Annotated in this window: 48 protein-coding genes (1 of these 48 running past the window's edge); 27 read left to right on the forward strand and 21 right to left on the reverse strand. The window is 41.6% G+C overall.

Annotated features, from left to right (window positions below; all coding sequences use genetic code 11):
* Nucleotides 1-261: 261 nt before the first annotated feature.
* From VXQ11_RS00005 to VXQ11_RS00015, 3 genes are all read right to left on the reverse strand, one after another.
* On the reverse strand, nt 262-1,056 hold the full coding sequence (locus tag VXQ11_RS00005; protein WP_416705125.1) for a hypothetical protein: 795 nt from the start codon (nt 1,054-1,056) through the stop codon (nt 262-264).
* Between the two features lie 290 nt (nt 1,057-1,346).
* Nucleotides 1,347-2,339, reverse strand: a complete 993-nt coding sequence (locus VXQ11_RS00010; protein WP_416705126.1) for a TauD/TfdA family dioxygenase — start codon at nt 2,337-2,339, stop codon at nt 1,347-1,349.
* A 100-nt stretch (nt 2,340-2,439) separates the two neighbouring features.
* On the reverse strand, nt 2,440-3,714 hold the full coding sequence (locus VXQ11_RS00015; protein ID WP_416705127.1) for a flavin-containing monooxygenase: 1,275 nt from the start codon (nt 3,712-3,714) through the stop codon (nt 2,440-2,442).
* 292 nt (nt 3,715-4,006) lie between these two features.
* On the opposite strand from VXQ11_RS00015, the gene VXQ11_RS00020 reads away from it, so the two are divergent.
* A complete protein-coding gene (locus VXQ11_RS00020; RefSeq protein WP_416705128.1) occupies nt 4,007-5,122 on the forward strand; it encodes an S-(hydroxymethyl)glutathione dehydrogenase/class III alcohol dehydrogenase in 1,116 nt (371 codons plus the stop codon).
* Between the two features lie 134 nt (nt 5,123-5,256).
* On the opposite strand, the gene VXQ11_RS00025 is transcribed toward VXQ11_RS00020, so the two are convergent.
* The 3 genes from VXQ11_RS00025 to VXQ11_RS00035 form a co-directional block, all read right to left on the reverse strand.
* Entirely contained in the window at nt 5,257-6,048 is a 792-nt protein-coding gene (locus VXQ11_RS00025; RefSeq protein ID WP_416705129.1) for a phytanoyl-CoA dioxygenase family protein, read from the reverse strand.
* A gap of 241 nt (nt 6,049-6,289) precedes the next feature.
* A complete protein-coding gene (locus VXQ11_RS00030) occupies nt 6,290-6,763 on the reverse strand; it encodes an FUSC family protein (protein WP_416705130.1) in 474 nt (157 codons plus the stop codon).
* Nucleotides 6,760-7,281 carry a hypothetical protein gene (locus VXQ11_RS00035; RefSeq protein ID WP_416705131.1) on the reverse strand — a complete coding sequence of 174 codons (522 nt, stop codon included), beginning with the start codon at nt 7,279-7,281 and terminating at the stop codon, nt 6,760-6,762. Before VXQ11_RS00035 ends, VXQ11_RS00030 begins: the two co-directional genes overlap by 4 nt.
* A gap of 459 nt (nt 7,282-7,740) precedes the next feature.
* Here VXQ11_RS00035 and VXQ11_RS00040 point away from each other — a divergent pair, with 459 nt between their 5' ends.
* From VXQ11_RS00040 to VXQ11_RS00050, 3 genes are all read left to right on the forward strand, one after another.
* Nucleotides 7,741-8,739, forward strand: a complete 999-nt coding sequence (locus VXQ11_RS00040; protein WP_144724628.1) for a putative oxygenase MesX — start codon at nt 7,741-7,743, stop codon at nt 8,737-8,739.
* Nucleotides 8,740-8,797: 58 nt separating this feature from the next.
* Complete coding sequence (locus VXQ11_RS00045) at nt 8,798-9,841, forward strand: methionine synthase (protein WP_416705132.1); 1,044 nt, start codon at nt 8,798-8,800, stop codon at nt 9,839-9,841.
* 97 nt (nt 9,842-9,938) lie between these two features.
* On the forward strand, nt 9,939-10,433 hold the full coding sequence (locus VXQ11_RS00050) for a flavin reductase (RefSeq protein ID WP_064095816.1): 495 nt from the start codon (nt 9,939-9,941) through the stop codon (nt 10,431-10,433).
* A gap of 119 nt (nt 10,434-10,552) precedes the next feature.
* Here the strand turns inward: VXQ11_RS00050 and VXQ11_RS00055 are convergent, their stop codons facing one another.
* A complete protein-coding gene (locus VXQ11_RS00055) occupies nt 10,553-12,301 on the reverse strand; it encodes a tannase/feruloyl esterase family alpha/beta hydrolase (protein ID WP_064095737.1) in 1,749 nt (582 codons plus the stop codon).
* A 378-nt stretch (nt 12,302-12,679) separates the two neighbouring features.
* A complete protein-coding gene (locus tag VXQ11_RS00060) occupies nt 12,680-14,428 on the reverse strand; it encodes a tannase/feruloyl esterase family alpha/beta hydrolase (protein ID WP_416705133.1) in 1,749 nt (582 codons plus the stop codon).
* Between the two features lie 698 nt (nt 14,429-15,126).
* Between VXQ11_RS00060 and VXQ11_RS00065 the strand changes: the two genes are divergently transcribed.
* The 3 genes from VXQ11_RS00065 to VXQ11_RS00075 are packed head-to-tail and all read left to right on the forward strand — an operon-like array spanning nt 15,127 to nt 18,285.
* Entirely contained in the window at nt 15,127-16,356 is a 1,230-nt protein-coding gene (locus VXQ11_RS00065) for an efflux RND transporter periplasmic adaptor subunit (RefSeq protein ID WP_416705333.1), read from the forward strand.
* A complete protein-coding gene (locus VXQ11_RS00070; RefSeq protein ID WP_416705134.1) occupies nt 16,353-17,576 on the forward strand; it encodes an ABC transporter permease in 1,224 nt (407 codons plus the stop codon). Before VXQ11_RS00065 ends, VXQ11_RS00070 begins: the two co-directional genes overlap by 4 nt.
* Nucleotides 17,569-18,285, forward strand: a complete 717-nt coding sequence (locus VXQ11_RS00075) for an ABC transporter ATP-binding protein (RefSeq protein WP_144724633.1) — start codon at nt 17,569-17,571, stop codon at nt 18,283-18,285. Before VXQ11_RS00070 ends, VXQ11_RS00075 begins: the two co-directional genes overlap by 8 nt.
* 357 nt (nt 18,286-18,642) lie before the next feature.
* On the opposite strand, the gene VXQ11_RS00080 is transcribed toward VXQ11_RS00075, so the two are convergent.
* Entirely contained in the window at nt 18,643-19,143 is a 501-nt protein-coding gene (locus VXQ11_RS00080) for a Dps family protein (RefSeq protein ID WP_416705135.1), read from the reverse strand.
* Between the two features lie 756 nt (nt 19,144-19,899).
* Here VXQ11_RS00080 and katE point away from each other — a divergent pair.
* The 7 genes from katE to VXQ11_RS00115 all read left to right on the forward strand — a co-directional run bounded on the left by katE (nt 19,900) and on the right by VXQ11_RS00115 (nt 26,892).
* Nucleotides 19,900-22,023: a catalase HPII gene (gene katE / locus VXQ11_RS00085; RefSeq protein ID WP_416705136.1), complete on the forward strand. Its 2,124-nt coding sequence runs from the start codon at nt 19,900-19,902 to the stop codon at nt 22,021-22,023.
* 72 nt (nt 22,024-22,095) lie between these two features.
* On the forward strand, nt 22,096-22,305 hold the full coding sequence (locus VXQ11_RS00090; protein ID WP_278357435.1) for a hypothetical protein: 210 nt from the start codon (nt 22,096-22,098) through the stop codon (nt 22,303-22,305).
* Nucleotides 22,306-22,368: 63 nt separating this feature from the next.
* Nucleotides 22,369-23,352, forward strand: a complete 984-nt coding sequence (locus tag VXQ11_RS00095) for an acyl-CoA dehydrogenase (RefSeq protein WP_416705137.1) — start codon at nt 22,369-22,371, stop codon at nt 23,350-23,352.
* Nucleotides 23,340-24,125, forward strand: coding sequence for a PIG-L deacetylase family protein (locus tag VXQ11_RS00100; RefSeq protein WP_416705138.1), 786 nt, complete (start codon nt 23,340-23,342; stop codon nt 24,123-24,125). Before VXQ11_RS00095 ends, VXQ11_RS00100 begins: the two co-directional genes overlap by 13 nt.
* A complete protein-coding gene (locus VXQ11_RS00105; RefSeq protein WP_416705139.1) occupies nt 24,115-24,729 on the forward strand; it encodes a class I SAM-dependent DNA methyltransferase in 615 nt (204 codons plus the stop codon). The genes VXQ11_RS00100 and VXQ11_RS00105 overlap by 11 nt, the downstream gene beginning before the upstream one ends.
* The gene (locus VXQ11_RS00110) at nt 24,726-25,439 is read left to right on the forward strand and encodes a glycosyltransferase (protein ID WP_416705140.1); all 714 of its coding nucleotides are present in this window, start codon (nt 24,726-24,728) and stop codon (nt 25,437-25,439) included. Before VXQ11_RS00105 ends, VXQ11_RS00110 begins: the two co-directional genes overlap by 4 nt.
* A 205-nt stretch (nt 25,440-25,644) precedes the next feature.
* Nucleotides 25,645-26,892 carry an MFS transporter gene (locus VXQ11_RS00115; RefSeq protein ID WP_416705141.1) on the forward strand — a complete coding sequence of 416 codons (1,248 nt, stop codon included), beginning with the start codon at nt 25,645-25,647 and terminating at the stop codon, nt 26,890-26,892.
* Between the two features lie 27 nt (nt 26,893-26,919).
* On the opposite strand, the gene VXQ11_RS00120 is transcribed toward VXQ11_RS00115, so the two are convergent.
* The 3 genes from VXQ11_RS00120 to VXQ11_RS00130 form a co-directional block, all read right to left on the reverse strand.
* The gene (locus tag VXQ11_RS00120) at nt 26,920-28,353 is read right to left on the reverse strand and encodes an alpha,alpha-trehalose-phosphate synthase (UDP-forming) (RefSeq protein WP_416705142.1); all 1,434 of its coding nucleotides are present in this window, start codon (nt 28,351-28,353) and stop codon (nt 26,920-26,922) included.
* Entirely contained in the window at nt 28,328-29,191 is an 864-nt protein-coding gene (gene otsB / locus VXQ11_RS00125; RefSeq protein WP_416705143.1) for a trehalose-phosphatase, read from the reverse strand. The genes VXQ11_RS00120 and otsB overlap by 26 nt, the downstream gene beginning before the upstream one ends.
* 1,010 nt (nt 29,192-30,201) lie before the next feature.
* A complete protein-coding gene (locus VXQ11_RS00130; RefSeq protein ID WP_064095723.1) occupies nt 30,202-30,396 on the reverse strand; it encodes a hypothetical protein in 195 nt (64 codons plus the stop codon).
* Nucleotides 30,397-30,903: 507 nt separating this feature from the next.
* On the opposite strand from VXQ11_RS00130, the gene sbmA reads away from it, so the two are divergent.
* The 5 genes from sbmA to VXQ11_RS00155 all read left to right on the forward strand — a co-directional run bounded on the left by sbmA (nt 30,904) and on the right by VXQ11_RS00155 (nt 39,126).
* Nucleotides 30,904-32,097, forward strand: coding sequence for a peptide antibiotic transporter SbmA (sbmA, locus tag VXQ11_RS00135; protein WP_416705334.1), 1,194 nt, complete (start codon nt 30,904-30,906; stop codon nt 32,095-32,097).
* Nucleotides 32,098-32,786: 689 nt separating this feature from the next.
* Entirely contained in the window at nt 32,787-33,761 is a 975-nt protein-coding gene (locus tag VXQ11_RS00140; protein ID WP_416705144.1) for a hypothetical protein, read from the forward strand.
* Between the two features lie 463 nt (nt 33,762-34,224).
* Complete coding sequence (locus tag VXQ11_RS00145; RefSeq protein ID WP_416705145.1) at nt 34,225-36,231, forward strand: M13 family metallopeptidase; 2,007 nt, start codon at nt 34,225-34,227, stop codon at nt 36,229-36,231.
* Between the two features lie 190 nt (nt 36,232-36,421).
* On the forward strand, nt 36,422-38,473 hold the full coding sequence (locus VXQ11_RS00150) for a M13 family metallopeptidase (protein ID WP_064101597.1): 2,052 nt from the start codon (nt 36,422-36,424) through the stop codon (nt 38,471-38,473).
* Nucleotides 38,474-38,637: 164 nt separating this feature from the next.
* Nucleotides 38,638-39,126 carry a hypothetical protein gene (locus VXQ11_RS00155; protein ID WP_416705146.1) on the forward strand — a complete coding sequence of 163 codons (489 nt, stop codon included), beginning with the start codon at nt 38,638-38,640 and terminating at the stop codon, nt 39,124-39,126.
* 19 nt (nt 39,127-39,145) lie between these two features.
* Here the strand turns inward: VXQ11_RS00155 and VXQ11_RS00160 are convergent, their stop codons facing one another.
* From VXQ11_RS00160 to gatC, 5 genes are all read right to left on the reverse strand, one after another.
* Complete coding sequence (locus VXQ11_RS00160) at nt 39,146-39,367, reverse strand: hypothetical protein (protein WP_005107594.1); 222 nt, start codon at nt 39,365-39,367, stop codon at nt 39,146-39,148.
* Between the two features lie 246 nt (nt 39,368-39,613).
* Entirely contained in the window at nt 39,614-40,927 is a 1,314-nt protein-coding gene (locus VXQ11_RS00165; protein WP_312326121.1) for a HEPN domain-containing protein, read from the reverse strand.
* Between the two features lie 59 nt (nt 40,928-40,986).
* Nucleotides 40,987-42,468 carry an Asp-tRNA(Asn)/Glu-tRNA(Gln) amidotransferase subunit GatB gene (gene gatB, locus VXQ11_RS00170; RefSeq protein WP_416705147.1) on the reverse strand — a complete coding sequence of 494 codons (1,482 nt, stop codon included), beginning with the start codon at nt 42,466-42,468 and terminating at the stop codon, nt 40,987-40,989.
* A complete protein-coding gene (gene gatA, locus VXQ11_RS00175) occupies nt 42,468-43,946 on the reverse strand; it encodes an Asp-tRNA(Asn)/Glu-tRNA(Gln) amidotransferase subunit GatA (RefSeq protein WP_416681748.1) in 1,479 nt (492 codons plus the stop codon). The genes gatB and gatA overlap by 1 nt, the downstream gene beginning before the upstream one ends.
* 52 nt (nt 43,947-43,998) lie before the next feature.
* Nucleotides 43,999-44,313, reverse strand: coding sequence for an Asp-tRNA(Asn)/Glu-tRNA(Gln) amidotransferase subunit GatC (gene gatC / locus VXQ11_RS00180; protein ID WP_064095715.1), 315 nt, complete (start codon nt 44,311-44,313; stop codon nt 43,999-44,001).
* A gap of 132 nt (nt 44,314-44,445) precedes the next feature.
* Between gatC and VXQ11_RS00185 the strand changes: the two genes are divergently transcribed.
* The 6 genes from VXQ11_RS00185 (at nt 44,446) to VXQ11_RS00210 (ending at nt 49,198) form a co-directional block, all read left to right on the forward strand.
* The gene (locus VXQ11_RS00185) at nt 44,446-45,492 is read left to right on the forward strand and encodes a rod shape-determining protein (protein ID WP_064095714.1); all 1,047 of its coding nucleotides are present in this window, start codon (nt 44,446-44,448) and stop codon (nt 45,490-45,492) included.
* Nucleotides 45,493-45,508: 16 nt separating this feature from the next.
* Complete coding sequence (gene mreC, locus VXQ11_RS00190; RefSeq protein WP_064101592.1) at nt 45,509-46,366, forward strand: rod shape-determining protein MreC; 858 nt, start codon at nt 45,509-45,511, stop codon at nt 46,364-46,366.
* Nucleotides 46,353-46,844 (forward strand): rod shape-determining protein MreD, encoded by a 492-nt coding sequence (gene mreD / locus VXQ11_RS00195; protein ID WP_416705148.1) that lies wholly within the window; start codon nt 46,353-46,355, stop codon nt 46,842-46,844. Before mreC ends, mreD begins: the two co-directional genes overlap by 14 nt.
* Nucleotides 46,832-47,398 (forward strand): Maf-like protein, encoded by a 567-nt coding sequence (locus VXQ11_RS00200; RefSeq protein WP_144724652.1) that lies wholly within the window; start codon nt 46,832-46,834, stop codon nt 47,396-47,398. The genes mreD and VXQ11_RS00200 overlap by 13 nt, the downstream gene beginning before the upstream one ends.
* A 39-nt stretch (nt 47,399-47,437) precedes the next feature.
* Nucleotides 47,438-48,892 (forward strand): ribonuclease G, encoded by a 1,455-nt coding sequence (gene rng, locus VXQ11_RS00205; RefSeq protein ID WP_064095710.1) that lies wholly within the window; start codon nt 47,438-47,440, stop codon nt 48,890-48,892.
* A 132-nt stretch (nt 48,893-49,024) separates the two neighbouring features.
* A complete protein-coding gene (locus tag VXQ11_RS00210; protein ID WP_005096185.1) occupies nt 49,025-49,198 on the forward strand; it encodes a PA1571 family protein in 174 nt (57 codons plus the stop codon).
* Between the two features lie 208 nt (nt 49,199-49,406).
* Here VXQ11_RS00210 and VXQ11_RS00215 read toward each other — a convergent pair whose 3' ends face one another.
* A complete protein-coding gene (locus VXQ11_RS00215) occupies nt 49,407-50,789 on the reverse strand; it encodes a WS/DGAT/MGAT family O-acyltransferase (protein WP_416681745.1) in 1,383 nt (460 codons plus the stop codon).
* A 172-nt stretch (nt 50,790-50,961) separates the two neighbouring features.
* A complete protein-coding gene (locus VXQ11_RS00220; RefSeq protein WP_064101588.1) occupies nt 50,962-51,696 on the reverse strand; it encodes a phosphoadenylyl-sulfate reductase in 735 nt (244 codons plus the stop codon).
* Nucleotides 51,697-51,899: 203 nt separating this feature from the next.
* On the opposite strand from VXQ11_RS00220, the gene thrH reads away from it, so the two are divergent.
* Nucleotides 51,900-52,517, forward strand: coding sequence for a bifunctional phosphoserine phosphatase/homoserine phosphotransferase ThrH (gene thrH / locus VXQ11_RS00225; RefSeq protein ID WP_004646225.1), 618 nt, complete (start codon nt 51,900-51,902; stop codon nt 52,515-52,517).
* A gap of 72 nt (nt 52,518-52,589) precedes the next feature.
* Here the strand turns inward: thrH and VXQ11_RS00230 are convergent, their stop codons facing one another.
* Nucleotides 52,590-53,771 (reverse strand): OmpP1/FadL family transporter, encoded by a 1,182-nt coding sequence (locus tag VXQ11_RS00230; RefSeq protein ID WP_416681743.1) that lies wholly within the window; start codon nt 53,769-53,771, stop codon nt 52,590-52,592.
* Between the two features lie 314 nt (nt 53,772-54,085).
* On the reverse strand, nt 54,086-55,375 hold the full coding sequence (locus VXQ11_RS00235) for an OmpP1/FadL family transporter (RefSeq protein WP_416681741.1): 1,290 nt from the start codon (nt 55,373-55,375) through the stop codon (nt 54,086-54,088).
* 1,082 nt (nt 55,376-56,457) lie between these two features.
* Here VXQ11_RS00235 and VXQ11_RS00240 point away from each other — a divergent pair.
* Nucleotides 56,458-57,671 carry the 5' portion of an efflux transporter outer membrane subunit gene (locus tag VXQ11_RS00240; RefSeq protein ID WP_416705335.1) on the forward strand. 136 nt of this gene lie beyond the right edge of the window, so 1,214 of the gene's 1,350 nt are visible here — the first part of the coding sequence; the start codon lies at nt 56,458-56,460; its stop codon lies beyond the right edge, outside the window.

The raw sequence follows: 57,671 nt of genomic DNA on the forward strand, positions 1-57,671 counted from the left end.
GTCCATGGTGATAAAAATCATCATAAACCAGACATTTTTATTGGTGAGAATATAGACACTTTAAATGGGTTCTAACAGGTGTACTTCGTATAACCGCCATTATGTTAAATGGGCTCAAAATTAGGAGAAAATTAAAATTCTTATGAATAAGAGATTTTATCTTAAATAAAAGCTCAGAGTTATTTAAAAGAGGGTTCAGGGTTTGAAAGGAATTCTGAAAAAATTTATTTTTATATTCTCCTAAGAGAATAATAAATAAAACTATTTTTGATCTACTGGTGATATATTCCAAGCCTTCAGAATTCGCCATATATTTGCGTCAATCTCTTGAACTTTATCAAAATGCTTTTGATCTACAATCCAATTAACTTTTACTCCTCCAAGAATAAACTCTTCAGAGCTCATGAATAATTGAAAATTCTGGTCTGGTGAGACATAAAACTGAAACCCTGAACTCAAAGCATTCATTGAATGACCGAAACACATTTTTCCTTTTGAACCATTATTAAACTGATAACAATCCACACCATTTTGAGTTTGCGTGGAGTTAATATTTAAGTTTTTCATTATCTCTGAATCAAAAAATTGCTTTGTATTCCTTTGTGTAGAGCCTCCTAATGTACTTATAAATACTTTGACTTGATCATAATGATCTAAAGTATATTCCCCATGAATACTATCGTCCGTTGCCTGTACAGTTGAACCATTTAACATCAAATTAAATTCAAGACCTCCTCCCATATCTATCATTGTCCAAGGCATTTCTTTTGCTTCCGACTCACTCAAAGATGGATACTTTTTAGGTTGATAGTTAATAGGGAATTGACCAAGATAATGCTCAAGGTGCGGTCGATAAAACTCTCGCTCACACTTCGTACAATGTGTGTCAGGTATATGTTTTCGTCTTTGTCCAAGTTCAGCTTTGATGATGAGCTGATCTGTAAATTTCCATATCACAATTTCTCCTTCTCGTGGAATATGTACTTTTTCTTGAGGCTTACAGCCTCCCAGAACCATTAAACCCATAAAAAAGACTGCTATTTTGAAATTATTCATTTTAAATTTCTTTAATTTTTAAAATATTTAGTAAGTATTTCTAAAATTAACATAATACACGTTATACGAAATTATTTTTAATTACCTTTTTAAATCATAGGTTTATTTTATGTTAAAAACCCAGATATGCCGATCTGGCTTTTTTAATAATTTTTCATGTTTCACACCTAGTATTTGAATAATGTTCCACAGTATTTTTTAAAAATCTTAAACATCATTACAAATCTTTCCGTGAACTAATCTTTAAAAAAGAGGCTATTTCAGCCTCTTTTTTATTATTCTCCAGAACCTTAAGCAGCTTGTCCTAAATCTTTTGGAATTCCATTACGCCCGGGGAAGTCTTTGGCTAAGCGTCGCGCATTTGGCATCTTTAACCATAACCGTAATAACTTACGACGTTTTTTTAGGTCATCATCATCTTCAAAAGAAGAACGTGAATGCATCACACAATAGTTATTACAAAATTGAATATCGCCCGGTTCAAGCATCATATCCAAACGTAAGCTTGGGTCATGACTGATCTCATCAAAAATATTCAGGGCCTCAATTTGCACTTGAGATAAGGGCATACCACGACGCTCATGCCCAAGTTCAATATAATGACGCAAATATCGACATGCCAATTTACCTTCGAAGTAACTAAAAACTGGTGTTAAAGATGGCTCAACCTCACCCAAATGATCGTACCAAGCAGTATGGTAAAAATAGCCCAAATATTCAGGGAACTGTTCCAAAATTCGGTTATATACGGTTGAAGAACTGACAATACTGCTCAGTCCACCATGTTTGGCCTTACGTATGGATAGTAAACCTACTACATCGCTTAAGTCAGAATGGTAAGGCAAATAATTATTAGTTTCATACACCCGCGTCATTTTTTGAGTCTTGTCACCGATATTTTCCACATAACCAAGCAAATCACCGCGTGCATTTTGCGTCACGGCATCACCCATATGTAAGCCTAACAGATAATAGAGATTGGCCAATTCTGCTTCGCTATATTTATTGGCATCCAAACCACGAATCACGATAAAACCATAACCATTTTCAAGCTCATTCGAGATCTTCTCAACTTCAGCTAAAAACACAGGATCTTCAATATAAGCATCATATTTGTTAAATTCCGGTGCATTTAAGTTTTTGGCTTCAAGCACTTTAAGTGCTTGATCTAGCACAGCCAATATATGCGGTGAAAGCTGGTAGATCCAATCAGTCTGATCTGCAATTTCACTGCCGATCCATGCACATTTATCGGTAATTTTTGATTTTAAAATGCTGTTCATAGCACCCCCAAGACATAACTTTTAACTACGGTAGAGACCAACAAAAAAATGCACATATCAGCCGATCAAGCTCTATAGGTGCATTTCAGTCCATTAGTCCTTAAGCTGAGTGTTTCAATAAATTCTTATCGGTTTGATATTCCTTGTATTTACGCTGAATATCGATATGTTCAGCGATATGTTTGGCATCGTGCCATACCCCCCAAATAAAGCTCGAGCCACGACCCGTTAAATAAGGTAATCCCAGGAAATACACACCACGTTGTGGAGAAATTCCTTGTTTCTGAATGGGTTTATTGAACTCATCAAAGGCATCGACCTGTAACCAGCTAAAGTCATAGCCAAAGCCTGATGCCCAAATTACAGTGCTAATGTTGTTGGCTTGCATATCCAGCTCAAGGATTGGATTGGTCACGCATTCAGGATTTGGCAATAATGTGCGTGCTTGCGGTTCAGGTGGTAAATCCAAACCATTGTTGGCGATATAGGCATCTGCTTCATCATAGAAAGCCATTAATGCCGCATCACCCTCATCGAGATTCTGTTTCAGGTTGTTTTTAAATTTCACTGTGTGTTTATCAAAGGATTCGGTACTGCCGACCAAGGTGATGCCCTGTTTTGCCAAGACACGGAAATCGACATTAATCCCACCATGCGCACCACTCACGGCAAATCCTTTGAGTGGGCCTGTATCGGTACGCATAAAGTCCCAACCCCCCAGTACTCCTAACCACCATACATTGTCGCGATTACGATAAGTACGAGGTGGACGCTCATGACGACCCACAGACAGATAGACCTTTTTACCGGCACGATTCAGCTCATCGGCAATTTGCACACCTGAAGAACCTGCACCAATCACGAGAACTGCACCTTCAGGCAGTTGTTCAGGATTTTTATAATCGTCCGAGTGAATTTGATAAAAAGATGGATTTTGCAATGCCACGGGTGGAATCACGGCTTTTTGGAAGGCACCCGTTGCAGAGACGATATGTTCGGCGTAAATGGTGCCTTCTGATGTTTCTACGGTATAGCCCACACGACCCACAGATTTATGAACTTTATGAACGGTCACACCAGTATGAATCGGAAGATTGAATTTTTTAGCATAGTTTTCAAAGTATTCTGCGACTTGATCATGGTGTACAAATGCCTCAGGATCGGCATTAAATTCCATATTGGGGAAACGGTCATGCCAGCAAGGGCCATTGGCAACCAATGAGTCCCAACGACGGGTACGCCAAGCTTCTGCAATCCGATTTTTCTCTAACACCACATGTGAAATCCCTAACAGGGTCAAATGCTCACTCATTGCCACGCCAGCCTGACCTGCACCCACAACCACAGTATCTACCATAAAATGATCTAATTTCATTGTCTCTATCCTTTTCTTTATGCTCACTGTGACAGTGTGCTGATTATTTTTTTGTTTTTTGGAAGTCCGACACTTCACAAAAAATCAAATCTGTTTCGATGGATTCAATATAAGTAGGTCGGTTGAATAGCGAAAATCATATAAGCAGAACATATGAATCAAAAAAACCGAATTGCTTCAATCATCTGAACTTCATATAAAAGTGAAGAGAAATTTTTGAATAAAAATTTTATTGTTTGTTTAATTTTTTAAACCAGCGATACCATATATTGCAGGATCAGCAGGACCAAATATGAAATCACGTGCAGCAGTTGCTTTTGCTCCAGGACAGCCTTTACAGATTGTGGAACTGGATGTTGAACCGCCCAAGGCAGGAGAAGTCCTGGTCAAAATCACTCATACAGGGGTGTGTCATACCGATGCCTTCACTTTATCAGGTGCTGACCCTGAAGGTGTATTTCCTGCAGTACTTGGGCACGAAGGCGCAGGTATTGTGGTTCAGGTAGGAGAGGGAGTTACCAGTGTGCAAGCGGGTGACCATGTGATTCCACTCTATACCGCAGAATGTGGTGAATGCTTATTCTGTAAATCAGGTAAAACCAATCTATGTGTGGCCGTTCGTGCGACTCAAGGTAAAGGTGTAATGCCAGATGGCACCACCCGTTTTTCTTATCAGGGTCAACCGATTTTTCACTACATGGGCTGTTCAACCTTTTCAGAATATACCGTGGTGGCGGAAGTCTCGTTGGCAAAAGTGAACCCGGAAGCCAATCCTCAACATGTATGTTTGCTTGGCTGTGGCGTAACCACCGGGATTGGGGCAGTGCATAACACAGCCAAAGTCCAAGAAGGGGATTCAGTCGCCGTGTTTGGTCTGGGAGGCATTGGTCTGGCGGTGGTACAAGGTGCACGTCAGGCCAGAGCGGGCAAAATTATTGTGGTCGATACCAACCCAGATAAATTTAAACTGGCAGCAGAGTTTGGTGCGACTGACTTTATTAACCCGAAGGATTATGACAAGCCTGTCCAGGAAGTGATTGTAGAAATGACCGGTTGGGGCGTGGATCATTCCTTCGAATGTATTGGCAATGTCAATGTGATGCGTTCAGCACTTGAATGTGCACACCGTGGTTGGGGACAGTCAATTATTATCGGTGTTGCAGGGGCAGGTCAGGAAATTTCAACTCGTCCCTTTCAATTGGTGACTGGCCGCAAATGGATGGGCACTGCATTTGGTGGTGTGAAAGGGCGTAGCCAATTGCCAGGTATGGTCGAAGATGCCATGAAAGGCAAGATTCAGTTAGAGCCATTTGTGACCCATACCATGGGCTTGCAACAGATTAATGAGGCCTTTGATTTAATGCATGAAGGCAAATCGATTCGTACTGTTATTCACTTTTCTGAATAACATTCCTTAAGTTAAAAAGCTCCAGTCATTGGGGCTTTTTATCAAATTCAATGTTTCCTCATCCAAATAAAAAAACCAATGTTCAAACAGGCGAACATTGGTAACAGAGGAAATAACAGTTGTGGAGAGCTAAGTTAGGCTACGAACGGAAACTCATCTTCAGGTAATGCATCCCCCGTAGAGAGCTTGCCAATATATTGCGGGTACTGTGGAGAAGTTTTCCCGCCACGATTGACATAGACTGCATCATCCCCTAACCAGCGGAATGAGACTGCACGTCTTGCATGTTGAGTAGATGCATTGCCTGGCGCGCCATGAATGGTCAGATAATTAAATGCAATCGCATCACCCGGTTCCAGTGCCCAGCCGACAATATTGTAGTCTTCACGCTGGCTATCAATATCTGGAAGGATTTCTTCAGGCGTGTCGCCATGATCATAGTATTCTCCGTTAAAGCTTTGTGGCTTGAAATGTTTACCCCATTTGTGCGAGCCGGCAATAAACTCAATGGCAGATTCTCTCGCTACCGGATCCAGGGGAATCCATAGACTTAAGGTCTGTTTTGCATCTACAGGATAATAAGGTGCATCATGATGCCAAGGCGTAACCTTGGATGAACCTGCACCTTTAACCAGTACATGTTCATGAAACATGCGCACACTTTGAGACTGCATTAAGGCTTTGACTATCTTGGCTGCGGGGCTTTGTTGGACAAATTTATTGAATGCATCAATGCGTTGCCAGTTACAATAATCTGCCCAGAACTGGCCGCGGGTCTGTCCAGGAGTATAGTCACGAAACCATTGACCAGGATTTTGTTGATTGGCTTTTATGCCGGATTCTAGCAAACCTACCCAGTCTTTAAAAAAGCCCCGTAAAACCACCACGCCATCTCGTTCAAATATTTCTCTTTCATCTTCCAGCATGCATGCTACTCCTTCATCAGTAGGGAAGAATCTATTTTCATCAATGTTTTTTGATGTTGAAGAAAATATAAGCATCAAAGTAGAAGATAAGAAATAAGCAATTTAAGAAGTAATGATTCGTTTTTTTTAAATTAAACATAGGATTATTAAAAGGTAGAAGAAGTATTGCAACAGCTCTATATCTTGTTCAAGTTATGGTTAGTCTCTCTCTTTTGAATAGCTGAATAATGCTTCACTCAAATTATTGTCTCAATTTTTTCAGAATCAGACTCGCCATAATGGCAAAAAAACCACCCAGGAATGTTTCATAAACTCTGGAAATCGGCACAAAATAATTTGGATGATAGGTATAGAAAGTTCTTTCGATTAATAAAATAACAAAGAGAGTAGTAGCAAAACTTTTAATTGAATTTGACATTTTAAGTAAACTAGGCAACATAAAGACTAGAGTTAAAAATATAAATAAATAAAAGTATGTGTGACTGAAGCTGACTACTTTGAAAAGTAATATAATAAATATGACTGCTACCAAACAGCCAATAAATCTATCTATTGTTTTACTTAGAATATCAATTTCTTTAGGTCTTAACAAAATTATAAAAGTGAGAGCTGACCAGTAGGGTTTATATAGTGAAAAAAAATAGGGAACATAGAGACTTAAAAAAGCAAATAAACTATATATAATTGACCGTGTAAATATTCTCTCATTCGTCAAATATGTACTTTTTGAAAAAAACCATTTTTAAAAGAATCGTTTTCATATTTTTTATAGCGCAATAGACTGAGTAGCACTAAACTGATAGTAATCCCTGTTAAGTAAGCATATATCATTTTTATATTTGCATTTTGAAAAATGGTTCCTATACAGGAAAAAATAAGTACAAAAGGAAATGTTCTGTCTATCGTCGGGTCTTTCCCATACATGAGATAGTAGAAAAAAGCTAATATGAATATATACAGATAGAATTCAATGGATATTTTTAATAAAAATCCGATAAAACCGCCCATTATCGCTAAAGATAATAAGAACCATATATATATTATGTTAGCTTTATCTTCTTTTGCTTCATATACTAAGTTGCTAAAAAGAACGGTGGTAAAACCGAAAACTAAACCAATCACACCAAAAAAATAATAACATATTCCACTATTTATAATTGAAATTAAAAGAAAAACCCCGTTATCATGAAAACTTATCTTTAAAATTAAGTTTTTTTTATTAATTGTCGTCATAAAAATTCCATCTAAAGAATTTTATTAAGTATTTTATTCTACCTTAATCTTTTTCACTCCCTATTTGCTCATGTATAAAGAAGGTAACTGCTTGTACAGTGGGGCCAGTTAATTTTTGCTGGCCGTTAAAATTCTTCAGTGAATAAATCAAAATTTTATAATTATTTTTTAGCCTCTTTTCTAGGGCTTCTTATTAAATATTCAAGCGTTAATCCTTTTTTAATGCCCAAAAAATCTTCAGTCGGTCCATAAGAGGGTATTGCCTATTTCAGATTCGATCCATGCAGAGGGGTAGTTTAGTCATGAGCCAACCAGCAAGCTAAAAACTCGCTAGATGAATTTTACTCACCTTTAACTGAATTTATATCGTTTTACTCATCTTGGGATTCACGCTTAAATAAAGCCAGACAGAAATTTAGCTTTTTATATTTTTATAAAAATTTAGGGTGGCATATCTCCATGACTACAGCATTTCAATGTTCAATTAAACGTATTCGTTTTGATGAGAACTACAAACCAGCAAACAATACACGTCTAACCACCAATTTTGCCAATTTAGCGCGTGGTGAAAGCCGTCAGGAGAATCTTCGTCGTACACTTGCGATGATTAACAACCGCTTTAACAGCTTGGCGACTGCCGATAATCCTAGAGGTGATCGTTATTCACTGGAGATTGATATCATCTCTGCTGAAATTGATATTGAGGGCAATGGTCAAACCTTTCCCTTTATTGAAACCTTGAAAAGTACAATTATCGACCATCATACCAATGAACGCATTGAAGGCATGATCGGGAATAGCTTCTCATCTTATGTACGTGATTATGATTTCAGTGTGGTATTGCCATCACTCGGCTGTAAGGCCAATGAAAAACCTGAAGACTTTGGTGACCTGCACGGCAAGCTGTACCAGCATCTTGTGAATTCAGCAGTCTTTAAAGCTGAATTTAATAAACAGCCAGTGATTTGCCTGAGTGTTTCAACCACGAAAACCTACTACCGTAGTGCGAATGTTCACCCGATATTAGGTGTGGAATACACCAATGATGACTACTCACGTACCGATGAATATTTTAAAAAAATGGGCTTAAGTGTTCGCTACTTTAAACCTGAAAATGGCAATGCACCCTTGGCATTCTATTTTGCGGGCGACTTGCTGCACGATTACACCGATTTTGAACTGATCAGTGCGATCAGCACCATGGAAAGCTTCCAGAAAATCTATCGTCCTGAAATTTACAACACAAATTCATCTGCAGGTGTGGTGTATCAGCCTAGCTTGAGCTATGGCGACTATTCATTAACTCGCATTGTCTATGACCGTGTTGAACGTGGGGAGCTGGCGGTCAAACAAGGTAAATGGACAGAGGAAAACTTCATTAAGCCGTATAAAGACATTCTGGATGAATGGGCTGTCAATTTTAAAGTAGCAACGGCTCAGCAAGACAACGCTGCCTGATAGATCACATATATAAACGAATTTAGATATAAACGAATTTAGAGAAAGAAGATTAGACATGGCACTTTTACAAGCTAAAAAGTTACTCCCGACCTCTACAGCAGGCAGCTTGCCAAAACCGTCATGGCTGGCAGAACCTGAAAAGCTTTGGTCAGCTTGGAAACTCGAAGGTGCAGAATTACTAGAAGCAAAACGTGATGCGTTAAAGCTGTCTTTGCATGAACAAGTCCATGCTGGCATTGATATTGTCAGTGATGGTGAACAGACCCGTCAGCACTTTGTGACCACGTTTATCGAGCATCTTGAAGGGGTGGATTTTGAGAAACGTGAAACCATGCGTATCCGTAACCGTTATGATGCCAGCGTACCTTCAGTAGTCGGTGAAGTTTCCCGTAAAAAAGCAGTGTTTGTGGATGATGCGAAATTCCTACGTAGCCAAACCACGCAGCCAATTAAATGGGCATTGCCTGGTCCAATGACCATGATTGATACGCTGTACGATGGTCACTACAAGAGCCGTGAAAAACTGGCATGGGAATTTGCCAAAATTCTGAATCAGGAAGCACTTGAGTTAGAGGCAGCAGGGGTCGATATCATCCAGTTTGATGAGCCAGCATTCAATGTGTTTTTTGATGAAGTGAATGATTGGGGCGTCGCGACTTTAGAGCGCGCGCTTGAAGGTCTGAAATGTGAAACTGCGGTACACATTTGCTATGGTTATGGCATTAAAGCCAATACCGATTGGAAAAAGACCTTAGGCAATGAGTGGCGTCAGTACGAAGCAGCCTTCCCTAAACTGCAACAATCAAAAATTGATATTGTATCGCTTGAGTGTCAAAACTCACGTGTACCGATGGATCTGATTGAGCTGATTCGGGGTAAAAAAGTCATGGTCGGTGCGATTGATGTTGCAACCAATCAAATCGAAACGCCTGAAGAAGTTGCCAATACACTGCGTAAAGCATTGCAATTTGTGGATGCAGACAAACTGTATCCATCAACCAACTGTGGGATGACACCGTTGTCTCGTCAAGTGGCTCGGGGCAAACTCGCAGCACTTAGTGCAGGAGCTGCGATTGTTCGTCAGGAGCTGGGTGCTTAAAAGAAGCATGGCTAAACCAGAGTAGGGTGAATGATCCGTAGATCATTTGCCTGCCTTTGAGTACAGGCACATCGTATATATAATTGAGATGAAAGAGATGATTGAAGCAATAGACTTTAGAAATGCAATGTCCCTGTTAACCACGTCTGTGAATGTGATCACGACCCAAGGTGTAGCAGGAATGCATGGCTTTACCGCATCGGCCGTATGCAGTGTGACTGATACCCCACCGACATTGCTGGTCTGTATGAATCAATCCTCTCGTTCACATGAACATTTCATTAAAAATAAAGTACTCTCAGTCAATGTACTCAGCACGCAGCATGAATACATCTCCAATGCATTTGCTTCAAGCAAATTTAACTCTGAAGATCGCTTTAAACTCGGTAAGTGGAGCACGCTTGAAACAGGTGCTCCAATTTTAGATGATGCTTTGGTGAGCTTTGATTGCCAGATTGAAGAAATTCAAAAAGTGGGCACACACAGTATATTTTTATGTCGTGTCATCGCGATTAGACAGAGTCAGCAGGAGGAAAGTCTGGTGTATTTTAACCGTGCGTATCATCAGGTCGGTCAATTAGAAACTGTTTAACTTTCCCTCGCTACAATGTTCTAGCCCTTATCGTGTTTAAATCCAGATAGCGAATTAAAACTGGAAGAAATAAAAGTTATTTCTTCCAGTTGAGTAAGCGTTTAAGTGAAGTGTAAAAGCTATCGAGCACAGTTAAAGCTTTCAGCTTTTTCGCTATCTCCCCGACCGCTATAACGTGCAATTAATGGGTATGGACAGAGTGGGCGGGTCCGGTTTGGTGCCCAGTTTGACGGGATTTCAGAATTAATGTCTCCACTCGGATTACCCGGACCGCGTGCAGTGGCAATAATACGGTCAGGTTTTTCACCATATTCCACCCATCTGACCAGTGCAGTCAGTCCATCAAACTGGTCAGTAGCCACACCCTGAGAAACATGGTTCATACCCGGAACCCGGAAAAATCGTACTGAATTCTGTATAGTGGCTGAATAACGTTGCAAAAGCTGATCATACCAGTTTTGTGATTCCTTCTCGGAGGTAGAGCCATCCGCTACTGCATGTACTACCATAATTTTACCTCCTCTTGAAGTGAGAGGCGTCACATTTAATGGATCAGGTGGTCCCATAAAAGCAGTTGAGCTTTCCTTATAGGTGTTATCTGTCCTGTATAGCTTGATAAGGTCAGTATCGAAATTATAATTCAAGATATATTCACTCGGTCTTTCCAATCCTAATAAATTAGGTGGAGTCTCGAACACAGTGCCTAATACTCCAGCACTACGATCTAAAGCGCTAAGAGGTGCTAGTTTCAAATTGGCCCATTTCTGTCCAACGATTCCTGGATCATAAGGTTCACTGACATAAAATTTTTCACCTTTAGAGTTTACAGGTGTATCAAATACAGCAGCGATAACCTGTATCTGTTCTGCTGACAGGCAGGTTCCATTACGTTCTCCCTGACACACCGGAACATCTCTTTGGATATTAAATTCTGATTGGCATCGGTCTACATCCTGTACCATGCCATCTACAATACCATCCAGCTTGTCACATTTATTTAAGACAGAATCCGCTACAACTTTTCTTTCAGCATCGGTAAAAGCTGTTATTGTCTCATCAATTTCCGTAGCGACTTTTCGGAGTTCTTTAAAATCATAAATTTGTGCTATTGATGAAAGAGGCGGCTCAAAGGAAGGCGAGTTGGCATAAATACCATCATATTCCCTTGGTAAGCGTGTAGCTGCATTCAGCGCCAGATTTCCACCTCGTGAAGCGCCACCTGCATAAGATCGGTCTGGCAGTTTGTCATAGCTAAACCTGATGAGCTGCTTTGCCATCGGGGTTAACTTGATCATCGAGTCATAACCATAATCAAGCCTGGCCTGTGGGTCTATACCAAAAGTAGTAATTTGTTCAAGTGTATGACCCATATCTGAGGAGATCACAGCAAAGCCTTCATATAAGGCATTGGTGAGTGGCCCCCCGCTTCCAACATAACCTAAGGCTGGAATGAGTTCTCCACCAAATCCACCATTGGCCTGAAAAAGAAAGCGGCCACTCCAGTCCAGAGGAAGACGCATCTCAAAACCAATTCGATACTCTTGCCCATCTATAGGACTGATTCGTGGAAACATATAGCCTGTGACTACACAATGGGCCCGAATGGGTTTTTCAGCTACAGTCACAGCACCCGCAGCCTCAGCAGTGGCTGAAGTAATCGTGGTATTGGCATATTGAAATGAACCCAGCTGTTCACACCGTTTCTTTATTTTAGCTCCAACAGCAGGTGATAATTGTGGTGTTTGATTAGAAGGAGGATTACCTTGATATCTGTCATTGTCATTATCGCCACCACAGGCTGCCAATAAAAAAGAAATCATCATAAGCAGGCTTAATCGGGATAATATATTGTTATTTAAATCATTCATTTGAAGCTCCATCTTGCAGTAAAACTAAATGGTTGAGTGACTTCATAGAAATATATTGATATTTAAATAGCCTGTTTCATTAAATAAAAGTTTTAATTATCAACAAGATCAAGAGTAATAACTCAAGAGTTATGAAGGCTGTTCTTATTTTAGCAATACTTAATGCCTGAAAGTGAGTCACTTTCAATATTTAAAGTTTTGTTACCTGATTTAATAAAACAGGAAGAGATGTGTACCTGAATCAGGATGCCCTTGAGTTAGAAGCAACCTTGCAAAGTGTAAGTGGAACAACTATAGAATTTCAAATTCCTCACTAAAACTGGAAGAAATAAAAGTTATTTCTTCCAGTTGAATAAGCGTTTAAGTGAAGGGTAGAAGCTATCGAGCACAGTTAAAGCTTTCAGCTTTTTCGCTATCTCCCTGACCACTATAACGTGCAATTAATGGGTATGGGCAGAGTGGGCGGGTCCGGTTTGGTGCCCAGTTTGACGGAATCTCGGGATTAATTTCTCCACTCGGATTGCCAGGACCTCGTGCAGTGGCAATGATACGATCAGGTTTTTCACCATATTCCACCCATCTGACCAGTGCAGTAAGTCCATCAAACTGGTCAGTAGCAACACCCTGAGAAACATGGTTCATACCTGGAACCCGGAAAAACCGAACGGAATTTTGTATATTGGCTGAATTGCGTTCCAAGAGTTGTTTATACCAGTTTTGTGACTCATACATGGAGGCAGTAGATCCATCTGCTACTGCATGGACTACAATAAGTTTACCTCCATTTGAAGTCAGAGGAGTCAGGTTTAGTGGATTAGGTGGTCCCATAAATTCAACCGAACTTTCTTTATAGGTACTATCTGTCTTGAATAACTTGATAAGATCGGTATCGAAATTATAATTCAATGCAAATTCCAGTGGATTTTGCAAAGGTGCCTCCTCAGGCGGGACCTGAAATGCAATTGCTGTGGCACTAGCAAGACCTTCTAGATATTGAGTAGAAAACAATTTTACATTGGCCCATTTCTGCCCGATGATACCCGGATCATAAGCTTCACCCACATAGAATTCTTCACCTTTAGAATTTACCGGAGCTTTAAATACATCGGAAATCACCTGAATCTGTTCTGCTGACAGGCAAGTACCATTTCTTTCACCCTGACAGACAGGAACATCTCTCTCAATATTAAATCGTGTCTGACACTGATCCACATCCTGCACCATACCATCGGTAATGCCATCAAGCTGGTCACACTGCCTTAAAACAGCATCTGCCACAACTTTTCTTTCTTCTAGAGTAAAAGCTGTCACTAAATCATCAACATCGGTGGCGACTTTTCTCAACTGTAGTGCATCATATATTTGTGCAACTATTGCCACTGGTACGTCAAATGGAGGTGAATTGGCATAAATACCATCAAATTCATTTGGTAATCGCGTAGCTGCAATTAATGCAAGGTTACCGCCACGGGAAGGTCCAGCAGCATAGGATCTGTCAGGCAGTTTGTCATAACTAAACTTGATGAGCTGCTTTGCCATCGGGGTTAACTTGGTCATGGCAGCATAGCCATAATCAAGTCGCGCCTGAGGATCCAGTCCAAAAGTAGAGTTTTGTTCAAGCGTATGGCCCATATCTGAAGAGATCACTGTAAAACCTTCATAGAGAGCATTGGTGAGTGGCCCCCCACTTCCGATAAAACCTAGCGCTGGAATGATCTCACCACCAAACCCTCCATTGCCCTGGAAAAGAAAACGGCCATTCCAGTCCAGAGGAAGACGCATTTCAAAACCAATACGATATTCTTGTCCATCTATAGGGCTGGTTCGTGGAAACATATATCCTGTCACCAGACAATGTGCCCGAATAGGTTTATTGGCAACGGTCTCAGCACCTGCCTCCAGGGCAGTAGCTGAAGTAATCGTGGTGTTGGCATACTGAAATGAACCGAGCTGTTCACACTGTTTCTTTATTTTAGCTCCAACAGCAGGTGATAATTGTGGTGTCTGGTTCGAAGGAGGATTACCTTGATAGTTGTTATTGCCATTATCACTACTGCAAGCGGCCAATAATGAAATCATCATCAGCAGGCTTAAACGGGATAATATATTGTTATTTAAATCATTCATTTGAAGCTCCATTTTGTGGGAAAGCTAAATGGTTGAGTGGCTTCATAAAAATTTATCGATATTTAATAGCTTGTTTTAATTAGATAAAAATTTTAACTATCAGTTAGATAAAGATTTTAAGATACAAGACTCTTAGAGTTATGAAGGTTGTGTGAAGTTTAGCAGATCTTAATGGCATAAGTGATATTCACTTTCAATACTTAAAGTTTTGTTACCTGATTTAATAAAACCGGATTCAATACGTAGCTCAACTATTTTTTATAAGGGTTATAACAAGCTATGAGCATCGAACAAGAACCTCAATAAAATGGAGAGGTAGAGTGAAATTTAGATAGAAAGAAAGCAAAGTCCTATCAATGCATGGGAAATAGAAATCTTCTGATTCGCTCAGAAATTTTAAGTGATACAAATAGCTTTAAAAGCGTTATAAAGATAATTCTTTTCAAAAAAATTAAAAAAAATAAACTGTTCAAAGATACATAGGTTGTAGTATCAAAGAGAGAATAGGAAACTTGATTAGGAAAATAAACAGCTTTTACTCAACACATCAGCCTGAAAAATGAGAGATGAAAGAAAAATAAAGGCGATATAGCCTAGAGTTTTTAGAAATATTTTTATAAGTTTAAATAAATATAAACAAATGCCTGTACCTTGTTCACTCATATACAATTATTTAATTCTCAACCGGAGATGTGCAATTGCGTGTTGGCCGTTATAAGTTATTGATCATCATTGTCTTGCTGATACTGGTACTGGCTTTTGCTCTATTTCGCTGGTGGCAGGGACCAAAGGTACCTAGTTATACCTTAAGCGCCATGCCGCTGGTACAAAATGTCGTTGCGAGCGGGCGGGTCACGACCGTGGCACGGACTCAGATCGGCAGCGAAATTACCGGGGTGGTTCTCGAAACAAGAGTCAAAGAGGGGGATAAAGTCAAGCCGGGTGACCTGTTGGTGGTACTGAAATCTGATGAGCTTCTGGCCCAGGTCAAGCAAGCCGAGCTGGCACTCACCGATTTGGCTAAGGTCAAGCGCCCACAGGCAGAGGCCGAACTGGCCAGTGCCAAAGCGCAACTGGATCAGGCCAGCCGTGAAGCAGCACGTAGACGCGCTGCTGGTGTAGGCATACTCTCGGCTGAAGAAATAGAACAGGCGGTAGAGACAGAAAGGGTCGCACGTAACAATTTTGAAACGGCGCGCCTGAAAGCAGAAGCCCTGGCATCCGGACAAGTTGAAGAAGCTTCACTGCGCCAACAGCTCGCGGTGGCACAGGCGCAACTGGCCAAGGCAAAAATACGTTCTACGGTGGCAGGAACAGTGCTGACACGTGATGTAGAGCCTGGCGATCTGGTTCAGCCTGGACAAACACTATTTACGGTGGCCTTGAATGGCAATACGGAAATTCGGGTACCCTTGGATGAACGGAACTTGCCACAACTGGCCTTAGAGCAAACAGCTACTGTGATTGCAGATGCGTATCCGGATCAGAGCTTTCCGGCGCGTATCAGCTTTATTGCACCGAGTATTGATCCGCAACGTGGTACAGTAGAAGTCAGATTAGTTGTTAATCCGGTACCTGATTTTCTTCGGCAGGATATGACTGTTTCGGTCAATGTCGAGACTGCCAGAAGGGAGCGAGCACTCGCCATTCCCAATGATGCCTTAAGCAGTGTCAAAGGCGATAAGGCAGTGGTGTTAATGGTTCGTGATAAAAAAATAAAGCATCAGCAGGTCCGTTTAGGCCTGCGTGGCCTGACCATGTCCGAAGTAGTTTCCGGCTTGAAAGCAGGTGACCAAGTATTGGTGAATGCAGACTCTTCATTAAAGGATGGGGCTAGAGTTCGGGTAGAGCCGCAAACAACCTCCGTGATGAATTCTGCTAATGATAATACAGATAGTAAAAATGAATTACCGGTGAATTTCGATTGAAAAATTTTCTTGGGCGGCTCTGGATCGAATGGAAAATCGCGGTCAGTTTTTTGCGCGAGGGCCGGGCACAATCTCTGATGATCACTGTCGGCGTCGCGGTAGGCGTGGCTGTAATTGTATTCATTACTGCTTTGATTCAGGGGCTGCAAGCAAATATTATTGAACGTACGCTAGGCACCCAGGCCCATATTCGTCTGCTGTCACCAGATGAAGTCAATCAGGTGGTGTCGCCTCCTGCGGGTACTGTGCAATTGTTGCAAGAAGATAAACGGGCACAGCGACTGCGTTCGATTAATAACTGGCAGCAGATTACCGAAACCCTGGACCAGTTGCCTGTGTTGACTGCTGTCTCACCGGTTGTGTCAGGGCCTGCCTTTGTTCAGCGCGGTGATGCGATCGAGTCGGTGGCGCTGGTCGGAATGAATCTGGAACGTTATCAGCAGATTATTCCCTTAAAAGAATATCTGATTAGCGGGCAGTTACGAGTTGGGGCAGATGATGTATTGATTGGCAGTCAGTTGGCCAAAGATCTGGGAGTACAGGTCGGCAGCAAGCTGCGACTGGATACTGGTCAGCAGAACAGCGCTGTGGTCAATATTGCCGGTATATTCGAACTTGGGGTTCGTGATCTGGATGCTCGCTATGTTTATCTGGATTTAAAGCAGGCGCAGTCTTTGCTCTCCCTGCCGGGCGGAATAACAGTCATCGATCTGACCATTGATGATATTTTTCAGGCAGACCAGGTTGCAGCACAAATCGCGCGCCTGACTTCGTTGAAGACGGAAAGCTGGATTGAAACCAATACGCAGCTTATGAATGCAATTACTGCCCAAAGTCTATCGACCAATATGATTATTGTCTTTGTAGCGATTTCGGTTGCGTTCGGTATTGCCAGCGTCATGTCTGTCAGTGTGGTACAGCGCACCCGGGAGATTGGAATTTTGCGAGCGACCGGTGCGACCCAATCACAAATTTTGAGGGTTTTTTTGTTTCAGGGGGCAATCTTTGGCTTGCTTGGTTCAGTCCTGGGAAGCGTGGTCAGTTATGGTCTGGTTTGGGTATTTAATAACTTTGGTCCGGGATTATTCTATATTCCAATTTCGATTGAACTGGTCTTGTTGGCCCTATTGCTGGCGACATTAACAGGGGTGCTGGCTGCGGCAGTACCATCACGTCGGGCAGCGGCACTTGATCCGGTGGAGGCGATTCGTCATGTCTAATCAAGCTGAAGAAGTCCTACGTCTGGAAGCATTGCGAAAATCTTATAATATTGGCCAGCCGAATGAGGTGGAGATCTTGCATGGCATTGATCTGCGCATTGATCGCAATGACTTTGCTGCACTCATTGGCCCTTCGGGTTCTGGTAAAAGTACTTTATTAAACATTTTGGGGTTGCTGGATAAACCGACAAGTGGTGAACTGTATTTATTGGGACAGCCTACCAGCGCGATGGATGATGCCGCCCGTACTGCATTGCGTGGCACCAGCATCGGATTTGTATTCCAGTTTCATCACCTGATCCAAGCCTTTAGTGCAATGGATAATATTTTAATGCCTTTAATGATGGCGCAAGGCAAGCCGAATCAGCAGGCATTGCAACGCGCACGAGATTTGCTGGCCGCAGTAGGACTGGAAAAATTTGCTGAACGTAAACCGAATGAACTTTCGGGAGGACAGCAGCAGCGGGTAGCCATTGCGCGAGCCTTGATCACTGAGCCGGCATTATTATTGGCAGATGAACCTACAGGCAATCTGGATACCCAGACTGCGGCTGACATGTTTGAGCTGTTCCGTAAAGTGCATCGTGAACGTGGTTGTGCTGTACTTCTGGTGACGCATGATCCGCGCCTGTCAGCCACTTGTGACCGTACCATTAATCTGGTCGATGGCCGGATTGAAAGTGATTCTAGCAATTCTCCTCAAGATTAAGCTGTACTGCAAGGAACCAGGAGAGCTAATTTTTTGAAGCGAGAAAAGATATTTCAGATTTATAGCTTTCAAAAAATGATCGCCATAGCTGAGAATGAAATAATCTGGAAACAACCTACTGGTTAAAAAGGATGCAGGCGAGTGCCTACATCCTATCCTTAAGATTTTGACGGTTTGATTTTGATCACCTTGTTTTAGGCTACTTTCTTTTCAGCCGCTTTAGTCACTTAGGATCAATAAATCTAACTAATAAAACTAATAAAAACGTTAGGGCGTACCTATGCACTTAGGGTGCTCTGTTAAATATCTACTTCACCCTGTGAATAAGCCGGGCTTCTCATTTTATGCAGTATGGCTCTATTGCTGCAGACTGCTTCTGAGCATCCAGGCCGTTTTTTCGTGCACTTCCAGACGCTGCGTAAGAATATCAGCTGTCGGCTGATCATTTGCCTCTTCAATCGTTGAAAAAATACTTCTGGCGGTACGTGCCACAGTTTCATGTGCATCTACGAGTAAACGCAACATTTCGTCAGCAGTGGGTACACCTTCGACTTCCTGAATGGAGGTAAGTTTTACAAACTGTTTATAGGTGCCTGGTGCTGCGAAACCCAAAGCACGGATACGTTCAGCAATAATATCCAGTGCATTCCACTGCTCAGTGTATTGCGTCATAAACATGTTATGCAGACTGTTGAACTGGGGGCCGGTGACATTCCAGTGGAAATTATGAGTCATCAAATACAGGGTATAACTGTCTGCTAAGAGTCTGGACAAACCGTCGACAATTTTGGCGCGATCATCATGAGAAATCCCGATATCAATTTTCATTGCTTTAGATTCTTTTTTAGAAGAGGCCATGCTCTTACTCCTTAAAACTTAATGCGATATGGTGTATGAGAATAAATTCGGATGGATTCAAAAACCTGAGTCAGAAGATGAAGTCATCCCTATAACTGGATAGTTGATCTCTCTATGAGGAGATCGATTTAAGTGGTTATAAGTTATAGATATTAGATGAGTATGCAGACATAAAGTTTAGTCATTATGTATAAGTGAGACGTAGGAGTGTAACCATTTAAAAATGACCATTTTGATCACGTTTACTAGCTAACGAGTTAATTCTTTAAAGCAAATGGATGCTTTAAAAAGTCTTTATCATTTCAGAAGTGTAATAATCTAGAGTGCTGATTTATGAGTAAAATCACGTATTCTTATACTTAATCCGACTTACCCCCATCATTGGAGTATTTCTAATATCTTATTTTAAATAAATGGTTTATGTGAAAATTTAAAACATAAATAAAGCGAGAGTTTATAAAAAAATAACACAACACTGCCTTAATTAAACAAGTGACTACAAACAATAATAAATCTTACTTCTAAATGCAGTTATGTTAGGACACAGGCGAAACCAATAACAATATTCCCAGAAAAGCAAAAATGCTTCGAGTCAGCATATTCAGAAAAAATGTGAGGCTGATACAGGATCGGCTGTAGCAGATTGACTTGCGGGATGATTTTGATTCGGTAAGCCATGCAAAATATCAGCTCAAGCGATTTTGAGACAGACAAAAATATCTGCACTAAACTCAAGCTCAGCAAGGAAAAAACATCATGAAAATTAAGGCCAATAGCCCTGCGTCTGGAAAAGACGGTTTAGATAAACAAAATACCAATAAAAAAAGTGAGCAGCTCGATGTATATCGCAGTGATGCGACCGAGCAGGCACTCACCACCAATCAAGGGGTTAAAATTTCCGACAACCAGAACAGTCTCAAGGCAGGCGTTCGCGGTGCCACCTTGATCGAAGATTTCATTCTTCGGGAAAAAATTACCCATTTTGACCATGAACGAATTCCTGAACGTATTGTGCATGCCCGTGGTGTTGGCGCACATGGCTATTTTGAGGCTTATCCGGGGAATGAAAAACTCACCAAAGCTAGCTTCCTGACCAATACCGACGTACAAACACCAGTATTTGTGCGTTTTTCTACCGTACAGGGACCGCGTGGCTCAGCAGATACCGTGCGCGACATTCGTGGTTTTGCCACCAAGTTCTATACTGAAGAAGGTAATTTTGATTTAGTGGCGAATGATGCTCCGGTATTTTTTATTCAGGATGGCATCAAGTTCCCGGATTTCGTGCATGCCGTCAAGCCTGAACCACAGACCGAGATTCCTACCGGTGCCACTGCACATGATACTTTTTGGGATTTTGTCTCATTGGTTCCTGAATCTGCACATGCGGTCATGTGGGCCATGTCAGATCGAGGCATCCCACGTAATTTAAGAGCCATTCAAGGCTTTGGTGTGCATACTTTCCGTTTTATCAATGCCGAGAATAAAGCAGTTTTTGTGAAATTCCACTGGACCCCCAAACAGGGTCTCGCCCAGCTAGTCTGGGATGAAGCACAAAAACTGGCGGGTAAGGATCCGGATTTCCATCGTCGTGACTTATATGAAGCGATTGCCTCCGGTAACTATCCGGAATGGGAGCTAGGTGTACAGGTGGTTCCAGAAGAAGATGAGATGAAGTATGACTTTGACTTACTGGATCCAACCAAGATTATTCCGGAAGAACTGGTGCCCGTGACGCCGATTGGCAGAATGGTGCTGAACCGCAATGTCGATTATTTCTTCGGTGAAACCGAGCAGGTGGCATTCTGTCCGGGACATATTGTGCCAGGACTGGATTTTACCAATGATCCATTATTACAAGCACGTCTGTTCTCCTATACCGATACTCAGCTTAGCCGTTTAGGTGGTCCGAACTTCCACCAGATCCCAATTAACAAGCCGGTTTGTCCATTCCACAATAATCAGCGTGACGGTTTACATCAGCGTATTGTACATACCGGTCAAGCCAGTTATGAGCCGAATTCGATTGATAATAACTGGCCGGCTGAAACTCCGCCTGCAGCACAAGGCGGTGGCTTTGAAAGTTATCAGGAACGTATTGATGGACACAAGATCCGTCAGCGTAGCGAATCATTCAGCGATCACTTTAGTCAGGCCCGTCTTTTCTACCGCAGCCAGGCGCCACATGAGCAAAAGCACATTGTCGATGCCTATGTCTTCGAGCTGAGCAAGGTGGAGCGCAAATATATTCGTGAGCGTGAAGTTCTGGAAGTGCTCTGCAATATCGATCTGGACTTGGCTCAACAAGTGGCTGATCAATTGGGTATTGAAATTCCGGCAGAGAAAAAAGCTGCGAAATTACCGGATGTGCAGATTTCACCACGCTTATCTTTCGAGGCATTTAAACCTGAAGATATTAAGGCACGAAAAATTGCCCTGCTGGTACACGATAAAGCCAATGAGGCCAGTATCAAAGCTGTTCAAGCCTGGGCAGAATCAGAAGGGGCTGTAGTGGATGTACTGACTCCAAAACCGGGTCCGGTACTGGGTCTGCAAGGTGATGTGATTCCTTCCGATGGTATGCAAAAAGCCGAGCCATCCATCGCCTATGATGCCGTGGTGATTGCTGACGGTGACAATTACGATGTGGTGATGAAAGACGGGGTGGCAACTCATTATCTGCTGGAAGCCTACAAGCATTTAAAACCAATTGTGTTCCTGGGCGATAAAGGCAAGCTGATTGAACATTTACGCTTGGTTAGTGATGAAGGAACCTTGGCAAACGGACAGTTTGAAGCAGTACAAGATAGCTTTAAGACTTTGATCCTGAATCATCGTGTCTGGGCGCGTGAAGCTATTGCGGAAGCGATTCCTGCTTAAATTACCCATGCTATTATGTTGGAGGATAGAGGTTCCGGCTTCTATCCTCCCGGTTTTTATATGGACGAAGAGATGGTGAAACCGGATGTCAAAAAGTTGTTGGCACAGGTACAGCAAGCCAAATGGAGCAGAGAACAGGATATTTATCTCATTGAGCATAATCATTTGCCTTTAGCTGAACTCATGCAGCAACTCTGTTTCAATGAAGAGGAGATTAATGCAAGGCGTAAGGTATTAGGATTAACTACACGTTTGAAACAAATGCGTAAGCTTTCTCACTAACTGAAATAACTGACTTTAAAAAAACACAAAAATATTTTCCGAATTTTATGAGGAACCGCATGCATGAACCTCGGTTCAATATTACAAAGATTTGAAACTTCTCCTCTGGAGTTACAAGAAAAAATTCACCACACTTTAATGGAGCTGGTGGAGATTTCCGCTCAGGTGCCTTATCCCGCTTCTGGAGCTACCTTAAAACGCTGGCAGATACTCAGCCAGGTCTCAGCCAGTAATCTGAGCTTGGGAAAACTGTTTGAATCGCATTTAGATGCTTTGGCCATTTTGCATGAACTGAATATTCCAGTCATGAAAAAAGGCTTATGGGCAGTATGGGCAGCAGAAGGTGGCCCCCGACCTTTAAAGCTGGAAGCAGGAAATCTCACCGGAATTAAGCCCTGGTGTTCTGCATCGGTCTGGGTGCAACACGGCCTGCTCACTTACCGTGATGAGCAACAACAATCCCAGTTACTGATTCTGGATCTGCAGCAAGAAGGCATTCAGCATTATCAGGATGCATGGCAGGCAGTGGGCATGCAGCATACTTTAACTGCCAGACTAGAACTGGATCAGGTCGAGGTAGAAAAAGTCGCAGCTCCGGATGCCTATCTGGATCGGCCCGGATTCTGGCATGGTGCCGCAGGTGTGGCCGCGTGCTGGTATGGCGCAACTGTCCGTTTGGCTGAGTATTTAAGGCAGACATTCTTGGTCAAACCGCATGCCTATAAAGCCATGTATCTTGGTGAAATCAGTCGGGAGCTTCTAGCAACACAAGCCTTATTTTATCAAGTTGCTGAATTAATTGATCAGCAGCCACAATACTCACATGAATTAAACATTCGCAGTCTGCGTGCTCAGGTTGAAGCAACGGCTTTAAACGTGCTTACCCATGTGGGTAAGGCTCTTGGGGCTGCGCCGTATTGTGAGCATCCGCATTTCGCCCGGCTTGCAGCAGATCTTCCGGTATTTATTCGTCAAAGTCATGCCGCATTTGATTTGGAGCGAATTGGTGAGTTAAGCGCACAGGAGGAAGAACTATGGGCATTATAAGACATGAGATTGTGGGTGATCGTGTCATCCATGGTGAAGGCACACAGCTGGAAGAATGGCGTACCTGTGAAATTTTGCAACAGATGCCGGAATTCGATATTCCTAAGGTTATTCCACCAGATGCCAGGATCTGCATTATTGCCCCTCATCCCGATGATGAAATTTTGGGATGTGGAGGTCTGATTCAGCGTCTGGACAAACTTGGATATCAAATCGTACTTTTTGCCGTTACCAACGGGACAGCCAGTCATCCCGGCTCTAGTCTGTATACTCCCGAAGAGTTGAACCAGATTCGTCCTGCTGAAACGCGAGCAGCTTTAGAAGCGTTACCTTTAAAACAGAATATTCTGCGGATCGCTTTAGACATTCAGGATGGCAAGGTGGCCGAACAGCGGGATTTGTTGCTGCAGCACCTGCAATCTTATCTGCAGCCGAATGACGTGCTAATTACCACATTTGTTCATGATGGGCATCCAGATCATGAAATTACAGGGCAGGTCACCCAGCAGCTGGCGACTGAGCTTAATTTAGCCTGTATTCAGGTCCTGATTTGGGCGTGGCATTGGGCAACCCCTGGAGATACCAGAATTCCCTGGAGCGTCGCTCATCAACTCAGACTAACTGAAGAAGAACTGCAATATAAGTCTATAGCTGCGCGATGTTTTAAGAGTCAGCTCGAGCTTGACCCTACCATAGAACAAGCCGCTATTTTGCCAGAGCAGGCATTGCAACGTCTTTTACAACCCTGGGAGGTGTATCTGTATGAACAGTAACGCAGCCTATGATCAGGAATATTTCGATGCTCTATATGCCCTGAATCAGGGAGATCCCTGGCAATATGAACAGCGTTGGTATGAACAGCGCAAACGGCAGATTTGTCTGGCACTATTGCCGCAGTTGCGCTTTGAATCTGCAATTGAGATTGGTTGTAGCAATGGCGTCTTTAGTCAGGAACTGGCGCAGCGCACCGATAGCTTAATGTGTCTGGATGCTAACGATACTGCGATCCAGTTAGCCCGGCAACGTTTACACACTTATCCGCATGTACAGGTTTTACAGCGTATCGTGCCCGATAACCTGCCAAAACAGAAATTTCAGCTCATTGTGGTCAGTGAGATTTTATATTATCTGAATCCCACTGCACTGGACCAGGTACTGACATGGTTGCATACTGCATTGGAACCCGGGGGATGTATCTTGAGCTGTCATTGGCGTACGCCAATCTCAGGATATAGTTTGAATGGTGAAGATATCCATCAATATCTCAATGCGCATTTAAACTATACACATCATTTAAGTTTACAGGACTCCGATTTTTTAGTGGATCTCTGGTTAAATACAGCACAATCCGTGGCAGAGCTGGAGGGTTTAAGATGAAAAAAATCGGTGTGGTGATTCCGGCCTGTAATGAGGAAGCTTATATTGAACGCTGCCTGCTGGCGTTAAAATCAGCCCAACTTTATTTTTTTCAATATTTTAAATCCATAGAGAATCTTCCTGAAATCCAGATTCTTGTGGTCCTGGACAATTGTACCGATAATACCGCAGTTAAAGTTCAGCAAATGGGTATTCAGGCCATCAGCTGCGACTTTCGAAATGTAGGCAAGGCGCGTCATCTGGGTGTTCAGCAGATGATCGGACAGGGCTGTGACTGGATTTGCTGTACTGATGCCGATTCATTTGTACAATGTGACTGGTTTCAGGTCATGTCTCAGCATCAACCGACCGATGCGATTTGTGGCGTGGTGGAGCTGGATCAATGGGATCATTTAAGTCACAAGACCCGTCAGGCTTACCTGAGACATTATCAGGACAGGATGGGGCATCGGCATATTCATGGCGCAAACCTGTGTTTTAAAGCTTCAGCTTATGTGAAAGTTAACGGTTTTCAGCAAATGGAGTGTCATGAAGATGTTGAATTCATCCATCGTTTAGAAGAAGCTGGCGCCCAGATTGTCTGGTCAAATCAGCTCAGAGTTACGACTAGCAGTCGTCTCAGTTCAAAAATTACTGCAGGTTTTGCCCATTTTTTACAAAACCTTGAGCTTAAACAGGCTACAAAAAAAACGATCAGCCTATGCAAATAAAAACATAAAACTATAAATTTTATACAATCAGAGACTTGTAAAAAATCTCAAATTTTGTGTCTAAAAAGTATTCCATTTAAAATTATTCTGTTTATAATTCACACAAATTCAGCCCTGCATACTTATATATTTTAACTATAAGTCTGTGGGGTTTTTATATGGATGCTCGGTAATGGATGCCTGAACCCTCTTTTTTGGTAATACAATGTTCAATCAAACACTGCTTTCTCGAATTCAGTCTCCATCACCATATTTATGGCAGAAAATAGCGACTGCGTTGTGCTTCTTCTGCTTGGGCTTTGGTACTGCGGCTTGGGCTCCGTTAATTCCATATGCACAGCAGCGCCTGTTATTAAATCATGCTGATTTCGGTCTGCTATTGCTCTGTGCCGGGATCGGTTCGATGCTGGCTATGCCACTGGCAGGCCGACTGGCCAATGCCTTGGGTTGCCGTGCAGTCTTAGCAGTGATTCTGAGTGCATTGATGTTCATTCTCCCTGCGCTGGCTTATAGCCCAAATCATATAATGATGGCTGTCAGCCTGTTTTTATTTGGTGCAAGTGCTGGCGCTTTGGGTGTTACTGTCAATATGCAGGCTGCACAGATTGAGAAAAAACTCGGTAAAAGTTTAATGTCTGGTTTTCATGGGGTATGTAGTCTAGGTGGTCTGGCTGGGGTGCTGGGTATGACCATGTTGATGGGATTCGGACTGGCACCTTTAAGCGGTGCGATCATTGTCAGTGGCATTTTGCTGCTTATTGCCTTAATTGCTGTTCCTTTTAGCTTGGGTGCTGAGTCTAAAACAGTGACAGATGAAGCATTGTCACCAAAACAGCCTGTGAAAAAAGCAGCACCGACCTTGGCGATTTTAGGCATTGGTCTAATCTGTTTTGTTGCTTTCCTCTCTGAAGGTGCCGCCATGGACTGGAGTGGTATTTATCTGAGCACTGAGTTTAGTTTACCAGCTGCACAAACCGGTTTAGCTTACAGTTTCTTTGCTGGCTTGATGGTATTGGGACGTTTTAGCGGACACTTGATTGTTAACCAGTTAGGTGAAAAAAATACGATTTTATTAAGTGCACTCCTGGCGACCACCGGTTTATTGACAGTAGTGTTTGCGCCAGTCTGGCAAGTAGTATTGGTAGGTTATGCAATTTTAGGCTTAGGTAGTGCCAATATTGTACCGCTGATGTTTTCCCGTGCAGGACGTCAAAAAACCTTGGCTTCACATGTAGCATTGTCTTATGTATCGGTATTTGCTTATACAGGTTCATTGATTGGACCAGCATTGGTAGGATTTGGCAGTGAAATGATTGGATTAAGTCTGGTATTTAGCGTCATTGCGATTGGCCTGTTGGGTATTACGATTTTGAATCATCTCACTGCAGAGCCAAGAGAAGTTCACCAAGGCGGAGATGCAGTTGCTCCTCTTCAAAATGAAACACCAGCTTAATGCTGGTGTTTTTTTTAGGCTCAAAACTTAAGCAGTTACGCTGAACTGGGTTGACGCTCCGGTAGCCACAGGGCGATAGATCCGCAGACTTTGCGAGTTTTTCAGGTCAGTAATGAACTGATCACGCCAGCGAATAATATCGAAGTTTTTCAAGCCCTGATTTAAATACCGATAACGCTCTAAACGTTCTGATTTAGGCATGCGTAGCGCTTTTTTCAGGGCCTTGGCCATACTGTCGTGTTCATATGGATCCACCAGTAAAGCTTCTCTCATTTGTTCGGCAGCGCCGGCATATTTAGACAAAATCAAGATACCGGGATCTAGAGGGTCCTGTGCAGCAATATATTCTTTGGCAACCAGGTTCATACCGTCCCGGATCGAATTTACCCAGCAGATATCTGCCTTGCGATAGAGTTGCATCAAGGCTTCATGCCCCAAGGTGTCATAGCTGCAATCAAAAGGTACCCAGTCCGCTGTACCCTGCTGGGTATTAAGTTCCTGCACGGCAGATTTAAATTGCTCATACAGATTTTGGTAGGTTTTTACATCCAGCCGGCATGGGCAGGCAATTTGTAATTGCTGGAATTGATTTTTAAATTCTGGCTGATCTTCTAGCAGGCTCTGCAAAGATCCGATTTTTTCCAATAAGCCTTTACTATAATCAATCCGGTCAACCGAAATGATGGTTTTATAAGGCGGCGCTGTGTCGAGATTAAAGGGCAGCTTTTCTAGATGAGTATCTGAGGCCTGATTTTGTAGTTGCACAGGATGCACACCAATTGGATAGCATTTCACATGAATCTTTCGAGATTGATAATTTAAAATTTCACTATGACGATGTTGGACTTTCAAGGTCTGTTCAAGGAACTGCAGACAATTTTCCTGATCGCGAGAAGTTTGTAGACCCACTACATCATAATTGGCTAAATGATGGGCCAGATCGCGATAAGCAGGTAAAGTCTGCCAGAGTCTCAGTTCAGGAAAAGGAATATGCAGGAAAAAGCCAATACGGTTACGCATACCGAGCTTACGACAATAATGCGCCACACTTAAGAAATGGTAATCATGGATCCAGATGATGTCATGAGGAGAGGCCACCTGTTTCAGGTGCTTGGCAAAACGTAAATTAACATCCTGATAAATTTTAAAATCTTGGGGCTGATAATCTACCAGTTGATGTTGATCGTGCATTAGTGGCCATAATGCATTATTGGCGAAACCGCAATAAAAACCCTGATATTGGGACTCGGTCAAAGGGCTCGTATGATATTCAACATTCTGATGTTTCAGGATTTGGAATTTCTGTTCTTTCGTTTGTTCAACTCGGGATCCATTCCAGCCAACCCAGATACCGCCTATATCATGCAAAGCATCCTGCAAAGCAACCGCTAATCCACCTGCCTGGGTATTGTCTGCCTTGGGTAGATTTACACGATTAGATAACACTATGAGTTTTGACATGTAATTTCTCCAATAATAATTGTTGTTGTGCTTTCAATATTTCTAAGAATTCCGCAAGAAAAGCCTGCACCTGGGTTACCTTTTCAAGGCGATGGTGTGCCAGGGTTTTGCCTGGGCCGACTTTGATGGAGCAGCCTTTAAGAGTATTGATGACCTTAAAACCGGCTTCGTCAGTCAGATCATCTCCGATAAAAATGGGGTAATAATCATTTAAATGATAATGTTGAATAATGTTTTGGATGGCTGCACCTTTATTTGCACCTTTGGGTACCAGTTCAAATACAAACTTTCCAGCCTTAAGTTCAAAATCTTGAAAGTGAGCGAGACAATCCAGGGCAAATGTGTGTACTTGTTGTTCTAAATAAGGATGTTCACGAAAATGTAGGGCGATAGAATAATCTTTAATTTCTATCCGAAGCTTAGGAAAATCAAGGCACCGCTCATTAATGTGGTTTTTTAATAATTCAAACTGTCTAGAATTTAAATTAACTAAATTTGTTAAATTTGACTGATAGCATAATTCCAGACCATGAGAGCCGGCAATATTCCAGGTGAATGGATAAATGAGTTTTTGTGCTTGTGCAATTGAGCGGCCTGTCACTAATACCAAGCTAATATATTTTTGTAATTCTTTTAAGATATTTAAAGTTTCGTTCCTGATTATACTTTTTTCCGGGTCAGGGTGAAATTCAGAAATGGTCCCGTCAATATCAAGAAATAAAACTACTTTATGTGAATAAATAAAAGATTTGAGCTGGGTTAAAATCATATGAGGTAATATATAAAAAGGGCTTACAAGTGAATCTTCTTGGTCTTGATCTGCCTTTGGAGTTGACATAAATATTACCTAAGCCTCTGAAATTAAATTTAATTAAAATTTAAAACCATTTGAATTGTCATTGGTTTAATTAAATTTATAGCATATTTCATTTAAAATTCTGGCTTTAAGTGCAGAAACGAAACACTTTTAACAAATATTGTTACTTTGTAAGATTTAGAAATATTTAGATGAGGTGCTATTATTTTTAATTAAATTTAAAAATGGATTAAGAGGAATTTTTAATGCTTTTATTTAAATAGGATGGTTTTTTGTTGTATTTTAATAATTGTTCCTACTATATTAATAATGAGTATTGTTTGGATAATAAATATATTTATTCAAGGATATATTTTATTTTTAAATATTTTTATTTTTTAAGTATTAATATTTTTAAATTTTTTATTTAAAATAGTTTATTGATTAAGTTTATGAAAAATAAAGATTTTATATATTAATGAATAATCTAGAAAAAGATTATTTACTGAAATAAATCATAGAAGAAGATTTTCATTATAAAATTTTTACAGATTAATTTTTTAAATTTATGTAGCTGAAGCAGCCTGGTAAATTGAGAGTCAAGGTTGATTTTTTCATTCTGGTCTATGTATTTTACCATAAGGTATAAATATTTTGAGAAAAGGCAAGTTTGTAAACTGTTATTTGTCGACCATAAATAACTTGAAAGTTCTCATTCTTTAGATAAGGAAAAGCAGTTGGATAAAGTTGTGCTAAAGAGACAGGAGTGATGCAATGGACTTTTTAGGAAAATAAAGTTAACAAAAAAGATCAAAAAATGACTATGTCTAATTTTTGACTAGTAATAAATAAATAAATGAATTTCATAAATATTTTTGAAGGAATGAATAACTTTAGAATGAGTATATGCAGGGCATTACAAGCGAGAGAATAAGTTTTAAGAAATAATGAATAAGCTATGAGAGGGAGGCTAAGTTGGGGGTCGTACCATTTAAATTAAAGCGCCAATACCTGATACAACCCAATCATCAACATGGGGGGAGGGGAAATACTCAGATTTCTCTCCAGACCTCATTTTCGTCTTTTAAAGGAATTGTAAAGTTAAAGTCATCATCATTACTCACCAGAAGACTGGTTGGAGTCTGCATGACAACTTTCAAAACAGTGCCAGCTTCAAAAATAATAGGATCGCAGTTTTCCTTTCTTAGCGTCACTGGTTTGAGTAATTCAATTACCGAACTTTCCATAGCTTTTCCAAAATAAGATTACTTTTCGATAATTAAATCATAGCATGATTTTTGAAAATTTAACCATTTCTTCAAAAAACTGAGAACTCGATCAATGACTTGTTTAAGTAAAGAGAAATACGGCCATTCAGAGAGGAATCTCCAGAAGACATGCGGTATACATGATTTTCAACCCACTTTTTCAGAGTATAGATGTATTAGATTTTTTACAGAAACCCGACAAATAATAAAAATAAAAAATTTGCGCAGAGGGAAAAGTTCAAAAAAATTATGATCTTTGTGCTTTTTACTCCCCTACTATGAAGAGTTAGCGGGTAGTAACTGAGAATATACGAAAAAGAATTATCATGCAGAGTTGACAGCTAAAAATAAGCTTTCAGAGAACAAGTATCCTCCTGTCTTTTACACTAAATTTAAAAATAATGCTTTATAACAGTAAAAATCTGCAATAAGAATAAAATATGGGTTATTTGAATGACCAAAAGACATAAGGAGAGCTGTGTCGGTATGTTTAAGTCATTTTTCCCACAACCCGTCTGGTTTTTTAGTAGTCTGATTTTGTGGTTTATCATTAATCTTGTGCTTTGGCATAGTGGCGGATCAGGATGGGGCGTTTATCTGGGTTTCCCTGAAGGCTCTCCTGATGAAAAACTTACGATAGGCATCGGTCGTTTCTGGTCGGACCAATTTATCTGGTTCTATCTCTGGTATTGCATTGCGACTGCTATATTTGCCCTGTTCTGGTACTGGAAAGCCAGACATCCATGGCAGCGCTGGTCAGTCTGGGGGTCGGCATTTATCCTGTTTAATATCTGGTTTGGAGTGCAGGTAAATGTGGTATTAAACGAATGGTACAGTCCGTTTTATGACCAGATCCAACAGATGCTCACCAAAGGCGGCGGTGATGTGTCATTGCTTTATCAAGGGGCATTAACCTTTATTTATATTGCAATAGTTTATGTCACTTTGGCCGTATTTAACCTGTTTTTTGTCAGCCATTACGTCTTTCGCTGGCGTACTGCGATGAATAACTATTATACCGCACATTGGGAGCAATTACGCCATATTGAAGGTGCATCGCAGCGTATCCAGGAAGATACCATGCGTTTTGCTAAAATTACGGAACAGTTGAGTGTTTCGCTGATTGAAGCACTTATGTTACTAATGGCCTTCCTTCCGATCTTGTATCAGCTATCTAGTCACGTGAAGGTCCTGCCAATTGTGGGAGAAATACCACATGCTTTAATGTGGGCCTCAATCGGCTGGGCGCTATTGGGTACGATCATTTTAATGGTTGTAGGAATGAAACTGCCCGGACTGGAGTTCAATAACCAGAAAGTTGAGGCAGCATATCGCAAAGAGCTGGTATATGGCGAAGATTATGCTGATCGGGCACATCCGTTGACATTACAAGAACTGTTTAGCCGGGTACGCTGGAATTACTTCAGGCTGTATTTTCATTATGCTTATTTCAATATGGTCCGGATCTGGTATTTGCAGTTAGACAATATTTACGGATTATTTATTCTGTTTCCAAGTATTGCAGCGGGTGCTATTACGCTGGGTTTGATGATGCAAATCCTGAACGTGTTTGGCAAAGTCCGCGAATCTTTCCAGTATTTGATATTGTCATGGCCTACCATTATTGAGCTCATGTCAATCTATAAACGTTTGAAAGCATTTGAATCACATATCGATTAATTTTTTCTTATATTATTGGTGTACTTTATCAGCCAAACAGATTTAATTTTGGCTTTTGTTTATTGTGATTTAGTTCACAAAATCCAATGGAAAATAACGATCTACCCCCTATCTGAATGAACCGGAAAAATAGTTGTAGAACCTCCCAATATTGGGGTATTCAATTATTTTTTTCTTGGCTAGAATCCTAATGGCCAGCCAAGATGGTGTTTAATTTCCAGTGGTTCACGTATAAAAATAAAAAATGTACGTTGAGGAAATTATTCTTATGCTGATCTTGTTCAGGCAATGCTATAGTGGATAAAAGGTAATTTTTATTACACATAATAATAAAGCTCTGTAGCGTTATCTGAATAAGCCGCCGAAGAAGGAATCACCGCCTTCTTCGGTTTTTTATGTGTTTTTTCTTTCTTTTTCTTGAGTCCTATATAGTATTGTTTATTATTTGATCTGGGTTAATAATGATACTTGTGTCAATTTTTATCATGTGAAGCTTGGCACAATTAGCAAACTTGAGACGGATATGTATTTTTTTACCGTTTAAATTTTATAATTATCAATATCTTGTGTTTATGGTTTTGTGCTATTTTCGCTTTGTTATACAGGGGTTTGGGGTTGAGATGTTTGCTGAGAAGCTAAAAGTAATTATTCTAATAATAGGGGCAGCGAGTTTAGTCGGTTGTAATAGCATGAACCGGATGAAAACAGAGGTTTTACATCCTTTTGCCAGTCCTGACGAGCTAATTGCCAAACGGGCTTTAAATCAACGTGATGGTACTGCAAAAGATTATATTTATCTTTGGGGGCAAGCACAGAAAAATAATACCACTCAGGCGATGTATCCTCGGTCCATACTGACGCAATATTGTCATGAACAGGGCGGTAAATTTTCTCTGCTGTACAAAAGTACTTTTAATGCTGTAGCAGATGTGGCTCAACGCAAACGATTGAGCAGCAATCGAGGTGTTGTCCAGGGAAGTGGTGCCTATCAGTGTCGTATGGATGATCTGACAGAAAGCTGGATTGTTTCGATTGAGCCGATTTCTGAGCGGCAGGTTGATAAAACCAGCCAGACGCGCAGTGTTCGATTACTCACCCAACTTATGAGTCTTTCCAAAGCCCAAAATTTTTATCGTCCTAAAGCCAAGCTTGCAGCTGAAAAAAATATGGCTTCCTCGCTAAAAAATACCACTACTAATAAACCTTCTGCTGCAAAGAATACCAAGGAACTTAAGGAATTAGCGGTCAAAGATCTGGAGAGAAAAGAAGTAGAGCGCAAGGAATTAGAAAGAAGAGAGCTGGAGAAAAAAGAAGCAGAAAAAAGACAGCTGGCAGCATCCGCTCGTGCTGTGGTGGCAGAAACACCTCAACAACAACAGATGAAAAGTTATGTGTCGGCACGTCGTGATATTAACAGCGGCAAGAATCTTAACAATGCCTGTAACAACGCACAGCGTGCCTATAATTATGGAAAATTGCAGGGTACAGAAGGGACACGTGTCTATACTGAATCAGGGATGCTGGTCGCACGCTGCCTGAACAGTATTCCGGTCTATGCCAGCCGTTTCCCGAATGCTAAAGCTCAATCCAAGCGGATTCTGCAAAATTTAGCCAATAACTATAATCATAGTGGTGCAAAAAATATGTTAAGACAGATCAAGTAACTTTAAGATCTTTTCGTGAAAATTTTAGCGCCTGAAAAAGAGAGTGGTCATCTCTTTTCAGGCGATCGAAATGAAAAATAGTTTGATTTATGCTTATAAGCATCGAGATAGAGAATATTTAAAATAGCTCTAAAACTGATAAAAGATTTTGCTTTCATGGGGTTATAAAAATGAATAATGACTGGTATGGTGATATTAAAAAAATTTAGCAGGCCAGAAATAAAAAGAAGCTTTCATATCAGGTAGTAATCATTATCGGGAATTTATTTATTATTTCTGTTGATTAAATTTAAGATTATTCAACCATATATAATGAGTTATATTGGTACATCCTTTGCTTAAAACTATTCAGTTTTGAATATAGAGGACAATGCGTTAAAAAATAAAAAACCAATTGATTTCAACCATATAAAATAATGAGATTTATCGCTTGAGAAAACATATTTTAAGTCACTTGATTTTTATGGGTGCATTTCTAGCTTCACCAATGAATCATGCAGTGACTACGACTTACTTAAAGTCAGCAATTGATCTTAGCTCTATTGATAGGACAGTAGACCCAAAACAGGATTTTTATCAGTTCGTAAATGGAAACTGGCTGAAAACTGCAAAGATTCCTGAAGATCAGGCCCTATCAGGTGCATTTGCCGAATTGAGTATGAAGTCAAGTCATCAGTTATTTACCATTTTTAATGAACTGGCTAAAAAGCAGCATCCGCAAGGCAGCAATGAACAAAAAGTCGCAGATTTATACGCCAGTTATATGGATAGCAAACGTCTGGAACACATTGGGTTAGCAGGATTACAACAAGACTTGCAGCGGATTGAAAATATCAGGACTAAAAAAGATCTGGCAGAATTCTTTGCCTATGCAGAAAAAATTGACCTGAACTTGCCATTTTCTACCGATTTTCATCAGGACCGAAAAGCTTCTTCAAAGGCTATGATGTTTGTGGGGCAGGGTGAATTGGGCATGCCTGACCGTGATTTCTATTTGAGCGAGCAACCACGCCATCAGGAACTTCGGAATACTTATCTGCTGTATGTTGCCAATACCTTAAATTTTGCCGGTCAGCCCAAGCCGATTGAAGATGCACGCACCATTCTGGCTTTGGAAAAGGCATTGGCAAAAATTAGCTGGTCAGCCACGGAGTTACGCCATGATGAGGTGAAAGCCTATGTCTTTGCACCTAAAAATGTTATTACCTTCATGCCTTCTTTTGACTGGATGAGTTATTTTTCAGAACTAGGCCTAAAAGGTATCGGAAAAGAGGTTGCTATCTCTCAGGTTGATTATTTACGACAACTGGACGAATTATGGAAGGTCATTCCGATCGAAACCTGGCAAACCTATTTGAAATTTAATTTGATCAACAGTTATTCACCATATTTAACTGAAGTTTTTCAGAAACATTATTTTGATTTTTATGATACTGCTTTGAATGGAATCCAAACGCGTTCTCCACGTGATGAATCTGCTCTTGAACTGACCAACGGCATTTTAGGGAATGTTCTTGGCAAGCTTTATGTAGAAAAGTATTTTGATGAAACACAACGCCCAGCCATGCTGGAAATGGTGGAAAATATCCGTAAAGCATTTCATCTAAAACTTGATCAGGCCAGCTGGATGGGAGCGGATACCAAAAGAGAAGTGCGACATAAACTGGATAGTATTAATGTCAAAGTTGGCTATCCAAAAACATGGCGCGACTATTCAGCCTTGGATATTCGTAAAGATGATCTGATCGGAAACATCCAGCGTACCCGAATGTTAAATTTTCAACGTGAACTGGACAAGGTAGGACAGGCCATTGATCCGGAAACCTGGTACATGTTGCCGCAATCGGCAAATGCCTACTATAACGCCCAACTCAATGAAATCGTGCTACCAGCGGCAATCTGGCACCCTCCATTTTATTATGATACAAGCCATGATCCTGCGGTCAATTATGGGGCCATAGGCGCTGTGATTGCACATGAGATTAGTCATGGTTTTGATGATAAGGGCAGTCATTTTGATGCAAAAGGTAAGGGTGGAGAAAAGTGGAACGAGCATGACCGTAAAAAATTTAATGAACGTACCAAAGCCTTGGTCGAGCAATATAAACAGTATGAAGCATTACCCGGATACAAGGTAAATGCTGAATTAAATACAAGTGAAAATATTGCAGATAACCTGGGGCTAGGTGTCGCACATATGGCTTATAGATTATCGCTTAAAGGTCAGCCTGCCCCGGTCATTGATGGCTTTAGTGGGGATCAGCGCTTTTATATGGGTTGGGCACAGGTATGGCGCAGCAAGAGTAATCCTGAATATCTGTTGAATAGTCTGAATCTTGCCCTCCATGCCCCGGAACCCGTGCGTGGAAATGGCGCTGTACGTAATCAACAGAGTTTCTATGAGGCTTTCGAAATTAAAGAAGGTGACAAGATGTATTTACCTCCAGAAAAACGGATATCCATCTGGTAGCGGTTAAAAAGCGGGGCCGTGAGTCTGAAAACAGCCCTGTTTTTCTGTAAAAGAGTATTATATAGAGCCAAACGTTTTTTTAGAGATTGGCATATATGCTGCTTATCGTATAAGGACTTAAGTGTCTGATCATAAAATCAACATACATATTTAAATTAAACTGCGCAGTGAAGCGCAAGGATAGTCAGCTTTGAAAATTTTTCTAAAAACAACACTAGTTAGTGCTTTATTATTGGTTTCAACTGCAAATTATGCTTCAGATCAAACTGTTGTGGCGCAACAATTAAGCTCAGGTGTAAACCAGCAATACTTTGATAAAAAAATCGCTCCACAACAGGACTTCTATCAACATGTGAACGGGCACTGGTTAGAACACGAAGATATTCCATCTGACATGCCAAACTGGGGTGCATTTACCCAGTTACGTGAAAATTCGACTCAGCAGTTGCATGCCATTGTCGAAGACCTGGCCAAAACAAAATCCGCTTATGGAACCAATGAACAAAAAGTCGGTAGCCTATATGCCAGCTTTATGGACACTAAGACTTTAGATACTAAAGGCTTAATGCCACTTAAAGCAGATTTAGCCAGAATTGCAGCTATGAAAACCTCAAAAGACTTTACGTTGTTGGTCGCGGAATTTGCGAAAACTCGAGTCACCACACCTTTTGATTTTGGTGTGATGCAAGACTTGAAAAAGTCCGATCAAATGGCGGTAATGATGGGACAAAGCGGTTTAGGCTTACCTGATCGTGACTACTATTTAAAAGACGATGAAAAATTAAAAATAGCACGTGAAGCGTATGTGAAATATATCGAAAAACTGCTTATGCTTTCTGGTGAAATAGAAGCTGAAGCAAGCACACATGCGCAGACAATTTTGCAGTTAGAAACCGACATTGCCAAAGTGCAATGGGACAGCGTGCAAAATCGCGATATAGAAAAAATGTACAATGTCTATGCACTCAAAGATGTAAAAACTTTAGTGCCGGCATTTGATTGGAAAACCTATTTTAAAGCCACAGGCCTAGATAAAAAAACCAAAACCGTGATTATGGCGCAAAAAAGTTATTTTGAAGATCTCAATCAAATTTTAGAAAAAACACCGATTAATTCATGGCAGACCTATTTTAAATTTCACCTGATTAATAGCAATGCAGCATATTTAAGCCAACCTTATGCCGATGCAAACTTTGACATGTATAGCAAAACCTTACGTGGAGTGACTGAGCAACGTGCGCGTTGGAAACGCGGTGTCGATTTGACCAATGCGATTCTGGGTGAAAGTCTGGCACAAGTGTATGTGGCAAAACATTTCCAGCCTGAACAAAAACAGCGTATGGAAAAATTGGTCGACAATTTATTGCTGGCGTTTGAGCAAAATCTCAATAAATTAGACTGGATGAGCGATACCACCAAAGTTCAGGCACATCGTAAACTGAAAAGTTTCAGTGTGAAAATTGGCTATCCAAATAAATGGCGTGATTACAGCAAGTTAGATATTAAAGATGGCGACTTAATCGGTAATATTCAGCGTACCAACAGTTTTATTTATGACATCGAAATGAACAAGCTGGGCAAGCCAGTTGACCGCGAAGAATGGCATATGCTGCCACAAACCGTAAACGCCTATTACAATCCGTTGTCGAATGAAATTGTTTTCCCTGCTGCCATTTTGCAGCCACCATTCTTTGACATGAAAGCCGATGATGCGGTCAATTATGGTGCGATTGGTGCCGTTATTGGGCATGAAATTAGCCATGGTTTTGATGATAAGGGGAGTCGTTTTGATGCCGAAGGCAACATGAAAAACTGGTGGACGGAAGAGGATAATGAAAAGTTCAAAGCCAAAACCAAAGCCTTGGTGGAACAATACAGCGCCTATGATGCCTTGCCTGGCTATAAGGTGAACGGTGAATTAACCTTAGGTGAAAATATTGCCGACAATTCCGGTTTAGCGGTGGCATACGAAGCATATAAATTGTCTTTAAATGGACAACCTGCACCTGAGATCGACGGTTTTAGTGGCGATCAGCGTTTCTATTTGGGTTGGGCACAAGCGTGGCGTGCGAAAATGCGTCCTGAAATGGCATTACAGCTGGTTAAAACTGATCCACATTCACCATCAGCTATTCGGGGGCGTGCAACCTTACTGAACCAAGACCCATTCTATGAAGCCTTTGGAGTGAAGCAGGGCGATGGCATGTATTTACCGGAAGAAAAACGCATCAAAATTTGGTAATCATGTTATTGAATCAATAGATTCTGAAAAAATCCTGACTGATGTCGGGATTTTTTTGTTCATGATTTTAGGTTACAGAGTCATAACAGGCTTGCCTGCCTTTTACATGATACAAAGAAGCTGTTTTGTTTAAGCAGCTTGAGCTGATGAAAAGGGAAATGGATATGAATTTGAAAGGTTCATCTTGTCTTCGTGCAGTATTCTTGGCAACGACTTTGCTTGGGGCGACTCAGGTTGCAATAGCTGGCCCAACGGTGGATCAGCTCAGTGACTGTTTGATGAAATCCACCACAGCCACCGATAAAACGACAGTGTTGCAATCGACCTTTGTGGCATTGGGTAATCATCCCGACTTAAAGGCTTTTAGCAATGTGACCGCTACTCAAAAGGAAGCATTAGACAAGAATCTGGCGACGGTGTTGCAGCGCATTTTAGTGGAGCAATGTTCAGCACAGACCAAGGCGGTGATTCAGGCTGAAGGTTTGCAAGCGGTTGGAGATAGTTTTCAGGCTTTAGGCAAAACCACAGGCGAGGAAATTTTAAAGAATCCGGAAATTAATAATCAGCTCAAAGGTGTGCTGCGTTATATCGATTTGAATCGTGTTGCACAGACTTTTTTAACCCCAGATTTGTTGAATAAGTTGGGACTATAAGGCGATAAGTCATGAGGCTTTATTTGAAGATGCCTGCAATAAGTTTAATTAGCCAGTAAATGGGAATAAAAATAAGTTCTAGCCCATCTGCCCAATCAGATCCTCTTTGACGTTTGGAGGTATCGCCTTTAGGTTCTGTGATCTTTTTTCGCCATTTGGGATAGATGAGCATGATGACGATCACAAGCACGAATATGCCAATGAAAGCTTGAATGATGGTAAGTAATAGTTCAGGTGTCATTTTTGTTTTTCTATTAGTTAGTTTTTTGATTTTATAGCATAAAAGTAATCCTCTCCCTAACCCTCTCCTTTGTCAAAGGAGAGGGAACCACGTGTATCAAATTAATCACATGACAAAGTCTCCCTTTTTTAAAGGGAGATTTAGAGGGATTTTAGAAGTAGCGCATAAAAAAGGACTTGGAGAGCTGAATACGTCCTAAGTCTTCGAGCTTGGCGATGGAGGATACTTTTTTATAGTCGCTGATATTTATCCAAACTTTAAACCTTCTAGATATTGATATAATTCGTCATCGCTATTAATGGTGTTATTTTGAATCATCCTAATGATTGTAATAATAGAAATTGATAAATAGTAACGTAATTTAACTAAATCTTTTAATTCAATATTCGCACTTCCACCATGTGCAATTCCACTCCTTTGCGAGTATAAATAAGACATTTGAGTATAGATGTACTTTCGACTATCTTTATCTCTGCTAGCAATCAGAAAAGCTGTATTCTCAGATAAAGTTTTAGTTATAGAGTCTCTGCCGTTGGTTAATAATGCTTCCATTCCTATAGCACAAAAAAGAAAGCTTTCTCTGTGATTTAGGGTTTTTAATGATGAAGAATACCAACCTATAGCTATTTTTAGTTTTTCAATTAATTTGTTGTTATTGTCTTTTGTGTATAACGGGAAGTTTAGTTTTTTAAAAATTGGTCCAATTTGAATTGGTGCATTGGTTTCTTCTTTAAGATTAAGTAAAACTAAATGTTCAATTTTTCCAGATGATGAACTCAATCTAGAGTTTTCATAATTCACTATTAATGGAAGAGTATTTTCCTTTTGCCTTGAATTTAAACTAATATTAAAATCTAGATTGGTACTATTTTTTGCTAGAAAAATTAATTCATTTATAAATGATTCAGCATCACTGATACTTTGATTTAATGAGCTTTCATCATCACCAAAATTGGATATTTCTAAAACAGTATTTCCTTCCAAATTACTAATTAATTTATCTAAATCATTTTTATGATAGTCATCAAGTGAATTGAAAGTATTATTTTTTAACTTATATTTATATATTTTTTCAAAATTAGATCTAATCTTATCGTAAAAAGATATGTTAGTAAGGGGACAAATATCTTCAAAATTTCCAATTTTAATATTTTCAAATTTATATATTTGGGATGATTTAAATCCCTTTACATAGAAGTAATGAAATTTTATTTCAGTTTGATATTGTTCAAGACAAGCAATAACTTTTTGAAATTTTTCAAATAAATTTATTTTTTTATTTATTAAATATTCTTTGAATAGTGTTTTGATTTCCTTATCGATAGTTTTATATGAAACATAATTGGTTAAATTTTTTACTTTAAGAATATTGGTCAAGAAATCTCGCCAAGTACTATTGATTTCTGGAGAGAATCCAAAACTAATATCACCAATAAATACAGAGTTTCCATCGTTGACTCCTTTCATTGCTGTTTCTATATCTAAGCAATTTGCAACAAAGAAATTAAAGTATTCTTCAATACTTCTTTTTTTATCTAATTTTAATTTGTTGAAATCCATAAAAAACCCCGCACTAAGCGAGGTTTTTATAACATAAAATCAATTAATTAGCGAACAAATCAACCAATCAGTTTCTTCATTAATTCATTTACTTGCGCAGGGTTGGCTTTACCACGTGACGCTTTCATCACTTGACCAACTAGACCGTTGAAAGCTTTCTCTTTACCAGATTTAAACTCTTCAACCATCTTCTCATTGGCAGCAAGCACCTCCTTAATAATTGCTTCAATTGCGCCTGTATCAGTTTCCTGTTTCAAGCCTTTCTCAGCAATAATTTCGTCCGCAGTTTTGCCTTCTTCCCACATAAAGCCGAACACTTGTTTTGCGATCTTGCCGCTGATGGTGTTGTCCACAATACGCGCGATCATACCGCCAAGTTTTTCAGCCGATACAGGAGAGTCCGCCAAATCTAAGCCTGCTTTGTTGAGCGCCCCTGAGAATTCGCCCATCACCCAGTTTGCAGCAATCTTACCTTGCGCAGCACCGCCAGCAGCCTTAACCACTTCTTCATAAAACTCTGACATTTCACGTGTAAGCGTAAGGACGTGTGCATCGTACTCAGTTACACCAAAGTCAGCGACGAAACGCTCGCGACGTGCCGCAGGAAGCTCAGGCATGGTTGCTTTAATTGCTTCGATTTGCTCATCAGCAATTACCACAGGCAACAAGTCTGGGTCAGGGAAGTAGCGGTAATCGTTGGCTTCTTCTTTCGAGCGCATCGAACGGGTTTCCATTTTCACAGGATCGAACAGACGCGTTTCCTGATCGATGGTGCCATCCCAGTCCAGAATTTCCATTTGACGTTCAATTTCAACATTGATCGCCTGTTCAATGAAACGGAATGAGTTGAGGTTTTTCAATTCACAACGTGTACCAAAAGGTTGACCCGGACGACGTAAAGACACGTTACAGTCACAGCGGAATGAACCTTCTGCCATGTTACCGTCAGAAATGCCTAACCAGCGTACCAGCGTGTGAATCGCTTTGATATAAGCAACCGCTTCTTCAACCGAACGCATATCTGGTTCAGAAACAATTTCAAGTAGTGGCGTACCGGCACGGTTTAAATCGATACCAGACATGCCTTCAAACTGGTCATGAATCGATTTGCCTGCATCTTCCTCTAAATGCGCACGGGTTACGCCAATGCGTTTAACCGTGCCATCTTCAAGCTGGATGTCGATATGACCCAAGCCCACAATCGGGTTGTCCATCTGGCTGATCTGATAGCCTTTTGGAGAATCCGGGTAGAAGTAGTTTTTACGCGCAAACACAGAAGCCTGGTCGATGTAAGCATCGATACCCAGACCAAAGCGAATCGCAAGATCAACCACTTCTTTATTTAATACAGGAAGCACGCCCGGCATGGCCAAATCAACTAGGCTGGCTTGGGTGTTTGGATCATTACCGAAAACAGTCGATGAACCTGAGAAAATTTTGGTATTGGTGGCAAGCTGAGTGTGAATCTCGATACCAATAACGACTTCCCAACCATCAATCAGGTTGGATTTTGGTTTAGCCGATTTTTGAGCTTGAGCCATTATGCGTTCTCCTCAGCAATTGCAGCGCGTTTTGTATGCCAATCTGTTGCTTGCTGATACTGGTGTACCACAGACAACAATTGAGATTCTGACCAGTAATTCCCAATCAGCTGTAAACCAACTGGCAAGTTGTTCTGGTCAAAACCGACAGGCGCGTTAATCGCAGGAAGACCTGCCAGGTTTACCGCAAGCGTATAAATATCGCCCAGGTACATTTCAACTGGCGTTAAATCCGCACCAATTTTATAGGCAGTCGTTGGCGCAGAAGGTGCTGCGATGACATCAACAGATTCAAATGCTTTGAGGAAATCTTGCTGGATCAGGCGGCGTACTTTCTGTGCTTTTACATAGTAAGCATCGTAATAACCTGCAGACAGGGCATACGTACCAATCAGGATACGGCGTTGCACTTCTGCACCAAATCCTTCTGAACGTGAACGCTTGTACAGGTCCATCAGGTCCACCGGGTTTTCTGCACGGTAGCCATAACGCACGCCGTCATAACGTGACAGATTCGAAGAGGCTTCAGCAGGCGCGATCAGATAGTAAGTCGGCACATAGCTTTCTGTCATATCGAGATCAATCTCAACCAGAATTGCGCCCATGTCTTCCAGTTTTTTTAAGGATTCTTCAACCCGTGCTTTTACGTCTGCATCCAGACCTTCCACATTGAAGTATTGCTTTGGAATACCGATGCGCAAACCTTTTACAGATGTGGCGTTCAGATTTGCCACATAGTCATCAACGTCTTTGTCCATTGAGGTTGAATCTTTGGCATCATGGCCGGCCATCACATTCATCAGGTAAGCACAGTCTTCAGCCGAACGCGCCATTGGGCCGCCTTGATCCAGTGATGACGCATAAGCAATCATACCGAAACGCGATACACGGCCATAGGTCGGTTTAAGGCCGGTGAGGCCACAGAATGACGCAGGTTGGCGAATAGAACCGCCGGTGTCAGTACCAGTTGCAAATGGTGCTAAATCCGCTGCCACAGCTGCTGCAGAGCCACCAGAAGAACCGCCAGGGACATGACCCAAGTTCCAAGGGTTAGCCGTTGCGCCGTAATATGAGTTCTCAGAGGTCGAACCCATCGCGAATTCGTCCATGTTCACTTTACCTAAAGTGACCAGGCCCGCAGCTTTGCCTTTCGCTACTACGGTTGCATCGTAAGGAGAGATAAAATTGTCCAGCATTTTAGAACCGGCAGTGGTCTTGATGCCCTGGGTACAGAAAATGTCTTTGTGGGCAACTGGCACACCAGTCAGGGCAGAGGCATTGCCAGCTTTGATTGCAGCATCGGCAGCATCAGCTTCAGCCAACGCCTGTTCAGCAGTTACTGTCACATAAGCCTTGACCTGTGCATCAATTTTTGCAATGCGCTTTAAGTAGTGTTCAGTCAATTCGCGAGATGAAAACTGGGCATTTGCCAGACCTTCACTAAGTTCACGAATGGATAAGCGATGTAAATCTGTCATGAGAAATAATTCTTTACGTTTAATTTAATAAAAAGAATGAACTGGGTAGTAATTACTCAATCACGCGCGGTACGAGGTACAAGCCATCCTGAACAGCTGGTGCAACTGCTTGGTATTGTTCACGATGATTGGTTTCGGTAACCACATCATCACGTAGCGGCTGAGGGTGGTCGAAAGGGCTTTTCAGGGGTTCAACACCATCGGTATTGATGCCTTTCAGGGTTTCCATCATGCCTAAAATTTTATTTAAACTTTGAGCATATTCAGCAGATTGCGTATCATTGAGAGATAACCGTGCAAGGTTGGCAATAGCTGAAACTGTTTCTGCACTTAAATCTGCAGAATGCTGTGCATCCGATGTAGACATAATATTACCTAATCAGTATTAAAAAAATTCAAATTATCATGCGTTATGATAAGCGATTGACTTGTCCAAATCATCACATTTAGTTAAAGTGGCCACCTTGCGTCCATATAAAGTTTAACTGAGAACGTCCCCGTGATTCTAAAACGACTAATAGGCTTGTTTTCGCCCGATCTTGCCATTGATTTAGGTACAGCAAATACACTTATTTATGCGCCAGGACGAGGCATTATATTAAATGAACCGACGGTTGTAGCCATCCGTCATAGTGGTTCACATAAAATTGTTGCGGCAGTCGGTCTTGAAGCGAAGCAAATGCTAGGTCGTACCCCAGCCAATATCTCAGCGATCCGTCCGATGAAAGACGGTGTGATTGCGGATTTTGAAGTCACTGAGACCATGCTGAATCAGTTCATTCGCAAAGTACATGAAAACCGTTTATTTACTCCGGCACCGCGTGTCGTGGTCTGTGTGCCATGTAAATCGACCCTGGTCGAGCGCCGTGCCATTCGTGAAGCCGTGTTTAATGCGGGCGCACGTGATGTGCGTTTAATCGAAGAGCCAATGGCAGCAGCGATTGGTGCAGGGATGCCAGTCGAGCAGGCTTGTGGTTCGATGGTGGTTGATGTGGGCGGTGGTACCACTGAAATTGCAATTATCTCGCTGCAGGGTTGTGTTTATGCCGATTCTTTACGTATTGGCGGTGATGTCTTTGATGAGCAGATCATTAACTATGTGCGTAAAGCGCATGGCTGTGTGATCGGCGAAACCACGGCTGAAGTGATCAAAAAAGAAGTGGGTATGGCGTTGCCAGATGAAGGCGCTAAACCGCTTGAAATTGAAGTTCGTGGCCGTAACCTCGCAGAAGGTGTACCACGTGCGATTGTGGTTAATTCTGACGAAGTTACCCAAGCCATTTCTGATCCATTGCAAAATATCGTTGCTGCGGTGAAATCGGCACTAGAACACACGCCTCCTGAGCTTTCTTCGGACATTGCCGAACGCGGTATCGTGTTAACCGGTGGTGGTGCATTGCTGCGTAACCTGGACAAGCTGCTGGCTAAAGAAACCGGTTTGCCTGTTGTGGTTGCAGAAGATCCACTGTCTTGTGTGACACGCGGTGGCGGCAAGGTCCTCGAATTTTTCGACAACCCAAATCATGACATGTTATTCGTAGGCTAAGAAAAGGATCCGGCGGGTGCAAGCACATCTGTTTTCTCGACAACCGCCATCTTTTCGCTCTTTTATCATTGCATTGGTGACATGCCTGGTGGTGCTTTTCTTTGATTGGCGCATGCCACATGTTGTTCAACCTGCAAGGGATGTCTTGTACGCTGCTTATAATCCTATTTATGCGGTGGCCAGTTATCCGGTATTGTCGCGAGAGTGGTTAAATCAACAAACCAAGTCTGAAGCTCAGTTGCGCCGGGAAAATACCGCGATGCAGGCCGAGCTGTTACAGGCACAGGTACGCTTACAAAAAATCTCTGAACTTTCTGCCGAAAATACCCGTTTGCGCGGTCTATTGGACACACCGCTAATCATTGATGGACGTATCGAAATTGCGGAAGTGATTGGCACCGATGCCGATCCATTGCGGCATATTATCGTGATCAACCGGGGTGCTAAAAGCCAGCTAAAAGTCGGGCAAACGGTACTGGACGACAAGGGTATCATGGGACAGATTATCAATGTCTATCCGCATAGTAGCCGGGTCATGCTGCTGTCTGATAAAGAGCATTCACTGTCAGTGCGTCTGGAACGTACGGGCATGCGTGCCATTGTCTCGGGCACAGGTGATCTGGGACGTTTGAAAATGGAATATGTACCGACCAGTGCCAATATCAAGGTCGGTGAAAAAGTCTATAGTTCGGGCTTGGGACAACATTTTCCGGCAGGTTATCTGGTGGGGCAGGTGTCTAAAGTACAACGGCATAATTCCGGAGAGTTTGCCCAGATTGATGTCACACCTGCCGCCCAGCTGGCCGGTGGACATCACGTGGTGGTGTTATTTTCCGATTCATTAGCGATGGAGCAACCGCATGTCAATCGCTAGGATGAAGTCTAGAAAGCATCGTGATCCTTTAATGGCTATTGTCATTTCGGTGATTGTAGCTTCCATTTTAATGGTCTATCCACTTTCCTATAATCTCTCGGGCTGGCGTCCGCTGTTCATGCTGATGATCATGCTATTCTGGGTGCTGTGCCAGCCAACCTGGTGCGGAATCTGGTTTGCCTTCGGCACCGGTATTTTTATGGATTTGCTGCTAGATGCCCCCTTGGGTCTGAATGCGCTGAGCTTTATCATTATCGCCTTTTTAGCCCGCTTTCTGACCCGCGAACGCCGTATCCTGACCTTCAATAATCTCTGGATGATTATGGGGCTGGCGATTGTGGCATATTTGCTGATAATCTTTTTTGCCCAGATTATGGCCGGGATGCAATTTTCTTTTGCACGACACTGGATTCCAATGCTCACCAGTATTCTGGTCTGGCCAGTAATTTATTATATGCTGAAAAAATGGCGCATATAGTTCTAGCTTCCAGCTCACCACGACGTCGCGAGTTGTTACAGCAACTCGGGCTACAATTTGATATTTATAGTCCAGAAATTGACGAATCGGTACAAGAGGGCGAGACAGTCGCTGCTTATGTCGAGCGTCTGGCACGAGCCAAAGCGGATGCCGTGGCCGAACGCTATCCGGATGCCATCATTATTGCTGCGGATACCAGTTTAGGGGTCGATCAGGAGATTCTGGGCAAACCTGAATCTAAAGAACATGCGATTGAAATATGGACAAAAATCTCTGGTCGATGGCATGATGTGTATAGTGGCGTCTGTGTTCGTACAAAGTGTGAAAAATACAGTATAGTGGTGCGTACACAGGTCGAATTTCAAATCCTGAGCGCTGCAGATATGGAAAGTTACTGGGCGACAGGTGAGCCTTTGGGTAAAGCCGGGGCTTATGCAATTCAAGGAATTGCTGCACGTTATATTCCAAAAATACAGGGCAGTTATTCCAATGTGGTGGGCTTGCCCTTATATGAAACAGTACAGTTATTACAGACGGTTAAGGCACTAAATTAACTGCTGAAAAAGAATTCTTATAATGTTTTGAGTGTATTTATGTCTGACGAGTTGTTGATTAACGTCACACCGATGGAATGTCGGGTCGCGTTAATTGAAAACGGCACGGTCAATGAACTGTTTGTCGAGCGTACCGCCAAGCGTGGTCTGGTAGGAAATGTCTATAAAGGAAAAGTGGTGCGGGTTTTACCCGGGATGCAGGCCGCTTTCGTAGATATCGGACTCTCGCGTACTGCATTTTTGCATATCAATGATATGGTCTGGCCACGCAATCAGCCAACCCCGAATGTTTTTGAGCTACTGCAACCGGGACAGACCCTCACTGTTCAGGTCATGAAGGATATGCTCGGTACCAAAGGCGCACGCCTGTCTACTGACCTGTCTATTCCTTCACGCTATTTGGTCTTGATGCCATATGGCAATCATATTGGGGTATCGCAACGGATTGAATCCGAAGAAGAGCGTAATCGTTTGCGTTCTATCATTGAGCGGATTCAGGTGGAGCACAAGCTGCCGGGCTCAGTGATTGTGCGTACTGCGGCAGAAGGGATTGAAGAAGAAGCCATCGCGCAGGATATGGCTTATCTGGCCAAACTCTGGGAATACATCCAGCGCAAGCAAAAGATTATTGCGGTACCTTCTTTGATTTTTGAAGAATTGCCTTTACCGCAACGCGTCATTCGGGATCTGGCTAATGAAGAAACGGCCAAAATTTATGTAGATTCACGGGAGATTCATGCCAAACTGCAGGAATTTGTCGAAGAATTCGTTCCGAACATGAAAGACCGTTTGCTGCATTATCCGGGGGAGCGGCCTATTTTTGACTTGTATAATGTCGAAGAAGATCTGCAGAAGGCATTGCAAACTCGTGTCGCATTGAAGTCTGGCGGTTATCTGATGATTGACCAGACTGAAGCCATGGCTACGATTGATGTCAATACCGGCTCTTATGTTGGTGGCCGTTCGCTGGAAGACACTGTCTTTAAAACCAATATGGAAGCAACGCAGGTTATCGCACGTCAGTTACGTCTGCGTAATCTCGGTGGCATTATCATCATTGATTTTATTGACATGCAGGAAGCGCAGCATCGTGAAGAAGTGATGAAACAGTTTGAACGTATGCTGGAACGTGATCATGCCAAAACCAAGATTACTCAGGTGTCAGAACTGGGCTTGGTGGAAATGACCCGGAAACGGACCCGTGAATCGCTGGAGCATCTGCTGTGTGAGTCTTGTCCGACCTGTCAGGGGCGGGGTTATGTCAAAACAGCCGAGTCAGTATGTTACGAAATATTCAGGGAAATTCTACGCTATGCCCGTGCTTATGAGTCACAGAGTGGCTTTACTGTTGTCGCGCATCCAGCTGTTATTGATCGCTTGTTAACAGTGGAAGCGCCGGCTGTCGCTGATCTGGAGCATTTTATTAATCGCGTGATTAAGTTCCAGGTGGAAAATCTGTATACGCAAGAGCAATACGATATCATTCTCAGCTGAAATTGTAACAGAATATCGTTAAACACTTGTTACATCTGAAATTTTACAACGGGGTCTTTATTTACAATACTAGATGCATGAATTAGCCAAAGCCGTTTCTCCCAGTTTCAGGCTTAGCAAAAGGAGTGTGTGATGAATATGAGTAAAGCAGTAATCAATAAAGGCCTAAAACACGTATTAGAACCAAAGACTGTACATGCAGGCTATATCGTAGATGAACGCGGTAATGAAGTTCAGATTACCGCGAGTATGATTCGTAATGCCTGTCATCAATTACTGCAACAGTGCCGTACCATTAAAAGCTGATGACCTTGGTTTCGGGTTTCTAAGCGGGCAAAAATCATTTGAAGAGATTTTCTTCTACCTAGGAAAATCCTCCAAAAATTCTAAAAAAATCAAAAAGATTTAAAAAATAAAGAAAAGGGACCAATCTGGTCCCTTTATTCTTTGGCAAGGACTGGCAAAAATTATCATTCCCTTTGTCAGCCTGGCTATTTTATTTATTCATCTGCGGTTAGCTCACCGCCTGTAACTTTGGGGCGGGTTCGCCCTGTATAATGAATTCAAATCGTTGAATTTCTTCTTCAAGATGCGTCAGCAGATTCTGCATTTTCGGCAAGGCATTCCGACATGCGGTCAAGCCAACTTCCAGTTTGTCTAAATAGCTGGTCATGGTGATATTGAGAGCTTGGCCATCGAGCACAATGGAGGCAGGATACAGCGCTTCAAGGCGTGCACCATTCCAGTAAAGTGGTTCTTGCGGTCCTGGCACATTGGAAATAATCACGTTAAAAGCCTGACGTGTCGGCATTAAACCGGATGCAATATTTAGACCTGCTGCACCATAAACAAAGGCACTATAGTTTAGAATCTGATTGGCATTCATACGTTTAAAGCGTTCTTTGGCACTGAGTACACTGCGACGTACGATCTTGAGCCGTTCCAGCGGGTCTTCTTCATGGGTACCAAGATTGGCCAGAATCATGGTAATACGGTTGGATATATCGGAATCATCACTGCGCAGCGAAGCCGGAACCATAGCAATTAAAGGTTTTTTCGGCAGGGCATCTTGTGATAATAAATATTCACGTAATGCACCAGAGCAAATGGCGAGGACGATGTCATTAATGGTCACGCCTAATGTCTTGGAAATATGGCGTAAACGTGAAAACTCAAAAGACTGGGCGGCAAAACGACGAGAAGCACTGACGCGTTGATTCAGAATACAGCTTGGCGCCTGAAAGCTGGACACATAATCTGGATTACGCCCCATATCTTTCATGACGGTTTGCGATAGCTCATAAGCGACTCGCGGCACGCATTCCAGTTGTCCTTTAATGGCTTGCAAGACATTTTTAAAGCCACTCACTTTGGGTGCTTTCAAGCGTTTGGCACGTGGCCCCTCTACACACCACGGCGGTACAATACTCTTGGCATGGGGGTCAAATGAAAGTGATTTTTCTACCAGACGCATGCCGGCAATTCCATCCACCATGGCATGATGGATCTTGAAATACATGGCAAAACGGTTACCTTCAATACCTTCAATGATATGGCAGGTCCATAAAGGTTTGGCGCGATCAATCAAGGCACTATGCTCTTGTGAGATATAGGTGAGCAGTTCACGGATACGGCCCGGTTTTGGTAGCGCAATATGACGAAAATGATGGTCTAAATCAAACTCTTGGTCTTCATCCCAAAATAATCCGTTTAAATAGTTGTTAAAAGGTGGAATAGGGGTAGATTTTGAATTTTGAATATCCCTCACCAGATTCTGAATAAAAGAAGTGGGTGCATTATCGGGAATCTGGAATAAAAATAGCCCACCTACATGCATAGGCTGCTGTCGTTTTTCTAAAGTCAAGAAAATAAGATCAATCGGGTGTAATGGACGCATAGCGTAAATTGCCTCACTGCAGTTTCTTCAGCTGCTCTGATCCGAACAACCTTGTTAGAATTATTAATATAGACATTACAAAGTATAGCGGTTTTGTCGTGGAAAGGTACTGATTTTTCTGTAGATGTTTCGTTTACAAAAAAACCACCGATGAGTCGGTGGTTATGCTAGATCACTTTTTCAAGTTGCCGGCATGCAGCCCGCATTCTTTGTGGGTGGCCTCTTCCCACCACCAGCGACCTTCACGTTCATGCTGATTTGGCAGGACAGGGCGGGTACAGGGTTCACAGCCAATTGAAACGAAACCTTTTTCATGCAGGGCATTATAAGGCACTTCCATCATGCGGATATAACTCCAGACATCAGCACTGGACCAGTTTGCCAGAGGATTGTATTTGATTAGCTGCTTTCCGGGACCGGAAAAACCTGGATCTGCCTGAACTACAGGAATTTCATTGCGTGTTCCCGGACTTTGGTCCTTACGCTGACCGGTAATCCATCCATCCAGCGTGGCCAGCTTTTTACGTAATGGCTGCACCTTGCGGATTCCACAACATTCCTGGTGGCCATCCCGGTAAAAACTGAACAGGCCTTTTTCAGTAGTCAGTTGCTGGATAGCCTCAGTTTCCGGGAAACAGATCTCAATATCAATATTATAATGCTGACGAACCTTTTCAATAAACTGATAGGTTTCTGCATGTAAACGGCCAGTATCCAGACTGAATACCCGGAACGGTTTCCCCAGATGAGAGGCCATATCAATCAATACCACATCTTCGGCACCAGAAAATGAAATCGCGATTTCACCTTGCTGGCTCAGGGCAAGTGCCAAAATTTCATTAGGTGATTTGTCTGCATATTCGGAAGCAAGTGCATCGATACGATCAATAGTAGGAATAATGGTCATGAGAGTCCTGGCGATATAGGCTTGGAAAAGACATGGCCTATATAAATTAATTTCACCTTTATTTTAATAGAATTGATTAACCAGACTTATCACTAAAAAATAAATAGTTATGAAAAAAATAGATTTAAAAAAGTACGGTGCAAAATCTGTTTCTTCAGCTATCATAATGCAAATTTTTTCAATACAACTCAGAGGGGATGTTCATGGAAGTCGTATGTCTAGATTTAGAAGGCGTGTTGGTTCCAGAAATCTGGATTAACTTTGCAAAAAAAACCGGTATTAAAGAGCTTGAAGCGACGACTCGTGACATTCCTGACTATGATGTACTGATGACTCAACGTCTGAATATTTTAAAACAGCACGGTTTAGGCTTGAACGATATTCAGGAAGTGATTGCAGAAATGGGTCCTTTTCCAGGAGCAAAAGAATTTGTGAAATGGGTGAGCACACATTTTCAATTGATTATTCTTTCAGATACCTTCTATGAATTTGCACATCCACTGATGAAACAACTGGATTGGCCAACTATTTTCTGCCATAAACTGGAAACAGATGAAGCAGGAATGATCTCTGCTTATAAACTTCGTCAGCCGGACCAAAAACGTCAAGCCGTAAAAGCATTACATGGCTTGAACTTCCGTGTGATTGCAGCAGGAGATTCTTATAACGATACCACGATGCTAGGTGAAGCAGATCATGGTTTCTTATTTGACGCACCTGAAAACGTTATTGCCGAATTTCCGCAATTCCCGCCAATTCGTGGTTATGATGCCTTGAAAGAAGCGATTCGTAATGCATCTGTCCGTGATATTCCAGCTTAAGACTTAAGATTTTAAGTTAACCGAAATAAAGAAAAAGCGCTTATAGCGCTCTTTCTTTATCGAATCCAGTAATTAAAAGCGATAGCCGATCTTCATGCCATAACCTAGAGCATGGTTATCTTCAAATTCACCTACTACATTGCCTCCAGTTTGTGCGTGTGCATCACCAAGCCAGAAATACTTCACACCGGCTTGAATGAAATAGTTTTCAGCAGGGCTATACTGACCACCCACGCCTACACTCCAGTAACCTTCAGTTGGTCCAAGTGTAGTGACCGGGTTGCCGGCACCAGAATCATAGCCAACAGCAGCAGTACCTGACCATTTATTGTTGAATTTATGACCTAAACCAACAGTTGCTGACCACTGGTCATCTGAGTAGTCAATTAGATTCTGACGCGTGCCATTAGGGTTCTTGATAATTGAGATATCCCCTAATAGTGTTGGTTTAACTGCAAATTCACTCCAATGTACCCAGCGCATATTAACAAAGGCTAAAGTATTTTGAGCTATCCCTGTCTGTAAGTCGATATTTACAGATTGAGGAGTAGTTGCATTTACTGCATCTGTACGATGAGATTCAATACCATTTGGGAGATGCGGTAACATTCCGCTTGGCACTGTGATTTTTGATGATTGTATAGCAGTTGCATTGTGGCTAATTTCAGAGCGATAAGCCACAGAAGCTTTTAATGCGATTTCAGGAATTTGATAGGCAAAACCAGCGAGCCAACCCCATGCTTCTTTTTGTTCGACTTTGATGTTGTAGCCTGTATTGCCATATGCAGCACCACGTAAATGGATATCTGCTTCTACGGTTTGCCAGACTGGACCAGCAAAAAAGTTCCAGTTTTTATTAGGTTGGTAGCCGATCAATGCTGTTAAGTTATTTGTATCTACCTCTACAGAAGTACCTTCAACTCCATCTGTGAAAACGCTTGCAGCTGTTGAGTAGATGGCATCTGCACCATAAGGCTGATCATATAGGAGACCGACAGATATTTGATCTGTTGCTTGGACTTTGATTGCTGCAGATGGAAAATAATAATCTTCACCCATGTCATCGACATTATTTTTTAATACATCCTTACCTTTTACCGTTGGATCTAAAACAGAAATACCTGCTTCTGCATAATTACCAGGTTGTAAAAAAGCATGAATTGACTGACCAGAACGATCTAGGCCAGCTGCTTGAACTGCTGAGAGGGAGAAAGTGCTAAGTAAAATAGCTGAAGAAATTTTAGTGAGCTTCATGGTACGGTCCCTGATGCCATCTGTAACAAAAATGTGCAGGAAAAGTAACATAAATTTAAAAAGAGTAAATACTCAGGTTCGCATGAGAAATGAACTAGAGCGGTTAAATATAGGGATTGCTTAGAGTATTTATACTAGAATTTTAAGATTAAATAGATGAAAAATAACAAAATAAAAAAGATAAAAATTTCTATAGAAATGAAAGTGAGTAAAATATTGATTGGCGGTAAAATAAACAAATGCTATGCAAATGTATAAAATTAGGATTCAAACATAAAAAACCACCCGAAAGTGGTTTTTTATTTTATGAGAACTTAGAAGCGGTAACCCATTTTCAAGCCATAAGCAATTGCGTCATTGTCTTTAAAGCTACCTACATTTGGATTTGCTACAGTCAGAGCATCAGCATCGCCCAGCCAGAAATATTTCATTCCGCCTGCAATGAAATAGTTTGGAGCAGGAGAGAACTGAACCCCTACACCCACATTCCAGTAACCTTCTGTTGGACCAAGTGTTGTAACAGGATTACCTGCACCAGAGTCCCAGCCTACAGAGACATTACCTGCCCATTTTGCATTGAATTTACGGCCTACGCCCGCTGTAGCAGACCATTGATCTTCATTATATTCAACAAGATTCCCACCCTCTAACGAGGTCAAGAGAGCTTTAGTTGGAGCTAATGCTGGTAAAGCAGGAAGAGCATTTCCCGCAGCAGCAAGTTGATCTAAAGCTTGGCCGAATTGAGTTGGTCGAATTGCGAATCCATCCCAATTTACCCATCGAACATTTAAGAAGGCAACCGTGTCAGCCATGATCCCTGATTGTAGGTCTAGGTTAACAGATTGAGGAGTAGTAACATCAGTTTTGCCAGGAGCATAAGCAAATAATTGAGTAGGTAATACTCCAGGAATGCCGAAGCCTGGTACTACTGTATTAACATTCTCTCTTGAAGCAAGTTGGTGTTCGATTTCTGAACGGTAAGTCAAAGATGCTTTCAAGGCAATTTCAGGAATTTGGTAAGCCAGACCTGCTAACCAGCCTGTACCACCATCTTTTTTCATGGTGGCATCATATCCAGTTAATAATCCATAAGCGGTACCACGTAAAGATACATTACCTTTAGCTTCTTGATAAACTGGGCCTGCATAAATATTCCAGTTTTCAGTTGGCTGGAAACCAAACACGAAACTTAAATTTTCTGTCGTCACTTCAGCCCGGGTGCCATCATTACCTGTAGGATTAAAGGCAACAGAGCGGTCTTTATAGTCTGCTTCAGCACCAAATGGCTGATCAAAAATAAGACCAAAAGAAAAGTTGTCTGTTAACTGGAGCTTCAACGCAGCTGATACAGAATGATAATCACCCGCCATATCACCTGTTGCCTTATTGGTACCTACACCTAGTGTAGGTGAGTTTAGGGATGGTGCGTTAGAAGTGGTACCAGATACAGAAGGATCTAATACAGTAATACCCGCTTCAAAGTAATTACCTGGCTGTAAAAACGCTGCGATAGATTGCCCCGAACGATCCATTGCAGCAGCAAATGCACCTGTCATAGGTACAGTCGCGAGAATCATTGCAGTAGTTAATGTCTTTAATTTCATTTACGTCTTTCCTTGAGGTACAAATTTATATCTAGCGTTGTTGTTTGCACTTAAATTTAATTCTTTGGAGAGTTTGGTTACTAAACCGCAATCATTTGTTACTCCATGTGCCAAAAATACCACAAATAAAATAAGAGTAAATGCTCTAGTTTGAATAGACAGTTCAAAAAAACATCAAAATAGAGTAAAAGTACTAATTAGTGGCTTTAATTTAAAATTTAAGTGATTGAAATTATTATTTTTAATTACAGATAAATTGATTCTTAAAAAAATTAAATTTAATGAAAGATTGCACAACTAATTTGTTAATTAATTCGCATATTTCTACCCTTGTGTTCCGCTCAGTTTGAGCGAGAACGACAAAATTCTGTTACATGAGCGTTACATATACGCACCTCCAAAATGTATGAAGAAGAGTGTTTAAGATAGATAAAGTAGCTCATTAGGGTGAAATTTATATAATATATTTATTAGAATCAAAGGAATACTTGGACTAATTAATTGATTTTTTCAGGGGTAACAGTGCGATAGGGTACCTTAAATCTTCTACCATGAAAGCCAGTTTCAATTTGTTACTACATTAGATGCGTGAATACAGAGAGGGATATGTGCAGCTTAGACTGAACCGTGTATTGTGTAGAAATACACGATTGCAATAGGCAAACACACGTTGCAGATTGCAGAAAGTCTTGCCCATATAATGATGGTTAGAAGTTAGATATTTAATCCTTGAAATAAGGAGACGAAATGGCCTGATTCAGAAGTCAGGTTTTAAGCCTGTAACAGGTTAAAAGAATAATATAAAAACTAAATAAAATAAATACTTAGTGCATAATATCGGATAAGTCCTGATATCAGGTCATGATGCTGACTAGAAATTCAAAAGAATTAAAAGCAATGTGACCGGGTAGGCGAACGATATCGCCACCTTTTTCTGATGACTTAAGCAGATATTTATCTCAGACAGTCATGCATATTTTTAGAAAAGGCTCAGCTGACAGGAGGGTCAATTGTTGAAACTGAATATTTTTTGCAGATTTTATCTACATAGCAGTCTGGCGATACTTCCCATTTTAGCTCTATTGACAGGCTGTCAGAATACAGCCCCTTTGATCAAACCAGAGCCTGTCTTGCCAGCACACTATCCATTTCAGCAGGGCGGTACATATCATGCTTTGCCGTGGTCTGATTATGTCGGTGATCCTACTTTAGTGAGAATTGCCCGTCTTGCCCTGACCTATAATTATGACCTGAAAATTGCAGCACTCCGGATTCGTGAAGCCCAGGCTGCCTACGGTATTCAGCGTTCAGAATTGTGGCCGAGTATATTGGGAAGCAGTAGTTATGAACGCAGCAGGGTACCAGCAGATTTATCTCCTGTGGGCCGTGCTGTAACCACAGAACAGTATACGGTAGGTGTGGGAATAAGCCAGTGGGAACTGGATTTGTGGGGACGTATACGCAGCCTGAATGAAGCAGCATTACAGCAGTTTTTCGCTTCTGAATATAATCAGCTGGCGGTACGAAACAGCATTATTCAGCAGTCGATTCAGACCTATCTGACCCTGGCTGAACTAGAAAAACGGATTTATTATGCCGAAGGTTCTGTGCAAAATTATGAAAAATCTGTACGTATCTTTAAACGGCGTTACGAGGTTGGGGCAGGTTCAAAAGTAGAATATATGCAGGCACAAACCTTGCTCAGTAATGGCCGGGCGTTGCTAACCCAGCTGCAAAATGTTCAGGACATGACAGCCAATTATTTGATCCAGTTGATAGGTCAGCCTGTAGAAGTCCCAAGATTAGGCCTGGATCAGCTGAATTTTAAGCCAGTCGTATTACAGACCGGACTTCCGTCGGAGTTACTGCTGAACCGGCCAGATATTCGGGCTGCTGAAGCTTTACTGTATTCCCAGCATGCCAATATCCAGGCTGCCCGTGCTGCATTTTTTCCGCGTATTGCGCTCACGGGGAGTTTTGGAACAGCCAGTACAGAACTGGAGGGTCTGTTCAAATCCGGTAATTCAGTATGGTCGATTGCTCCCAGTATCACTTTGCCCATATTTACCGCAGGTCAGTTAAAAAATAATGTCATCTTGGCGGAGGTGAGACAGGATATTGCTGTGGCTGACTATGAAAAAACTGTACAGAATGCCTTCCGGGAAGTGGCTGATGCTTTGGTTGATCAGCGCTATTTAAGCCAGCAACTGCAAATACAGGATCAGGGACTGGCTGCTTTTCGGGAAACAGCACGACTGGCACAGTTACGCTATGATAATGGTGCCGTGGGTTATCT

The sequence above is a fragment of the Acinetobacter sp. 197 genome (assembly GCF_048148385.1).
GTDB lineage: Bacteria > Pseudomonadota > Gammaproteobacteria > Pseudomonadales > Moraxellaceae > Acinetobacter > Acinetobacter pecorum.

Coding starts and splice junctions, on each gene's coding strand:
- VXQ11_RS00015 (WP_416705127.1), bottom strand. CDS start 3,714: ATGAAATTAGATCATTTTATGGTAGATACTGTGGTTGTGGGTGCAGGT.
- VXQ11_RS00035 (WP_416705131.1), bottom strand. CDS start 7,281: ATGACGACAATTAATAAAAAAAACTTAATTTTAAAGATAAGTTTTCAT.
- VXQ11_RS00100 (WP_416705138.1), top strand. CDS start 23,340: ATGGGCATTATAAGACATGAGATTGTGGGTGATCGTGTCATCCATGGT.
- VXQ11_RS00210 (WP_005096185.1), top strand. CDS start 49,025: ATGAATATGAGTAAAGCAGTAATCAATAAAGGCCTAAAACACGTATTA.
- VXQ11_RS00235 (WP_416681741.1), bottom strand. CDS start 55,375: ATGAAATTAAAGACATTAACTACTGCAATGATTCTCGCGACTGTACCT.
- VXQ11_RS00095 (WP_416705137.1), top strand. CDS start 22,369: ATGAACCTCGGTTCAATATTACAAAGATTTGAAACTTCTCCTCTGGAG.
- VXQ11_RS00045 (WP_416705132.1), top strand. CDS start 8,798: ATGGCACTTTTACAAGCTAAAAAGTTACTCCCGACCTCTACAGCAGGC.
- VXQ11_RS00115 (WP_416705141.1), top strand. CDS start 25,645: ATGTTCAATCAAACACTGCTTTCTCGAATTCAGTCTCCATCACCATAT.
- thrH (WP_004646225.1), top strand. CDS start 51,900: ATGGAAGTCGTATGTCTAGATTTAGAAGGCGTGTTGGTTCCAGAAATC.
- VXQ11_RS00215 (WP_416681745.1), bottom strand. CDS start 50,789: ATGCGTCCATTACACCCGATTGATCTTATTTTCTTGACTTTAGAAAAA.
- VXQ11_RS00110 (WP_416705140.1), top strand. CDS start 24,726: ATGAAAAAAATCGGTGTGGTGATTCCGGCCTGTAATGAGGAAGCTTAT.
- VXQ11_RS00230 (WP_416681743.1), bottom strand. CDS start 53,771: ATGAAGCTCACTAAAATTTCTTCAGCTATTTTACTTAGCACTTTCTCC.
- gatA (WP_416681748.1), bottom strand. CDS start 43,946: ATGACAGATTTACATCGCTTATCCATTCGTGAACTTAGTGAAGGTCTG.
- VXQ11_RS00120 (WP_416705142.1), bottom strand. CDS start 28,353: ATGTCAAAACTCATAGTGTTATCTAATCGTGTAAATCTACCCAAGGCA.
- VXQ11_RS00040 (WP_144724628.1), top strand. CDS start 7,741: ATGACTACAGCATTTCAATGTTCAATTAAACGTATTCGTTTTGATGAG.
- gatB (WP_416705147.1), bottom strand. CDS start 42,468: ATGGCTCAAGCTCAAAAATCGGCTAAACCAAAATCCAACCTGATTGAT.
- otsB (WP_416705143.1), bottom strand. CDS start 29,191: ATGTCAACTCCAAAGGCAGATCAAGACCAAGAAGATTCACTTGTAAGC.
- VXQ11_RS00090 (WP_278357435.1), top strand. CDS start 22,096: ATGGTGAAACCGGATGTCAAAAAGTTGTTGGCACAGGTACAGCAAGCC.
- VXQ11_RS00055 (WP_064095737.1), bottom strand. CDS start 12,301: ATGAATGATTTAAATAACAATATATTATCCCGATTAAGCCTGCTTATG.
- VXQ11_RS00165 (WP_312326121.1), bottom strand. CDS start 40,927: ATGGATTTCAACAAATTAAAATTAGATAAAAAAAGAAGTATTGAAGAA.
- VXQ11_RS00200 (WP_144724652.1), top strand. CDS start 46,832: ATGGCGCATATAGTTCTAGCTTCCAGCTCACCACGACGTCGCGAGTTG.
- VXQ11_RS00005 (WP_416705125.1), bottom strand. CDS start 1,056: ATGAATAATTTCAAAATAGCAGTCTTTTTTATGGGTTTAATGGTTCTG.
- VXQ11_RS00130 (WP_064095723.1), bottom strand. CDS start 30,396: ATGGAAAGTTCGGTAATTGAATTACTCAAACCAGTGACGCTAAGAAAG.
- VXQ11_RS00020 (WP_416705128.1), top strand. CDS start 4,007: ATGAAATCACGTGCAGCAGTTGCTTTTGCTCCAGGACAGCCTTTACAG.
- VXQ11_RS00155 (WP_416705146.1), top strand. CDS start 38,638: ATGAATTTGAAAGGTTCATCTTGTCTTCGTGCAGTATTCTTGGCAACG.
- VXQ11_RS00105 (WP_416705139.1), top strand. CDS start 24,115: ATGAACAGTAACGCAGCCTATGATCAGGAATATTTCGATGCTCTATAT.
- sbmA (WP_416705334.1), top strand. CDS start 30,904: ATGTTTAAGTCATTTTTCCCACAACCCGTCTGGTTTTTTAGTAGTCTG.
- gatC (WP_064095715.1), bottom strand. CDS start 44,313: ATGTCTACATCGGATGCACAGCATTCTGCAGATTTAAGTGCAGAAACA.
- VXQ11_RS00145 (WP_416705145.1), top strand. CDS start 34,225: ATGGGTGCATTTCTAGCTTCACCAATGAATCATGCAGTGACTACGACT.
- VXQ11_RS00050 (WP_064095816.1), top strand. CDS start 9,939: ATGATTGAAGCAATAGACTTTAGAAATGCAATGTCCCTGTTAACCACG.
- VXQ11_RS00080 (WP_416705135.1), bottom strand. CDS start 19,143: ATGGCCTCTTCTAAAAAAGAATCTAAAGCAATGAAAATTGATATCGGG.
- VXQ11_RS00160 (WP_005107594.1), bottom strand. CDS start 39,367: ATGACACCTGAACTATTACTTACCATCATTCAAGCTTTCATTGGCATA.
- katE (WP_416705136.1), top strand. CDS start 19,900: ATGAAAATTAAGGCCAATAGCCCTGCGTCTGGAAAAGACGGTTTAGAT.
- VXQ11_RS00025 (WP_416705129.1), bottom strand. CDS start 6,048: ATGCTGGAAGATGAAAGAGAAATATTTGAACGAGATGGCGTGGTGGTT.
- VXQ11_RS00140 (WP_416705144.1), top strand. CDS start 32,787: ATGAACCGGATGAAAACAGAGGTTTTACATCCTTTTGCCAGTCCTGAC.
- VXQ11_RS00220 (WP_064101588.1), bottom strand. CDS start 51,696: ATGACCATTATTCCTACTATTGATCGTATCGATGCACTTGCTTCCGAA.
- VXQ11_RS00075 (WP_144724633.1), top strand. CDS start 17,569: ATGTCTAATCAAGCTGAAGAAGTCCTACGTCTGGAAGCATTGCGAAAA.
- mreD (WP_416705148.1), top strand. CDS start 46,353: ATGTCAATCGCTAGGATGAAGTCTAGAAAGCATCGTGATCCTTTAATG.
- VXQ11_RS00010 (WP_416705126.1), bottom strand. CDS start 2,339: ATGAACAGCATTTTAAAATCAAAAATTACCGATAAATGTGCATGGATC.
- VXQ11_RS00060 (WP_416705133.1), bottom strand. CDS start 14,428: ATGAATGATTTAAATAACAATATATTATCCCGTTTAAGCCTGCTGATG.
- rng (WP_064095710.1), top strand. CDS start 47,438: ATGTCTGACGAGTTGTTGATTAACGTCACACCGATGGAATGTCGGGTC.